The sequence below is a fragment of the Streptomyces sp. WM6372 genome (genome assembly GCF_001279655.1).
GTDB lineage: Bacteria > Actinomycetota > Actinomycetes > Streptomycetales > Streptomycetaceae > Streptomyces.
In genome coordinates, this window is sequence record NZ_LGDB01000189.1 from 1 (window position 1) to 55,700 (window position 55,700).

At 70.7% G+C, this 55,700-nt stretch carries 53 protein-coding genes and 2 pseudogenes (1 of these 55 running past the window's edge); 26 read left to right on the plus strand and 29 right to left on the minus strand.

Annotation, left to right across the window (positions count from 1 at the left end):
- The coding region (locus tag ADK52_RS20275) for a TetR family transcriptional regulator (RefSeq protein WP_053691254.1) at positions 1-575 on the minus strand (575 nt) is incomplete at its 3' end.
- Between the two features lie 98 nt (positions 576-673).
- Between ADK52_RS20275 and ADK52_RS20280 the strand changes: the two genes are divergently transcribed.
- From ADK52_RS20280 to ADK52_RS20300, 5 genes are all read left to right on the plus strand, one after another.
- Positions 674-1,657, plus strand: a complete 984-nt coding sequence (locus ADK52_RS20280; RefSeq protein WP_053691255.1) for an aldo/keto reductase — start codon at positions 674-676, stop codon at positions 1,655-1,657.
- Positions 1,658-2,105: 448 nt separating this feature from the next.
- Complete coding sequence (locus ADK52_RS20285; protein WP_053691256.1) at positions 2,106-2,369, plus strand: hypothetical protein; 264 nt, start codon at positions 2,106-2,108, stop codon at positions 2,367-2,369.
- Between the two features lie 264 nt (positions 2,370-2,633).
- Entirely contained in the window at positions 2,634-3,467 is an 834-nt protein-coding gene (locus tag ADK52_RS20290; protein ID WP_053691257.1) for a PIG-L family deacetylase, read from the plus strand.
- Between the two features lie 359 nt (positions 3,468-3,826).
- Positions 3,827-4,264 (plus strand): glutaredoxin domain-containing protein, encoded by a 438-nt coding sequence (locus ADK52_RS20295; protein ID WP_053691258.1) that lies wholly within the window; start codon positions 3,827-3,829, stop codon positions 4,262-4,264.
- Between the two features lie 291 nt (positions 4,265-4,555).
- Entirely contained in the window at positions 4,556-4,894 is a 339-nt protein-coding gene (locus ADK52_RS20300) for a hypothetical protein (protein WP_234344077.1), read from the plus strand.
- A gap of 86 nt (positions 4,895-4,980) precedes the next feature.
- On the opposite strand, the gene ADK52_RS20305 is transcribed toward ADK52_RS20300, so the two are convergent.
- From ADK52_RS20305 to ADK52_RS20325, 5 genes are all read right to left on the minus strand, one after another.
- On the minus strand, positions 4,981-5,913 hold the full coding sequence (locus ADK52_RS20305; RefSeq protein ID WP_078988476.1) for a carbohydrate ABC transporter permease: 933 nt from the start codon (positions 5,911-5,913) through the stop codon (positions 4,981-4,983).
- Positions 5,910-7,241, minus strand: coding sequence for a carbohydrate ABC transporter permease (locus ADK52_RS20310; RefSeq protein ID WP_053691260.1), 1,332 nt, complete (start codon positions 7,239-7,241; stop codon positions 5,910-5,912). Before ADK52_RS20310 ends, ADK52_RS20305 begins: the two co-directional genes overlap by 4 nt.
- A 10-nt stretch (positions 7,242-7,251) precedes the next feature.
- Positions 7,252-8,583 carry an ABC transporter substrate-binding protein gene (locus tag ADK52_RS20315; protein WP_053691312.1) on the minus strand — a complete coding sequence of 444 codons (1,332 nt, stop codon included), beginning with the start codon at positions 8,581-8,583 and terminating at the stop codon, positions 7,252-7,254.
- Positions 8,584-8,684: 101 nt separating this feature from the next.
- On the minus strand, positions 8,685-10,367 hold the full coding sequence (locus ADK52_RS20320; RefSeq protein WP_078988477.1) for a glycoside hydrolase family 13 protein: 1,683 nt from the start codon (positions 10,365-10,367) through the stop codon (positions 8,685-8,687).
- A gap of 212 nt (positions 10,368-10,579) precedes the next feature.
- Positions 10,580-11,848 (minus strand): ABC transporter substrate-binding protein, encoded by a 1,269-nt coding sequence (locus ADK52_RS20325; RefSeq protein ID WP_053691261.1) that lies wholly within the window; start codon positions 11,846-11,848, stop codon positions 10,580-10,582.
- Positions 11,849-12,017: 169 nt separating this feature from the next.
- Here ADK52_RS20325 and ADK52_RS20330 point away from each other — a divergent pair, with 169 nt between their 5' ends.
- The 5 genes from ADK52_RS20330 (at position 12,018) to ADK52_RS43835 (ending at position 16,878) form a co-directional block, all read left to right on the plus strand.
- On the plus strand, positions 12,018-12,524 hold the full coding sequence (locus ADK52_RS20330; RefSeq protein WP_053691262.1) for a PadR family transcriptional regulator: 507 nt from the start codon (positions 12,018-12,020) through the stop codon (positions 12,522-12,524).
- The gene (locus ADK52_RS20335) at positions 12,521-13,288 is read left to right on the plus strand and encodes an ABC transporter ATP-binding protein (protein ID WP_053691263.1); all 768 of its coding nucleotides are present in this window, start codon (positions 12,521-12,523) and stop codon (positions 13,286-13,288) included. Before ADK52_RS20330 ends, ADK52_RS20335 begins: the two co-directional genes overlap by 4 nt.
- 2 nt (positions 13,289-13,290) lie before the next feature.
- A complete protein-coding gene (locus ADK52_RS20340; protein ID WP_053691264.1) occupies positions 13,291-15,630 on the plus strand; it encodes an ABC transporter permease in 2,340 nt (779 codons plus the stop codon).
- Positions 15,631-15,890: 260 nt separating this feature from the next.
- Positions 15,891-16,559, plus strand: coding sequence for an RNA polymerase sigma factor (locus ADK52_RS20345; protein WP_053691265.1), 669 nt, complete (start codon positions 15,891-15,893; stop codon positions 16,557-16,559).
- Positions 16,549-16,878 carry a hypothetical protein gene (locus tag ADK52_RS43835; protein ID WP_234344080.1) on the plus strand — a complete coding sequence of 110 codons (330 nt, stop codon included), beginning with the start codon at positions 16,549-16,551 and terminating at the stop codon, positions 16,876-16,878. The genes ADK52_RS20345 and ADK52_RS43835 overlap by 11 nt, the downstream gene beginning before the upstream one ends.
- Before the next feature lie 23 nt (positions 16,879-16,901).
- On the opposite strand, the gene ADK52_RS20355 is transcribed toward ADK52_RS43835, so the two are convergent.
- Both ADK52_RS20355 and ADK52_RS20360 read right to left on the minus strand, forming a co-directional pair.
- Complete coding sequence (locus ADK52_RS20355; RefSeq protein WP_324615931.1) at positions 16,902-17,489, minus strand: CBS domain-containing protein; 588 nt, start codon at positions 17,487-17,489, stop codon at positions 16,902-16,904.
- Complete coding sequence (locus tag ADK52_RS20360; RefSeq protein ID WP_324615932.1) at positions 17,429-18,091, minus strand: MBL fold metallo-hydrolase; 663 nt, start codon at positions 18,089-18,091, stop codon at positions 17,429-17,431. The genes ADK52_RS20355 and ADK52_RS20360 overlap by 61 nt, the downstream gene beginning before the upstream one ends.
- Positions 18,092-18,266: 175 nt before the next feature.
- Here ADK52_RS20360 and ADK52_RS20365 point away from each other — a divergent pair, with 175 nt between their 5' ends.
- Complete coding sequence (locus ADK52_RS20365) at positions 18,267-19,340, plus strand: zinc-dependent alcohol dehydrogenase family protein (RefSeq protein ID WP_053691266.1); 1,074 nt, start codon at positions 18,267-18,269, stop codon at positions 19,338-19,340.
- A gap of 5 nt (positions 19,341-19,345) precedes the next feature.
- Positions 19,346-20,029, plus strand: coding sequence for a helix-turn-helix domain-containing protein (locus ADK52_RS20370; protein WP_053691267.1), 684 nt, complete (start codon positions 19,346-19,348; stop codon positions 20,027-20,029).
- Between the two features lie 62 nt (positions 20,030-20,091).
- Here the strand turns inward: ADK52_RS20370 and ADK52_RS20375 are convergent, their stop codons facing one another.
- The gene (locus tag ADK52_RS20375; RefSeq protein WP_053691268.1) at positions 20,092-22,452 is read right to left on the minus strand and encodes a phosphoketolase; all 2,361 of its coding nucleotides are present in this window, start codon (positions 22,450-22,452) and stop codon (positions 20,092-20,094) included.
- A gap of 236 nt (positions 22,453-22,688) precedes the next feature.
- On the opposite strand from ADK52_RS20375, the pseudogene ADK52_RS39310 reads away from it, so the two are divergent.
- Positions 22,689-23,401 (plus strand): annotated as a pseudogene (locus ADK52_RS39310) (universal stress protein).
- Positions 23,402-23,461: 60 nt separating this feature from the next.
- Here ADK52_RS39310 and ADK52_RS20390 read toward each other — a convergent pair.
- Positions 23,462-24,169: a response regulator gene (locus ADK52_RS20390; protein ID WP_053691271.1), complete on the minus strand. Its 708-nt coding sequence runs from the start codon at positions 24,167-24,169 to the stop codon at positions 23,462-23,464.
- Between the two features lie 257 nt (positions 24,170-24,426).
- Here ADK52_RS20390 and ADK52_RS20395 point away from each other — a divergent pair, with 257 nt between their 5' ends.
- Complete coding sequence (locus ADK52_RS20395; protein WP_053691272.1) at positions 24,427-24,759, plus strand: STAS domain-containing protein; 333 nt, start codon at positions 24,427-24,429, stop codon at positions 24,757-24,759.
- A gap of 121 nt (positions 24,760-24,880) precedes the next feature.
- Entirely contained in the window at positions 24,881-25,378 is a 498-nt protein-coding gene (locus ADK52_RS20400; RefSeq protein WP_053691315.1) for a pyridoxamine 5'-phosphate oxidase family protein, read from the plus strand.
- Between the two features lie 14 nt (positions 25,379-25,392).
- On the opposite strand, the gene ADK52_RS20405 is transcribed toward ADK52_RS20400, so the two are convergent.
- Complete coding sequence (locus ADK52_RS20405) at positions 25,393-27,093, minus strand: GAF domain-containing sensor histidine kinase (protein ID WP_182508745.1); 1,701 nt, start codon at positions 27,091-27,093, stop codon at positions 25,393-25,395.
- 251 nt (positions 27,094-27,344) lie between these two features.
- Here ADK52_RS20405 and ppk2 point away from each other — a divergent pair, with 251 nt between their 5' ends.
- A complete protein-coding gene (gene ppk2 / locus ADK52_RS20410) occupies positions 27,345-28,139 on the plus strand; it encodes a polyphosphate kinase 2 (protein WP_053691274.1) in 795 nt (264 codons plus the stop codon).
- 22 nt (positions 28,140-28,161) lie between these two features.
- Here the strand turns inward: ppk2 and ADK52_RS20415 are convergent, their stop codons facing one another.
- From ADK52_RS20415 to ADK52_RS20425, 3 genes are all read right to left on the minus strand, one after another.
- Entirely contained in the window at positions 28,162-29,160 is a 999-nt protein-coding gene (locus tag ADK52_RS20415) for an Acg family FMN-binding oxidoreductase (RefSeq protein ID WP_053691275.1), read from the minus strand.
- A 240-nt stretch (positions 29,161-29,400) separates the two neighbouring features.
- Entirely contained in the window at positions 29,401-30,270 is an 870-nt protein-coding gene (locus ADK52_RS20420) for a universal stress protein (protein ID WP_053691276.1), read from the minus strand.
- A 33-nt stretch (positions 30,271-30,303) separates the two neighbouring features.
- Entirely contained in the window at positions 30,304-30,954 is a 651-nt protein-coding gene (locus ADK52_RS20425) for a CBS domain-containing protein (protein ID WP_053691316.1), read from the minus strand.
- A 241-nt stretch (positions 30,955-31,195) separates the two neighbouring features.
- On the opposite strand from ADK52_RS20425, the gene ADK52_RS42460 reads away from it, so the two are divergent.
- From ADK52_RS42460 to ADK52_RS20435, 4 genes are all read left to right on the plus strand, one after another.
- Positions 31,196-31,357, plus strand: a complete 162-nt coding sequence (locus ADK52_RS42460; protein WP_159045995.1) for a universal stress protein — start codon at positions 31,196-31,198, stop codon at positions 31,355-31,357.
- Entirely contained in the window at positions 31,354-32,217 is an 864-nt protein-coding gene (locus tag ADK52_RS20430) for a universal stress protein (RefSeq protein WP_053691277.1), read from the plus strand. Before ADK52_RS42460 ends, ADK52_RS20430 begins: the two co-directional genes overlap by 4 nt.
- A gap of 7 nt (positions 32,218-32,224) precedes the next feature.
- A complete protein-coding gene (locus ADK52_RS40325; RefSeq protein ID WP_078988480.1) occupies positions 32,225-32,422 on the plus strand; it encodes a cation-transporting P-type ATPase in 198 nt (65 codons plus the stop codon).
- Between the two features lie 191 nt (positions 32,423-32,613).
- The gene (locus ADK52_RS20435; RefSeq protein ID WP_053691317.1) at positions 32,614-34,347 is read left to right on the plus strand and encodes a GAF domain-containing protein; all 1,734 of its coding nucleotides are present in this window, start codon (positions 32,614-32,616) and stop codon (positions 34,345-34,347) included.
- 19 nt (positions 34,348-34,366) lie between these two features.
- Here ADK52_RS20435 and ADK52_RS20440 read toward each other — a convergent pair whose 3' ends face one another.
- From ADK52_RS20440 to ADK52_RS20450, 3 genes are all read right to left on the minus strand, one after another.
- A complete protein-coding gene (locus ADK52_RS20440; RefSeq protein ID WP_053691278.1) occupies positions 34,367-35,071 on the minus strand; it encodes a response regulator in 705 nt (234 codons plus the stop codon).
- A gap of 104 nt (positions 35,072-35,175) precedes the next feature.
- On the minus strand, positions 35,176-35,823 hold the full coding sequence (locus tag ADK52_RS20445; RefSeq protein WP_053691279.1) for a CBS domain-containing protein: 648 nt from the start codon (positions 35,821-35,823) through the stop codon (positions 35,176-35,178).
- A gap of 25 nt (positions 35,824-35,848) precedes the next feature.
- Positions 35,849-36,250, minus strand: a complete 402-nt coding sequence (locus ADK52_RS20450) for a Crp/Fnr family transcriptional regulator (protein ID WP_053691318.1) — start codon at positions 36,248-36,250, stop codon at positions 35,849-35,851.
- Between the two features lie 269 nt (positions 36,251-36,519).
- On the opposite strand from ADK52_RS20450, the gene ADK52_RS20455 reads away from it, so the two are divergent.
- Complete coding sequence (locus tag ADK52_RS20455) at positions 36,520-36,990, plus strand: pyridoxamine 5'-phosphate oxidase family protein (RefSeq protein ID WP_053691319.1); 471 nt, start codon at positions 36,520-36,522, stop codon at positions 36,988-36,990.
- Positions 36,991-37,041: 51 nt separating this feature from the next.
- Here the strand turns inward: ADK52_RS20455 and ADK52_RS20460 are convergent, their stop codons facing one another.
- Positions 37,042-38,730: a carboxylesterase/lipase family protein gene (locus ADK52_RS20460; RefSeq protein WP_234344083.1), complete on the minus strand. Its 1,689-nt coding sequence runs from the start codon at positions 38,728-38,730 to the stop codon at positions 37,042-37,044.
- A 153-nt stretch (positions 38,731-38,883) separates the two neighbouring features.
- Between ADK52_RS20460 and ADK52_RS20465 the strand changes: the two genes are divergently transcribed.
- Complete coding sequence (locus ADK52_RS20465) at positions 38,884-39,816, plus strand: MerR family transcriptional regulator (RefSeq protein WP_063783897.1); 933 nt, start codon at positions 38,884-38,886, stop codon at positions 39,814-39,816.
- 54 nt (positions 39,817-39,870) lie between these two features.
- Here ADK52_RS20465 and ADK52_RS20470 read toward each other — a convergent pair whose 3' ends face one another.
- Positions 39,871-40,389, minus strand: a complete 519-nt coding sequence (locus tag ADK52_RS20470; RefSeq protein WP_182508747.1) for a cupin domain-containing protein — start codon at positions 40,387-40,389, stop codon at positions 39,871-39,873.
- Between the two features lie 81 nt (positions 40,390-40,470).
- Here ADK52_RS20470 and ADK52_RS20475 point away from each other — a divergent pair, with 81 nt between their 5' ends.
- The gene (locus tag ADK52_RS20475) at positions 40,471-41,079 is read left to right on the plus strand and encodes a TetR/AcrR family transcriptional regulator (protein ID WP_234344085.1); all 609 of its coding nucleotides are present in this window, start codon (positions 40,471-40,473) and stop codon (positions 41,077-41,079) included.
- A 59-nt stretch (positions 41,080-41,138) separates the two neighbouring features.
- On the opposite strand, the gene ADK52_RS20480 is transcribed toward ADK52_RS20475, so the two are convergent.
- The 8 genes from ADK52_RS20480 to ADK52_RS20515 form a co-directional block, all read right to left on the minus strand.
- On the minus strand, positions 41,139-41,999 hold the full coding sequence (locus tag ADK52_RS20480; RefSeq protein ID WP_053691283.1) for an MBL fold metallo-hydrolase: 861 nt from the start codon (positions 41,997-41,999) through the stop codon (positions 41,139-41,141).
- A gap of 9 nt (positions 42,000-42,008) precedes the next feature.
- Positions 42,009-43,385 (minus strand): ArnT family glycosyltransferase, encoded by a 1,377-nt coding sequence (locus tag ADK52_RS20485; RefSeq protein WP_053691284.1) that lies wholly within the window; start codon positions 43,383-43,385, stop codon positions 42,009-42,011.
- Positions 43,386-43,537: 152 nt separating this feature from the next.
- Positions 43,538-44,524, minus strand: coding sequence for a glycoside hydrolase family 26 protein (locus ADK52_RS20490; RefSeq protein ID WP_053691285.1), 987 nt, complete (start codon positions 44,522-44,524; stop codon positions 43,538-43,540).
- The gene (locus ADK52_RS20495) at positions 44,524-46,131 is read right to left on the minus strand and encodes a glycosyltransferase family 2 protein (protein ID WP_182508748.1); all 1,608 of its coding nucleotides are present in this window, start codon (positions 46,129-46,131) and stop codon (positions 44,524-44,526) included. Before ADK52_RS20495 ends, ADK52_RS20490 begins: the two co-directional genes overlap by 1 nt.
- Before the next feature lie 208 nt (positions 46,132-46,339).
- Positions 46,340-48,571 carry a PP2C family protein-serine/threonine phosphatase gene (locus ADK52_RS20500; RefSeq protein WP_234344088.1) on the minus strand — a complete coding sequence of 744 codons (2,232 nt, stop codon included), beginning with the start codon at positions 48,569-48,571 and terminating at the stop codon, positions 46,340-46,342.
- A 193-nt stretch (positions 48,572-48,764) separates the two neighbouring features.
- Positions 48,765-49,205: a VOC family protein gene (locus tag ADK52_RS20505; protein ID WP_053691286.1), complete on the minus strand. Its 441-nt coding sequence runs from the start codon at positions 49,203-49,205 to the stop codon at positions 48,765-48,767.
- Between the two features lie 325 nt (positions 49,206-49,530).
- Positions 49,531-50,886 carry a M4 family metallopeptidase gene (locus ADK52_RS20510; RefSeq protein WP_159045996.1) on the minus strand — a complete coding sequence of 452 codons (1,356 nt, stop codon included), beginning with the start codon at positions 50,884-50,886 and terminating at the stop codon, positions 49,531-49,533.
- A 150-nt stretch (positions 50,887-51,036) separates the two neighbouring features.
- Positions 51,037-52,152 carry a C40 family peptidase gene (locus ADK52_RS20515; RefSeq protein WP_053691288.1) on the minus strand — a complete coding sequence of 372 codons (1,116 nt, stop codon included), beginning with the start codon at positions 52,150-52,152 and terminating at the stop codon, positions 51,037-51,039.
- Between the two features lie 239 nt (positions 52,153-52,391).
- Between ADK52_RS20515 and ADK52_RS20520 the strand changes: the two genes are divergently transcribed.
- The gene (locus ADK52_RS20520; protein WP_234344091.1) at positions 52,392-53,057 is read left to right on the plus strand and encodes a maleylpyruvate isomerase N-terminal domain-containing protein; all 666 of its coding nucleotides are present in this window, start codon (positions 52,392-52,394) and stop codon (positions 53,055-53,057) included.
- 47 nt (positions 53,058-53,104) lie between these two features.
- A pseudogene (locus ADK52_RS40330) lies at positions 53,105-53,618 on the plus strand (GNAT family N-acetyltransferase); the annotation flags it as partial.
- Between the two features lie 44 nt (positions 53,619-53,662).
- Here ADK52_RS40330 and ADK52_RS20525 read toward each other — a convergent pair.
- Positions 53,663-54,208, minus strand: coding sequence for a hypothetical protein (locus tag ADK52_RS20525; RefSeq protein WP_053691289.1), 546 nt, complete (start codon positions 54,206-54,208; stop codon positions 53,663-53,665).
- A 319-nt stretch (positions 54,209-54,527) separates the two neighbouring features.
- Here ADK52_RS20525 and ADK52_RS20530 point away from each other — a divergent pair, with 319 nt between their 5' ends.
- A complete protein-coding gene (locus ADK52_RS20530) occupies positions 54,528-54,956 on the plus strand; it encodes an MmcQ/YjbR family DNA-binding protein (RefSeq protein ID WP_053691290.1) in 429 nt (142 codons plus the stop codon).
- Positions 54,957-55,219: 263 nt separating this feature from the next.
- Here the strand turns inward: ADK52_RS20530 and ADK52_RS20535 are convergent, their stop codons facing one another.
- Positions 55,220-55,700, minus strand: the 3' portion of a protein-coding gene (locus ADK52_RS20535; protein WP_159045997.1) for a hypothetical protein. 464 nt of this gene lie beyond the right edge of the window; only the last 481 of its 945 coding nucleotides appear in the window; its start codon lies beyond the right edge, outside the window; it ends in the stop codon at positions 55,220-55,222.

The window sequence follows — 55,700 nt, forward strand, 5'->3', positions numbered from 1 at the left end:
CGGCGCGGAGCCGTGGTGCGGCGTACGGCTTCGATGACCGCCGCGCGGTGGCGGGCGAGCCGCTCGGCCTCCCAGCCGGTGCCCGAATCGCCCGCCGCCGGGCCGCCCACCGCGCCGAACCAGGCCTGGGACAGGCCCAACACCAGCGTCAGGACGTCGGCCGGGTCCATCGCGGCGTCGACGTACCCCGCCTTCTGCGCCTCTTCCACCACCGCGATCTTGCCGCGGTACGACGCCGACTCCGTGTCCGTGGCTCCGGGCCGTTCCAGCTGCTTCCACACCACGAGCCGCATGAGGGACGGCTGTGCGACGAGGTGGTCGAAGACGGCGCCCGCGTAGCCGGGCAGGTCCTCGGCGTTGAAGGGGACCGACTCCGCGCCGGTCTCCAGCGCTCGCTGGAGCACGGCGTCGAAGAGCTGCTCCTTGTTGCCGTAGTAGACGTAGATGAGCCGCTTGTTCGCCTGCGCGGCCTCGGCGATGCGGTCGACGCGCGCGCCGGCGATGCCGTACGCGGCGAACTCGGAGAACGCCGCGTCGAGCAGGCGTGCCTTGGTCGCGCTGGAATCCCGTGCCATGGGAGAAGCCTAGCAAGTAACTATCTGGTTATTGACATGCGGCGCGGAGGGGGTGCATAGTCAAACTATCCAGTTAGTTACTTACGGAGGAGTACGTCATGGAAATCCGCGCACTGGGCGGTCAGGGCCTTGAGGTCGGCGCCGAGGGCCTCGGCCTGATGGGGATGAGCGCCCACTACGGAGCCACCGACGAGACCGAGTCCCTCGCCACCATCGACCGCGCCCTGGAGCTGGGCGTCACCCTGCTCGACACCGCCGAGGGTTACGGCCCCTTCCTGAACGAGCAGCTCCTCGGCAAGGCCCTCGCCGGGCGCCGCGACGCCGCCGTCGTCGCCACCAAGACGGGTGTCGAGTTCACCGACGAGGGTGCGTTCCGCGGGTACAACGGGACCCCCGAGTACATCCGCCGCTCGGCCGACCGCTCCCTCCGTCACCTCGGCACCGACCACATCGACCTGTACTACCTGCACCGCGTCGACCCGAACGTCCCGATCGAGGAGAGCGTCGGCGCCCTGGCCGAGCTCGTCGCCGCCGGCAAGGTCCGCCACATCGGCCTGTGCGAGGCCGCGCCTGCCACCATTGCCCGCGCCCACGCCGTGCACCCGCTCGCCGCCGTGCAGACCGAGTACAGCCTCTTCGAGCGCGGCATCGAGCACGACGGCGTCCTCGACACCCTGCGCGAGCTCGGCATCGGGCTCGTCGCGTACTCGCCGCTCGGCCGGGGCTTCCTGTCGGGTGCGATCACCACCCCGGACGATTTCGCGGCGGACGACTTCCGCCGTACGGACCCCCGCTTCCAGGGCGAGAACTTCGGCCGCAACCTGGCCGTCGTCGAGCAGGTGCGCCGCCTCGCCGCGGAGAAGGGCGTCACCCCCTCGCAGCTGGCCCTCGCCTGGACGCTGCGCCAGGGCGCCGTGCCGATCCCGGGCACCAAGCGCCGCCGGTACCTGGAGGAGAACATCGCCGCCACGGCGGTGACGATCACGGACGCGGAGCTGGCCGCCATCGACGCCGTGGCCCCGCACGGAGTGGTCTCGGGCGACCGCTACGCCCCGGAGCTGATGCAGTCCCTGAACGGGTGAGCACCCGGCCCGGGACCAGGCCGGCCCCGTACCCGCCCGGTGCGGCCGGGCGGGTACGCCGCTGAGGAACGGAAATCGAGCCGCACGGCAGTCGGCGCGGCAGTGCCGGGCGGCTCCGACCGTGACGGAGCGGAGCCGCACGGAACAGGAGGGGGCGGGTCGGTGATTCCCGGGGCGCGCCCGAGGTGGAGCCGGTGAGCGGCCCGGGGGCGGCGTGCGGCGGAAAACCCGGCGGGCCGCCGGGACCGCCGAGGCTGCTCGGGCCGACGGCGCCGGGCCGACGGCGCCGGGGCGGCGGCTCCAGGTGCGCGCCGAGTGAGTCGGACACCGTAACTCATGATCTTGTCTTGCGTTGGTCCTCGTGGGGCGCGGGAATCGGAACTGGGCGCGGTGCCCGTAGCCGCCGCCACCCACTGCCCGGTCCGTACCGCCGTCATGGAGAAACATCGTGCGTCTGCGTTGGTCCATCCCGCTGCCTGGTCCGCTGTCCGTGGCGGGCTCCATCCCCCTCACCTCGGGCCGCAGCCGCGGCAGCAGCGGCGGCCTCGGCCTCCTTGCCGGCGCGATCAAACTGTGTGCCTACGTACTGGTAGCCGAGGCATGGCTCGTGTGGTGGTACTTCAAGATCTGGTACGTCCTGGGTGTCCTCGCGCACCGGAAGATCACCGGTCGGCCCACCCCGATCTGGCGTTCCCGCGGCGGCTGGTGGTAGTTCGGCGACGAGGAGCCGCTGGGCGGCGCGCTTAGCCGGTCCCGGCCCTGACGCTGCTGCGAGACTCACCCCGCTCCGGTGCCCGCCCCGTGTGCCGGGAACATCCGGTCCGGCCCGCACGGTTGCATCGACCGAGGGACCGGCGCCGCACGGGGGAACACGCAGACCACGAGGTCGTTCGCCCCGCCAGGATCAGGTCCCCAAGATCGCGGTACGCCCGCCGCACACTTGGACCAAGACGTATTCCTGCAGGAGGACTGTTTCATGACTGACCGGCCCTTGACGCTCATGGCAGTACACGCCCACCCGGACGACGAGGCCACCGGAACCGGAGGGGTCCTCGCGCGGTACGCGGCGGAAGGCATCCGCACGGTTCTCGTGACGTGTACCGACGGCGGTTGCGGTGATGGACCGGGCGGTGTCAAGCCGGGCGATCCCGGGCACGATTCGGCGGCGGTCGCCTTGATGCGCCGTCAAGAACTCGAGGCGAGCTGTGACGTCCTGAAGATCAGCGATCTGGAGATGCTGGACTATGGCGACTCCGGGATGGCGGGCTGGCCGAGCAACGACGCTCCCGGATCCTTCTGGCAGACCCCCGTCCAGGAAGGCGCGGCCAGACTCGCGGAACTCATGCGGCACTACCGACCCGATGTGGTCGTCACGTACGACGAGAACGGCTTCTACGGCCACCCCGACCACATCCAGGCCCACCGCATCACGATGGCGGCGCTGGAGATGACCGAGCTGGCACCGAAGGTGTACTGGACCACGATGCCCCGCTCGATGATGCAGCGCTTCGGCGAGATCATGCGCGAGTTCCATGAGGACCTGCCGGAGCCGGATCCTGCCGAGGCCGCCGCGATGGCCGAGATCGGCCTCCCCGACGATGAGATCACCACGTGGGTGGACACCACCGCCTTCAGCGGTCAGAAGTTCGACGCGTTGGCCGCGCACGCCAGTCAGGGCGAGAACATCTTCTTCCTCAGGATGGGCAAGAAGAGGTTCGGCGAGTTGATGGGCATGGAGACCTTCGTACGTGTCCAGGACACCACCGGCGCGGCCATACCGGAGAACGATCTCTTCGCCGGTCTGCGCTGATCAGGCAGCCCGTCGGCCCCGATGCTGCGCCCGATCGGCCACGCAGGCGGCTCGGGACGCGGCCGCCGCCGCGCGGGCAGGTGGCCCAGGGTGCGCGGCCGGGGCAGGTCGGGCGGCAGCACGGACGCGGGTTCAACCCGTCCTGCGCCTGCCGCACGACCTTGCGCGCCCCGCACGAGGTCGATACCCCGCCCCGTAACGGCGTGTCGGGGCGTGGCTGCTCCGCACTGTTCCTGCAATGCAGCCGGCAGGGGTGGCGGGGCCCCGCGGGTTGAGACCGGCCGCTGATGCTGACGGGTGGCGTCGCGCGCCAGGGCTGTCGATCATCAGAACGCGTTCCACCGATAACCTGCGACATCATGATGCGCGCTTGGATCTTGCCGACGTTGCTTTTGGCCTGCGGCTCACTCGTTGCGGCCGTGCTGGCCGTCAGGGGGTCCCTCGCCGCCGCCACGGCGCTGCTGCTGTTCTTCGTCCTGCTCGCAGGGCTGCACTCGCCGCTGGCGTTCCCCCGCTCGGTCGGCGCGGTGGAGGCGCAACGCCGCAGCGCGGTCGACGGCCGCCCGGTGGTCTACTGGCGGGCGGGCTGCAAGTACTGCCTGCGCCTGCGGATCCGGCTGGGCCGCAGCGCGCGCCGGCTGCACTGGGTCGACATCTGGCGCGACCCCGTGGGAGCGGCGGTGGTGAGGGAGGCGAACGGTGGCGACGAGACCGTCCCGACGGTCGTGGTGGCAGGCCGGCCGCACGTCAACCCCGATCCCGCATGGTTGCGCAGAGAACTGACCTCATCCCTCTGATCCGACGCCGTTCGGCGCCTCTCGAACCCTCTCTACGGTGTCGTTCGGCAGAACCTGCCTGCCTGGGAGAGCTACAGCAGGAGGCCTTGGCGCTGTGAAAGGCGATCCCGACTGCTTGCGACTCGACGGCGGCGTTGGCCCTCAGCTCCGGGCCCGGGCCCGGGCCCGAGCCCGAGCCCGGAGCCGGTGCCCATGCCGGTGCCGATGCCTGGGCATGATGAGTACGAAGACCGGCCGGCCCTGAGTACGCCCGCGCAGGCGAACCGGCGTCGGAGGCGATTGGCTGTACCCATGTACGAGACAACCCCCGCCCCCGCCCCGTCCACCGACCGCGCCGCCGAGGCCCCTTTCACCGACAGGGTGTTGATGTGGGTCACTGCCCTGTCGGTGGCCCTGATCCCGGTGGCCGTTCTCTTCGGTGGCCTGGCCCAGATGGCCGCGGAAGTCCACCCTCGTACCGCGGCGGTCGTCATGGCCGGCTGGTGGGCGTCCTGGACGGCCACCCCGCTGCTCGCGTTGGCCTTCCGGTTGTCCCTGCGACACCCCGCACTGGCCCCGGCGGGACGCTGGGCGGGGTGGATCGCGCCGGTCCCGCCGACGCTCACCATCCTGCTGGTGCTCGGCCTGTAGACGGCGGGCCCTGCAAGCAGTGCTCGACGCGGGCCCGGACGCGTCGGTGTTCGGCGTCGTCCTCCTCCTGGCCGCCCCGCGGGGCGTCATTTCACCGAGCCCGCCATCACGCCCTGGACGAAGTGCCGCTGGAAGGCGAAGAAGACGATCAGAGGCACCACCAGGGACAGGAACGCACCCGGCGCGAGGACCCCGATGTTGCTTCCGAACTGCCGCATCTGGGACTGGAGGGCGACCGTGAGGGGCTGGGACTCGCTGTCCGCGAAGAGCAGCGCCACGAGCATGTCGTTCCAGACCCACAGGAACTGGAAGATGGCCAGGCTGGCGATGGCCGGGCGGCCGAGCGGCAGCACGAGCCGGGAGAAGATCCGCCATTCGGTGCCGCCGTCCATCCGGGCGGCTTCCAGCATTTCGCGCGGGATCTCGGCGAAGTAGTTGCGCAGCAGGAAGATCGCGAACGGCAGCCCGTAGGCCACGTGGAAGAGGACGACTCCCGGGATGGTGCCGAACAGGCCCACCGCACCGAAGAGTTTGGCCACGGGCAACAGCCCGATCTGCACGGGTACGACCAGCAGACCGACGACCACGAGGAAGATGCCGTCCCGGCCGGGGAATTCCAGCCACGCGAAGGCGTATCCGGCGAGTGCCGCGATGCCGACCACCAGGAGGGTGGTGGGCAGCGAGATCAGGACGGTGTTCCCGAAGGCCGCCGCGATGCCGGAATCCTTCAGCAGGGCGCTGTAGTTGTCCAGGGAGAGCTGGGACGGGTCGGTGAGCGCGTTCCACCAGCCGTCGGAGGCGTTGTCCCGTTCGGAGCGCATCGAGGACAGGAACAGACCGGCCAGCGGAGTGATCCATACCAGGGCGACGAAGAGCAGCAGCGCCTGGACGGCCGATCGGCTCAGCAGGCGTGACAGCCGGCCCTTGCGGGGCGGCTTGGGCCTGGAGGTGGCGGGGGCGGGCGGGATCTCGGTCGTACGCCGTGGTGCCCGGCGCTCGATGGTGCCGTGACTGCTCATGCCGCACTCCTTCGGAAGCGCCGGATGTTGAAGACCATCGCCGGGACGACCAGCAGGAGGAGCACCACGCTGAGGGCGCTTCCGAGTCCCTGGTTGTTGCCGCCGCCGAAGGAGACCAGCCACATGCGGGTGGCCAGTACGTTCGCTTCTTCCTGCACGGGTCCGGGCGCGATGATGTAGACGAGGTCGAAGACCTTCATCACGTTGATCACCAGCGTGACGAAGACGACGGTGAGTACCGGCGCGAGCAGCGGCACGGTGATCTTGCGGAAGATCTGGCCCTCGGTGGCACCGTCCATCCGCGCGGCCTCCAGCGCGTCGCGCGGGATGGCGGCGAGCCCGGCCCCGATCAGCACCATGGCGAAGCCGGTCCACACCCAGAGGTAGGCGCCGATGATGGCCGGCGTCACCAGGGCCGGGCCCAGCCAGTTCACTCCTTGGTACGGGGCCGTGAAATTGGCCGCGGGCAGGCGCAGGACGTACTCGCCGTCGGCCAGCCCGGTGAAGCGGAAGGAGCCGTCGGCGGCGGAGGTGGCGGTCGCGGCCGTCCGGCCGTCCCGTACGGCCTCGACCGTCATGCCGGGCAGGCCCTTCTCGCCCCGGTCCACCTCGCCCGGCCTGCCGGAGCCGCCAGGGGCGAAGTCGAGGTAGACGACGCCCCCGATGCCGTCGGGGCCGGGCGCCGCAGCGGCAGCGGGCTTCGCCCCTGCGGGCACCGCGTCGGGGGCAACGCCGACGAGGCCGAGGTTGACGGAGCCGCCGGGACGCGTCGCTTTCGCGGTGCTGTAGGGGCCGCCCGCGCTCCCCGTCAGGGCCTGGCCCTCGCGGATACGGGCCGTCGGATATGCGGATGTGTCCTCGAAGGTGTCGTGGACACCGACGACGACCGCGTTGAGCACGCCCCGGCCGGGATCCTGCTCGTAGGCGAGCCGGAAGACGATGCCCGCGGCGAGGAAGGAGACGGCCATCGGCAGGAAGAGCGTCAGCTTGAACGCGGTCGCCCAGCGCACCTTCTCGGTGAGCACGGCGAGCATCAGTCCGAGTCCGGTCAGCAGGGTCGGGGCCACGACGACCCATATCGCGCTGTTGCGGATCGCTTTGAGCGTGGCCGGATCGTGGACGATCGCCACGTAGTTCCCGGCTCCGACGAAGCGGTCGCCGCTGGCGTCGAAGAGGCTGCGGCAGAAGGAGAAGACGACCGGGTAGACGACCAGCGCGCCGAGCAGGAGCAGGGCGGGCAGTACGAAGACGACCGCGAGGCGGCGTTTCCTGTTGTGGGCCCGGCGCCGGGGATCGGCCGCGGCGCGGGCGGTCAGGGTGTCAGCCATGGGGGCCGCCTCAGTTCCCGTACGCCTTGGCGGCTTCGGCCTCGAGCTTCGCGGCCGTGCCCTGCGGATCCGAAGGATCGCGCAGGAAGTCCTGGAGGAGCTTCCACTCGCCCGCGCCCTTGGTGCCGCCGAAGGCCGCCGGGGCCTGGTCCGACATGTCGAAGCGGACCGAGTTGCCCGCCTCGACGAGCGACCGGGCGGTGCTGCGGGTGGTGTCGTCGCCGTACGCGCCGAAGTCGACCTTGGTGTTCGGGGACAGGAAGCCGCCCGCGCCGGCCCAGACCTCAGCGGCCTCGGGGCCGGCGAGGAATTCGAGCAGCCTCATACCCGCCTTGCCGTTCTTCCCCGACTTGAGGACGACGGCCGCGTCCCCGCCGCTGACGACGGGTGCCTTGCCTCCGTCGACCGCGGGGAACGGGAAGAACTTGGCGTCCTGCCCCGGCTTCTTGCCGAACTGGTCCTTGGCGACGCCGCCGACGAAGTCACCCTCATAGACCATGCCGGCCTTGGGCGCGGGCCCGAATACCTGCTCGACCGAGGAGGGGAAGTCGGTGCGCAGCGCCGTCTCGGCTCCGCCGGCGACGAGTTGCTTGTCCTTGAACAGTTCGCCGAGGGTGGTGAGGGCCTTCACCACGCTGTCGTCGGTCCACGGGAGCTTGTGCTGGGCGAGTCGGTCGTACTTCTCCGGCCCTGCCTGGGAGAGGTAGACGTTCTCGAACCAGTCGGTGAGGGTCCAGCCGTCCTCGCCGGCCACGGCGAAGGCGGGGCGGCCGGAGTCGGCGAGGGCACGGCCGGCCTTCAACAGGTCGGCGTAGCTCTTGGGCTCGTCGACTCCGGCCTGGGTGAAGGCGTCGGGGGCGTACCAGACGGTGGACTTGTGGGCGGCCTTGAAGTAGAGGCCGTAGTACGTGCCGTCGACGGTTCCGTAGTCCTTCCAGACCGGGGAGAGGGTGGAGCCGGCCGTCCGGGCCGCCTCCTCGGACAGGGGCTGGAGCCAGCCCGCTTTCGCGAACTGCTGGAGCACGCCCACCTGGGGGATCATCACCACGTCGGGAGCGTTGCCGCCCTCGATCTTGCTTCCGACGAACGTGGAGACGTTGTCGCCGGAGGGGACGAAGACCGCCTTGGCGCCGGTCTTCTCGGTGAAGGCTTCCAGGACCTTCTTGAAGTTCTTCTGTTCGCTGCCCGTCCAGACACCCGCCACGGTCACGGTCTGGCCGCTGAGTTCGCCGCCGCTCGCGGGTGCGGCGGTGCCGCCGCAGGCGGTGGCTCCGAGAGCGAGGGCGAGGGCTGCCGACGCGGTGGCGGCTGTCCGTCGAGTGGTCTTGCTGGGTCGTCGCATGGTGGGGTCCTTCTCTTCGAGGGGGTCGGTCCGGAACTGCGGAGTCGCATCCGGCATCACCGCAAGGGGAGTTGCGTCGGCACAGGGGATACCGCGCGGGTTCAGGGAGCGGGGCACTCCGACGTCCACCAGGCGGCCGTGGCCGCCGGGAGCACTCCGTCCGGGCAAGGTGCGCTGGCGAGCAGCGGGGTCCCTGCGACGGGGGCGGGCACCGCCTCCGTGCCGAAGTTGACCGCGCAGACCAAGCCGTCGCCCCGGACGATGGCCAGCACCTGTGGGGGCGTTTCCAGCCAGCGCAGGGTGCCGTCGCCGAGCTGCGGCAGGCTGCGCCGCAGCTGGAGGCCCTCGCGGTAGAGGTGCCAGAAGGAGCGGGTGTCGGCCAGGGCGCGGTCAGTGGCGTGCTCGGCGAACCACTCCGGTTGCGGCAGCCACGGCTTGGCGCCGGCCTCAGCCTGGCTGAAGCCGAACGGGGAGGCGTGGCCCGACCAGGGCAGTGGCACCCGGCAGCCGTCCCGGACCCGCTTGCGGCTGCCGGTGCGGTGCCAGATCGGGTCGGTCAGCACCTCGTCGGGCAGGTCGAGGACCTCGGGCAGGCCGAGCTCCTCCCCCTGGTAGACGTAGGCCGCTCCGGGCAGGGCGAGCATCAGCAGGGCGGCGGCGCGGGCGCGGGCGGCTCCCAGTCCGCTGCCTTCCACGCCGGGCTCGCCCGCGTAGCGGGTGACGGTGCGGACCTGATCGTGGTTGTTGAGCACCCAGGTGACGGTGGAGCCGGTGCCGGCGATGTCGCGCATCGCCACGGTGATCGTCGAACGGAAGGCATCGGCGTCCCAGGGGGCGCTGAGCAGGTCGAAGAAGAACGCCTGGTGCAGTCGGTCGGGCCGGACGTACTCGGCGTGTTCGCGCGCCGTCGGTACGGACACCTCTCCGACCAGCAGCCGCGTGCGGCCGTCCCGGGCCGAGTACTCCTCGCACACCGTGCGCCAGCGGCGCCACACGCCGTGGACCTCGGGCTGGTTCCAGGCGAGTTGGTTGACGGAGTCGCGTGCCCGCTCGTCGGCCCCGGGGTCGTCCGAGTCGGGCAGGTCGGGGTGCTTGAACAGCCCGGCGGCGACGTCGATGCGGAAGCCGTCGACACCGCGGTCCAGCCAGAAGCGCAGTACCCGCTCGAACTCGACGCCCACGGCCGGGTCGCGCCAGTTCCAGTCCGGCTGCTCGGGCGTGAACAGGTGCAGGTACCACTCTCCGGGAGTGCCGTCGGGCCCGGTGGTCCGGCTCCAGGCGGGGCCTCCGAACATGGCGCGCCAGTTGTTGGGCGGCTGCGTTCCCTCCGGGCCGCGGCCGGGTGCGAAGTGGAAACGGGAGCGCAGGGGGCTGCCGGGCTCTGCGGCGAGCGCCTCGCGGAACCACGGGTGCTCGCTGGAGCAGTGGTTGGGGACGATGTCGAGCAGCAACTTCAGGCCGAGGCGGTGGGCGTCGGCCACCAGCCGGTCGAACTCGTCGAGGTCGCCGTACACGGGGTCGACACCGCAGTAGTCGGCCACGTCGTAGCCGTGGTCGTGCTGCGGCGACGGGTAGAAGGGGCTGAGCCAGATGCCGTCGACACCGAGCTTCCTGAGGTAGGGAAGTCCGGCGCGTACGCCGGCCAGGTCGCCGATGCCGTCCCCGGTGCTGTCGAGGAAGCTGCGGACGTAGACCTGGTAGATCACCGCGTCGCGCCACCAGGAGTCGGGCGTGGTGGCGCTGGGGGAGGGGTGGCCGGTGCCGGCCGGAAGGGTGCTGAGCATCTCGCGTCGACCTGTTTCTGCTGAATGCGAGAGCGCCCTGGATCAGGTGCGCTGTTATGCATGCATGTTAAGTAGCAGCGACTGGAAGGTGTCAACGATGTGTCCAGAAACAGCGAGAAGCTGGGGTGGTTTGTCCCCAAGTGAGGAGATGCACGAAGAAGCGCGCCTACTTAACATGTAAGTAGACGCGCTGAAGGAGGGTTCGTGTGGGATCAGTCGGTGCGGGAAACGCCGCCGAGTTCGCGCGCAAGCCGCGCCACCGCCTGGTCAGGCGTCTCGCGCCGCGCCATCAGGTCCTGCGCCACGGCCTGTACGGCCAGGCTCACCTGGTCGTAGCAGGCACTCTTGGGGCGCGGCACCGCCGCCAGCACGCTCTGGCGGAGCGTGGACAGGTAGGGATAGGCGCGCATCAGCTCGGGGTCCTCGTAGAGCGCGGCGCGCACCGGGGGGAGCGAGCCCTCGGTCAGCACCTTCCGCTGGACCCGTTCGCTCGTGAGGTAGGAGATCAGATCGGCCGCCGAGGCCGGATGGCGGGAACGGCTGCTGACGGCCAGGTTGGAGCCGCCCAGCACACTGCTGCCGGGCCCGTCGGGTCCGGGCAGCGGCACGACGCCGAACCTCCCCGCGACCTTCGACTCCGGCGCGCTCGCGTCCGCGTACACGTAGGGCCAGTTCCGCAGGAAGAGCAGACGGCCCTCCTGGAACGCCTGCCGGGACTCCTCCTCCTTGTAGCCGAGGGCATCCCGGGAGATCCAGCCGTCCCGAACGCCGTCCGCGAGGAACCGCAGCCCGGCGCGTGCCGCGGCGGAGTCGACCGTTACGCGGGCGCCGTCGTCGCCCAGGATCGAACCGCCCGCCGAGTGGACGGCTTCGGTGACGTTGACGGTGAGCCCCTCGTACGGCAGGAACTGGCCGGCGTACCCGTCCAGTCCGTGCTTCGGGGCGATCGTGCTCGCCTGGCGGACCAGATCGGCCCAGGTGCGCGGTGGTCGTTCGCCTTCCTCGTCCAGCACGTCCTTGCGGTAGTAGAGCAGTCCCGCGTTGGTGACGTACGGGACCGCGTACAGCCTGCCGTCGAAGGTGGCGGTGTCGACCACCGGCCGCAGGAACGCGTCCAGGGGGAAGCGGCTGCGGTCGAGCGGGGAGATCCATCCGGCCGCGGCGAACTCGGACGTCCAGGCGACGTCGATGTTCAGCACGTCGAAGCGGTTGCTGCCCGATCGCAGTTCGCTGATCATCTGGGCGCGGGTCTCGTCGGCCGAGTCGGGCAGTTCGACGAGCGTGACGGGCTCGCGGGGATGCCCGGCGTTCCAGTCGTCGAGAAGCGGGGCGAGGTAGCCGGTCAGGTCGCCCGCCGTGACGAGGGTCATGGGGCCGCGGCCATCGGAGGCGAGGCCCTCGCGGGCGCCGAACCCGGAGTACCCCGCGAGCACCACCGCCACGACCAGGAGAGCCCTACCCGCGGCACGCATCCACCGCATAGGTTCCTCCCGGTGCACGATCCGGCTGCGCCGCCGACCATCGGGGCTTATATATACCCGTTAGGCATGGGCGATACTAGACGCGTCCCGGCAGACGGGCAGGACGGCGGCGCCAGCCGGCCGCTGCCGGGTGAACAGGTGACTACCGAGCGGGAGGGAGGAGGAGCGAGTGCGGCTGCCGCTCCTGGCACTCCTCACCCGTGGCCCCGCCCATGGTTACGAGCTGAAGCAGGACCTTGAGAAGCTCTTGGGCGCCGCGTACCCTCAGCCCAACGTCGGCCAGATCTACGTCACCCTCGGCCGGCTGGAGAAGAGCGGCCTGATCGAAGGCGAGGACGTCGAGCAGTCGGGCCGGCCGAACAAGCGCACGTACAGGCTGACCGATGCCGGACGAGAGGCCGTACTGGCCTGGTTCGACGACACCGCCGAGGAGCCCCGGGTACGGGACGAGTTCTTCATGAAACTCGCCCTCGCGCCCCAGTCGGGTCTGGCCGACCCTGTCGCGTTGATCAACAAGCAGCGGCGGCAATACCTCAATACGATGCGGGACCTGTCGAAGCTGGCCGCGGCCGAGGACCGCGAAAACAAGATCTCCCAACTGCTGATCGAGGGTGCCATGCTGCATCTGCAGGCCGACCTCGACTGGCTGGAACGCTGTCAGGAGGAGCTGGAATGAGCGAGGACGCCGCGACCGCTCCTGCCACGCCCATCGTGCGGGCCGAGGGCCTGACCAAGACGCATCACGGCGAGGGCACGCCGGTGCACGCCGTACGCGGGGTGGACCTGACCGTCCAGCCCGGCGAGTTCGTCGCGGTGACCGGGCCGTCGGGAGCCGGAAAGTCCACGCTGCTGCATCTGATCGGCGGACTCCAGCGGCCCGACGGCGGGAAGCTGTGGATCGGCGGAGAGCGCGTCGACGCGTACCGGGAGGCCCGCTGGGCGGTGCTCCGCCGCCGCAGCATCGGAGTCGTCTTCCAGTTCTTCAACCTGGTCTCCAACCTCACCGTCGCCGACAACGTCGAACTGCCCGCCCTGCTCGCCGGCGCCTCCCCGAAGTCCGCGCGCCAGTCCCGTGCCGAACTGCTCGCCGAACTGGGCCTCGAAGGTCGCGAACGCTCGATGCCCGGCGAACTCTCGGGCGGCGAACAGCAGCGGGTGGCGCTCGCCCGCGCCCTGGTCAACCATCCCGCGCTGTTGCTCGCCGACGAGCCGGCCGGCAGCCTCGACAGCAAGGGCACCCGGGAGGTGCTGCGGCTGCTCTCCCGCTTCCACCAGCGCGGCCAGACGATCATGATGGTCACCCATGACGCCCGGATGGCCAGCGCCGCCGACCGCGTCATCAGCTTTTTCGACGGCCGCATCGCCGACGACGCCCAGCTCGGTGACGGACGCCGCGGGCCGGCCGGCGGCGTGTCCCGCGTACTCGAACTGAAGGAGTGAGCGTGCGGGCCACTCTGCGCTGGGCGCACGCCGACTTCCGCGCGCACCGCGGGGAAGCCCTCTTCGTCGTCCTGACCAGCGCCGGGATCATCGCTTCGCTCCTGCTCGCCGGCGCGATGTTCAGCTATGCCGCGAACCCGTGGCAGCGGATCTTCAACCAGTCTCAGGGCGCGCACATCTGGCTGCACACCCGTGCCGGGGCCGCTGACGTGGACGCCCTGGGCCGGCTGGACGGGGTCGCGGCCCTCTCCGGGCCCTACCGCACGGCGGCGACGACGGTCGAATCGCGCGGCACGCGGGCCGGGGTGACACTGCGAGCGACTTCGGTGCAGCCCCCCGAGACCGGACGGCCGCTCCTCACCGCGGGCAGCTGGCTCGCCGCGGCCGACAGCGGGGCCGGGGCCGGGGGCGGGATCGGGGCCGTCGTGCTGGAGAATTCCGTCGCGCGGGCGCTGTGGGCGGAGCCGGGCGAGACGGTGCGGGTCACCGGACCGGACGGCGTCCCGCACGAACTGCGGGTGGCCGGCATCGCCGAGGTGGCCGAGCCCCGCTACCAACCGGGCGGCGCACCGGGCATCGGCTGGGTGCTTCCCCCCGCCCTCGACACGATCGCCCCCTCGGACACCGGGCAGAGCGTCGGGCTGCGCCTCAAAGATCCGGAAGACACCGACTTCATGGTCCAGCGCGCCGTGACCGTCCTGGGTGCCGACCGGGTCGCCCAGGTCACGAAGTGGCAGCAGGCCCGGGCGGAGGCGGGCGGTGACGACAGGCTCCTCGGGCAGATGTTCGCCGTGTTCGGTCTCGGTGCGCTGGTAGCGGCCGCAATGGCTGCTTCCGGAGCGATCGGTACGCGCGTTCGCGGCCAGCTTCGCGACATAGCCGTCCTCAAGGCCATCGGTTTCACCCCCGCCCAAGTGGCCCGCGGCTTCCTCGTACAGCATCTGGCCTTCGCGCTGATCGGGGTGGCCCTCGGCACGACGGCGATCGCCCTGGTGGGCGCCCGGATACCGGGCCGGGTCGGGGAAGCGGCAGCGGTCTGGCAGGACCTGCCCGGCCACGCGGCGCTCATGACCGGCGTCCCCTGCGGCGCGGTGCTGCTGATCGCGGCCGCCACGGGCATCGCGGCGTGGCGGGCCGGGCGGGTTCCGCCGGTGCCCGCGGCCCGCGCGGCGTTGCCGACCGCCGCGCCGATGACCGCCCTGGGCAGGCGGGCGCTGGGGATACGGGTGCCTGCCGCCCTGGTGCTCGGGTGGCGCGCGGCGTTCCCGCGACGCGGCCGGACGCTGGCATCGGTGGGCCGGCTGGCCCTGCCGCTCGTGCTGATCACGGTCGCGCTCGTCGCGTGGTCGACGCTGGACCAGTTCCGCAGCCGGCCCGCGCAGATGGGGCTGCCCGCGGCCCTGACCGTACGGGCCGAACGGCCTGCCGGGCAGTCGGACACGGAGCTGGAGAAGACCCTGGCGGCGATCCCGGACATCGCCGCGGTCCATCCCGGCGCGGAGATGGCCGCCCTGGTGCCGGGGCAGACCGGCACCATCACGCTCCGCGGGCTGGGTACGACCGCACACCCGTACCCCTCTGCGGTGGTGGAGGGGCGGGCGGTCGGCGGCCCGGACGAGGCCGTGGCCGGGCAGGGGCTGCTGGACCTCCTCGGCGTACGGGTCGGCGACTGGGTACGCATGACCGTCGAGGGACGTCCGCAGATACTGCACCTCGTCGGCCGGACCATCGAGCCGGATTCCGGAGGCCGCGTCATCACCACCACCATGGACGCGCTGCGCGAGCGCGATCCCCAGCTGCGGCCCCACTTCCACGCCTTGGTGCTGCGCAGGGGTGCGGACCCTCGGGCCGTGAGGAACACGCTCGCCGAGGCGGCCGGGGGAACGCTGGAGGTCCGGGAGACGCCCAATCCGGCAGACGGGCTGGAACCGGCACGCGGAGTGATCGCCGCCCTGATCGCGGTACTGGCGCTGATCGGCCTGATCGAGCTGCTGACGCTGATCGGTGCGGGGGTGCGCGACCGGGGCCGGGACCTCCTCGCACTCAAGGCCATGGGCCTGACGCCCCGGCAGATCGGCTCGATGATCGTGACGGCCGCCGGACTGACCGCGTTGGTTTCCGTCGTGGTCGGAACGGTGGTGGGCGCGGTGTCCGGCAGCTGGCTCGTGGACGCGCAAGGAGCATCGAGCGGGATCGGCGCCGGAATCGCCCAGCTGCCATCGCCGCCGGTGCTGCTGACGGTGATCGTCGGAGCGGTGCTGGGTGCGGTACTGGCGGCGGTCCTGCCCGCCACCCGGACTGCGCGGCGCCGGCTGGCGGACTCGCTGAGCGAGACGCTCTGAGCCCGCGGAAGGTCCCTCGCCCATGAGGTCACCACATCTGCCGGCACTCCGCAGGCCCTGAACGCTGCCGGGCCCAAACATTTCTCGGCGCGGGGCGAATCCTTCCGCGCCCACCGTGCCTCTCATAGGTGTGCGGACGACCGCGTCCGCCCCGCACCCCACCGGGAGGACCCACATGACCACCGTCGTCATTGCCGCGGCCGCGGCGCTGCTGCTGTGCGCGTGCACCGTCACGCTGCTGCGTCGCCGGAGGGGGAAGCGTGGCTGACCGCACCTGGCCCGGCGCCACCTTGGTCTCCGCGGCGCAGCACGGCGACGTGGAGGCGCTCACCGCTCTGGTGTACGACTCGTACCCGCACGTGCGCCGCTTCGCGCACACGCTGTGCGCCACACCCCAGGACGCCGAGGACGCCGCCCAGGAAGCGCTGATCATCCTCTACCGCAAGATCGGCACGCTGCGGGCCTCCGGGGCCCTGGCGTCGTGGATGTTCCGGATCGTCCGCAACGAATGCCTGCGCCGCACCCGCGACCTGCTCCCCCGGGGAGCGGCCTCCCCGAGCCGCGGCGGACCCGGCCGCCACGACGGACCGGGCCGGTACCACGGACCCGGCCGCCACGACGGGCCGGGCCGGTACGAGTCGCCGGACGACTACGACGCGTCCGCCGGAACCGCGCGGTCCGCCGAGGAGGACGTCCTGCTGCGCCTGGAAGCCGAGCGTGTCGGAGCCGCCCTCGCCGCCCTTCCCGCCGACCAGCGACGGGTGCTGGTCATGCGGGACATCCAAGGCCTGCCCGGCCGCACCGTCGCGGACCGGCTCCAGCTGAGCACCGCCGCGATGAAATCCCGCCTCCACCGCGCCCGTTCGGCGCTGCGCGAGGCGCTGCGCGAAGAACGGGCCTGCACGAGGGGAGACGACGATGACACCTGACCCGAGCACGACGACGAGCACCGCCCGGCCCGGTTCCCCGCCCGGCGCCGCCGGTACCGGCGCGCCGAAACGCGGCGGCTTCGCCAGCGCCACCGTCCCGCGCCATCTGGCCCGCGGAGCCGTCGGGTTCGGCGCGCTCGTAGGATCGCTGGCCCTGCTGCCGCTCGCCGGTCCGGCGAGCCTGCTGCTCGCCCCGGTCGGCCTGGTCGCCCTGCGCGGCTGCCCGATGTGCTGGGCGATCGGCCTCGCGGAGACCGTCTCGGCCGGGCGGCTGCGCCGCTCCTGCACCAACGGGAGCTGCGAACTGCGGCGCGCCTAGGGGTGTCTTTGGAACGGGCCGGATCAGGCCGCGGGGTCAGCAGGTCGCCTCGGCTGACCACGCCTACGAGGCGGCGGCCGGTGGGGACTGACCGGTCCTGTCGCCGAGGCGGTCTGCGGTGATGCGGGGACGAGCCGGCAGTGGACGTCGACGGTGCCTTCGACGGAGTGGGTGAGGCGTTCGGCCAGAGGGATCAGGTTGCCGTCCCTGACCTCCCCGGTCAGGGTGGCGATCCCTCGGGACACCGTGACCTTGACGGCCTTGTGGGAAAGCGGGAAGAGGCGCTCGACGACGCTCTGGCGGATCTCGGCGGTCAGCTCGTCGTCGGAACGGAGGAAGACCTTCAGGTGGTCGGAGCGGCTGACGATGCCCTTGAGGGTTTCGTTGGAGTCGACCACCGGGAGCCGCTTGATGTGCCGGTCGGCCATGAGGCGGGCGGCCTGGGGGAGCGTGGCGTCGGGGTGGACGGTGACGGCGGGGGCGGTCATCAGTTGCTCCGCGCGGACCGAGCCGGCCTTGGCCGTGTCGCCGAGGCGTCGCAACTGCTCGATCATGCCGGGGCGGTGCTCGTGGAATTCTTCCTTGGGGAGCAGGTCGGCCTCGGAGACCACGCCGACGACACGGGCTTCGCCCTCGATGACTGCGACGGCGCTGACCTTCCACCGGTCAGGTGGGCCCATGCCGAGCCCAGGATGTGACCACCGTGGTGAAGGGTGAGCCTCGTGCCGCCCATGATCTTGACCTCGCTGCCCACCGGTACGGGGTCGAAGAACTTCACCGCGTGGTCGACGTCGTCATCGTCGTAGAGCGGCTTGGCGGGACGGTGCTTGGACCAGCCGTGCCGGTTGGCGTGCTCGGCAGCCTCCATCTGGAGGCGGGCGCTGTCTCGGAGGACGATCTCGGCGAGACGGGCCGTGGCGGCGGTGGCCAGGATGGGACCGCGGAAGCCGTGCCGGACCAGCCGGGGCAGGTAGCCGCAGTGGTCCAGATGGGCATGCGTGACGACGACCGCGTGGATGTCGCGGGCATCGCAGGCGAGCTTGTCCCAGTTGCGCCGGCGCAGGTCAGCGACACCCTGGAAGAGCCCGCAGTCGACGAGGACCCGGGCGTGGTCGCTCTCGACGAGGAACTTGCTGCCGGTGACCGTCCGGACACCGCCGAGGAATCTCAGCAGCGCCGGACGGGAGGCGGGAGGCGGGGCCGGCTGGGACATGGCGGCGGCCCTCCTTTCGGGACGGGTGCCGGATACCACCGTCGCACCCACCACGCCGCGGCAGGGAGACCCCACAGGGCCCCTTGGAGGGGGCCGACCGGCCCATGTGGGACGGAGGCCTGTGGGCACAGCCTGGCGGTGACCCCTTCCCGCGCAGCACAGAGAGGCCGCAGTCATGAAGGCACTCGTCTTCCAAGGGCCCGGGCAGACCTCGTGGCAGGACGTCCCGGACCCCGCGATCAAAGACGCCGCCGACGCGATCATCAGGGTCGACGCCGTCACCATCTGCGGCACCGACCTGCACATCATCAAGGGCGACGTCCCCGAGGTGACACCCGGCCGGATCCTCGGGCACGAGGCCGTCGGGACCGTGGTCGAGACCGGCGGCGACGTCCGCAGCGTCCGCCCCGGCGACCGTGTCCTGATCTCCTGCATCTCCGCCTGCGGTCGCTGCCGCTTCTGCCGCGAGGGTCGTTACGGCCAGTGCCGCGGGGGCGGTGGCTGGGTCCTGGGGCACACCATCGACGGCACCCAGGCCGAATACGTACGCGTCCCCTTCGCCGACCTCTCCGTCTATCCGCTGCCCAGTGCCCTGGCCGGCCACGACGCGGTCCTGCTCGCGGACATCTTCCCGACCTCCTACGAAGTGGGCGTCCTCAACGGCCACGTGCGCCCCGGAGACACCGTCGTCGTGGTCGGAGCGGGCCCCATCGGCCTGGCCGCGATCGCCACCGCCCAGCTCTACAGCCCCGGGCGCATCGTCGCCGTCGACCTCGCCGCCTCCCGGCTCGCCGCAGCGCGTGACCTCGGTGCCGACGCCACCGCGAGCGCGCAGGAAGAGCCCGAGCGGCTGGTCGAGGACCTGACCGAGGGGCTGGGCGCCGACGTGGTCATCGAGGCGGTCGGCGTCCCGGAGTCGTTCGAGCTGTGCACCCGGATGGTCCGCCCCGGCGGACGCGTGGCCAACATCGGCGTGCACGGCAAACCGGCCGTCCTCCACCTCGAAGACCTGTGGATCAAGGACGTCACCATCACCACGGGCCTCGTCGACACCCACTCCACCCCCATGCTGCTGCGCATGATGGCCGCGGGCCGCCTCCCCGGGGCCGCGATGGTCACCCACCGCTTCGAGCTGGACCAGATGGAAGAGGCCTACGACGTCTTCTCCCGCGCCGGCGAAACCGGCGCCCTCAAGGTCGTGCTCGGCGGACCGCAGCACAGCGCGGTCACCGTGCCGCAGGAAGCGTGAGTGCCATGAAGAGCATTCCGGGCACCCAGCCGCAACAGTCCGGCGAGACGGCCGGACGCACCGACCTCGGCCGCCGCCTGGCAGTCCGCCGGAACGCACTCGGCCTGAGCCGCGAGCAACTCGGCCAGAAGTGCGGAGCCGACGCGAACTACATCGCCTATCTGGAGGACCACGCCGCATCCCCGGCCATCAGCACCCTCCTCCGCATCGCCGACGCGCTCGGCGTCACCGTCGAAGACCTGACCGGGGCGAGCGCCGAACGCGTACCCGGCGGGTCCACCGCCCGGCGCGACAGTTCGCTCGTACCGCTGGACGAGGCCGAATGCCGACGGCTCCTTGCCACTCACGGTGTGGGTCGCATCGCGGTCTTCCTCCCGGACGGCCCGGCTGTGCTCCCGGTCAACTACCTGGTCGCGGGATCCGACATCGCCTTCCGGACCGCTGAGGGAGCGACAGCCGCCAGAGCAGCGGGGACCGAGGCCGCCTTCGAGATCGACAACATCGACGACGTCACCGCAAGCGGATGGAGCGTCCTGGCCGTGGGCGAACTGGCGCCCGTCGCCGACGCGGAAGACCTCCACCACCTGAACGCCACGGCCCGGTCCCACCCGTGGGCCGGCGGCGCCCGGGCGCACTGGATGAAGCTCACCCCGGTCCGGCTCACCGGCCGCCGTGTGGTGCACGAGTGATGGACGAGGTGGGCGCGGTCGTCTTCGGACGAGTCCCCAGGGCGGCGCGGTCCGGTACGGGCTCAGTACGGCCAGGACCAGTCCGCGACCTCCGGAAGGTCGGTGCCGTGCTCGCGGATCCAGCCGTGGTGGCGGGTGCGCTGGTCGGCCATGGCCTGGCGCAGTCCCTCGACGCGCCCGGCCAGCCCGGGGACGCGGTCGATGACGTCCATGACGAGCCGGTAGCGGTCGAGGTCGTTGCGCACGACCATGTCGAATGGGGTGGTCGTCGTGCCGGACTCCTTGTACCCGCGCACGTGCAGCTGTGAGTGGCCGGTCCGGCGGTAGGCGAGGCGGTGGATGAGCCACGGGTAGCCGTGGTAGGCGAAGACGACCGGCTTGTCGGTGGTGAAGAGGGCGTCGTACTCGGCGTTCGTCATGCCGTGCGGGTGTTCCTCATGGGGCAGCAGGCGGGCGATGTCCACGACGTTGACGACCCGGACGGCCAGCGAGGGGAGGTGCTCGCGGAGCAGGGCCGCTGCGGCCAGCACCTCCATGGTGGGTACGTCGCCGGCGCAGGCGAGGACGACGTCCGGATCGCGGGAGCCGTCGTCCGTTCCCGCCCACTCCCAGACGCCGGCGCCGCGCGTGACGTGGATGCGGGCCTCGTCGATGGGCAGCCAGTCGAAGGAGGGCTGTTTCCCGGCGACGATCACGTTGACCTGGTCGCGGCTGCGCAGGGCGTGATCGGCCACGGCGAGGAGGGTGTTGGCGTCCGGCGGCAGGTAGACCCGCACGACTTCGGGGCTCTTGTTGAGGACGTGGTCGACGAATCCGGGGTCCTGGTGGGAGAAGCCGTTGTTGTCCTGGCGCCAGACGTGCGAGGTGAGCAGGTAGTTGAGCGAGGCGATGGGTGCGCGCCACGGCAGGTCGCGCGAGGTCTTCAGCCATTTGATGTGCTGGCCGACCATGGAGTCGACGATGTGGGCGAACGCCTCGTAGGTGGAGATGAGTCCGTGTCGTCCTGTGAGCAGGTACCCCTCCAGCCAGCCTTGGCAGACGTGTTCGGAAAGGATCTCCATGACGCGGCCGTCCCGGGACAGGTTCCGGTCCGTGGGATCGGTGCTGCCCTGCCAGGCCTTGCCGGTGACGTCGTACAGGTCGTCCAGCCGGTTGGAGGCGGTCTCGTCCGGACCGACCACCCTGAAGTCCCGTCGCTCGGCGGTGTCGCGCATGATCCGGGTGAGGAAGTGCCCGAGGAGGCGGGTCGGTTCGTGGAGGCTGCTGCCCCGCTTGTCGACGGGGACGGCGTGGGTGTCGAGGGCGGGCAGCGGGAGAGGCCGCAGCAGCCGGCCGCCGTTCGCGTACGGGACGGCGCCCAGGCGGTGATCGCCCCGCGGGACGCAAGCGAGGACCTGCTCGCAGGGCCGCCCGTCGGCGTCGAACAGCTCCTGCGGCCGGTACGAGCGCAGCCAGTCCTCCAACTGCCGCAGGTGTGCGGGGTTCTCGCGCACCTCGGCGAGCGGGACCTGGTGCGCCCGCCAGGTGCCCTCGATCGGTCGGCCGTCGACGGTTGCGGGTCCGGTCCAGCCCTTCGGGGTGCGCAGGACGATCATGGGCCAGTGTGCGTACTCCCGGCCCGGACCGGCGCCCGGCGCACGCGCCTCCTGTTGGATGGCGGCGATGCGGTCCAGGGCGTGGTCCATCGCGCGGGCCATGGCCTGGTGCACCAGGGCGGGGTCGCTGCCGGTCACGTACAACGGGTCGTGCCCGTATCCGCGCAGCAGCGCATCGAGCTCGTCCTCGGGGATGCGGGACAGTACCGTCGGGTTGGCGATCTTGTACCCGTTCAGGTGCAGGATCGGCAGGACCGCGCCGTCATGGACCGGGTCGAGGAACTTGTTCGAATGCCAGGACGCCGCCAGCGGCCCCGTCTCGGCCTCGCCGTCCCCGATGACGCAGGCGACCAGCAGGCCGGGGTGGTCGAACGCGGCTCCGTAGGCGTGGGCGAGGGAGTAGCCGAGCTCGCCGCCCTCATGGACGGAGCCGGGCGTCTCGGGGGCCACGTGGCTCGGCACACCGCCGGGGAAGGAGAACTGACGGAACAGCTTCGCCATGCCGGTCGCGTCCCGCGTGATGTCCGGGTAGGTCTCGGTGTAGGTGCCCTCCAGCCAGGAGTTGGCGAGGACGGCGGGGCCGCCGTGCCCCGGACCCCAGATGCACAGGGAGCGCAGGGACCGGTCCTTGATCACGCGGTTGAGGTGGGTGTGGACGAGGTTCAGGCCGGGGGAGGTGCCCCAGTGGCCGAGCAGCCGCGGTTTGATGTGCTCCGGCCGCAGCGGCTCGGTGAGCAGGGGGTTGTCCATGAGGTAGATCTGGCCGACTGCCAGGTAGTTGGCGGCGCGCCAGTGCGCGTCGAGCTCCGGGATGGGGTACGTGGTCATGCCCGCTCCTGCGTGCGACGGTCCGGGACGTTCCTCGACTGAGCCGATGCCTCCACACTGCGCTCCCCGAGCAGCCATCGGGAGGGGAGGACCGGCCCTGGGTGAGGGACTGTCGGCCCCTGCGGGCCAGAACCCTCAGCGGCGAGGCTGGGTTCAGCGGCGCCGGTCCCCCCGGCCGGCGCCGCTCCCCTGACGGTCGACCCCGATGCCCCGGCATCACGACGGAGGACAGACTTGTGAAGCGCACCCTGGTTGTCGGAGTGGACGGATCCCCTCAGAGCCGGGCCGCGGCGGACTGGGCCGCACGGGAAGCCGTACGGCGTGACCTGCCGCTGCACGTGGTCCACGCCTGGCTGTGGCAGCCGCTCGCAGCCCCGGTCGTCCAGGACCGCGATACCGAAGCCCGCCGCGCCGATGACGTTCTGAAGGAAGTCGAGAGCGAGCTCGCCCACCGCTACCGGGGCCCTCACCGCGGAAGTGCTCTCCGACGCGCCCGTGCCGGCCCTGCTGCACGCCGCCAAGCAAGCGGAGATGCTGCTCATCGGCACGCGCGGGCAGGGAATCATGGTCGGTTTCCTGCTGGGCTCGTACGGCCGGCAGGTGATCGCCGCCGCCGAGTGCCCCGTCGTCTCCGTACGCTCCGCGCACGGCAGGCCGGTGGCCTTGCCGGAGGAGGGCGAGGTCGTCCGGTGGCTTGGAGACGTACGAGAAGGCCGCGCTGGAGCAGGCACTGGAGCCGTGGCGGCTGAAGCACCCGGAGGTCGAAGTCGTCGAGCACGTGGAGCAGGGCAGTGGCGGCCACGTGCTGCTGAGCGCCGCATCGAACGCGCAACTGCTCGTCGTCGGCCGCCGGGTCCGCGAATCGGCGGTGGGGGCACGGATCGGGTCGGTGGCGCACGCGGTCCTGCACCATTCGGTCTGCCCTGTCGCGGTGGTCCCGCACGCCTGACCCGGGCCGGGTCAGGCGGGACGACCGGACACCCGACTGTACGCCGTGCCCGGCCGCCGGCTATTCCGCGGTCGGGACGGGGTGCTGACCCGGCGGGATCAGCGCATGACTGGCGATCACGGCGGCTTGGACGCGGCGCTCCACACCCAGCTTGGTGAACAGGCGCGAGATGATGTTCTTGACGGTTTTCTCCGCGAGGTACAGCCGCTCGCCGATCTCCCGGTTGGTGAGCCCCTCGCTGACCAGGACGAGGATCTCCTTCTCCCTGTCGGTGAAGCCGGGCAGGCCCGGGACCTGCTCCTCCTTGGGCACGTCGCCGCGCATGCGGGCCATCAAACGGGTCGTGGCTCCGGGATCGAGCATGGACTGGCCGGCCGCGATCGTGCGTACGGCGGTGACCAGGTCGGTTCCGGTGATCTGCTTCAGCACGTAACCGGAGGCGCCCGCCATCACGGCGTCCAGCAGGGCCTCCTCGTCGTCGAACGAGGTGAGCATCAGGCAGGCCAGTTCGGGCATCCGCGAGCGCAGCTCACGGCAGACGCTCACGCCGTCGCCGTCCTGGAGCCGTACGTCGAGGACCGCCACCTGGGGGCGCAGCGCGGGGATGCGGATCAGGGCCTGTTCCGCCGTGCCCGCCTCACCGACCACGTTCAGGTCGGGCTCCGCGTCCAGCAGGTCGTGCACCCCTCGCCGTACGACTTCGTGGTCGTCGAGGAGGAAGACCGTGATCGGCGTCCTGGTGGGGGAGGGGGCACCGCTGTCGGTCATGACGCAACTCCTTCGCCTGGGTTCGTCCCGGGACCACGGACTCCAGCATCCTGCCTGCCGACAGAGCCGAACGGACAGGGCCGATCGGCCCCGATCCGGCCCCTTTCCCGCGCCATGGGGCACCCGGGGAAGAGGGACCTTCGGCCCTGCGCGGGGGGCATGTGGACCTTCCCGGGGCCGGTCCGCGTGCGGTGAGCTGGTACCGCACGGGGAAAGGGGCGGCTCGACCGCAGGGCCGCACGCAGCCTGGAGGTTCCATGACGACCACCTTGATCGACCTGAAGACCGTGGTGGGGAACGACGGCGACGTGCGCGTCACCTTGGCAGGAGAACTGGACTTCCACACGGCGGGGCAGGTGGAACCCCGACTCACCGCTCTCGCCGCATCCGGTCACCGCAGCCTCGTCCTCGACCTGTCCGGGATCTCCTTCTGTGACAGCGCGGGCATCGACCTGTTCCTGCGCGTGCACCACCGCTGCCACTCGGCCGGAACCCGGCTCCGGCTGACTGACGTGCCGCCTCTGGTGGCCGAGTCGATGAGGGTGCTCGGCGCCGACCGAGTGCTGTGGCTCGTGGTGGCCTGCCCATGACGGTGTCCGAAACCGGCACCCGGTTCGGGACCGTTGGGCCCTGGTTCTCGTAGCGATCGAGAGAGAGGCTGGTGACTCGGAAGTCGTGGAGACCGATCGATACCGGATGAAGGTGCGCAGCATGGACGAGGCCGGCGGCATACGGCGCACCGATGGTCAGGACGGCGACATGACGGTCACCCGGCGCATGCGCGAGCTCGACAGGGCCGAGGCGCTCGGGCTGGTGGCGACGGTGTCCCTGGGGCGCATCGTCTTCACGCAGCACGCGCTGCCCGCCGTCCGCCCGGTCAACCATCTCGTCGAGGGCGAGGACATCATCGTGCGGATCCACGACGACGGGGCACTCGCCTCCCTCGTGGCCCCGGCCGATGTCCTCGGTGTGGTCGTCGCCTACGAAGCGGACGCCATTGATCCCGTCACCCACCTCGGCTGGAGCGTCGTCGTCACCGGCTACGCGTGCCCGGTGGCCGACGCCGACGAGGCGGCCCGGTTCGCTACCCTGCTGCGTCCCTGGGTGCGACACCCCATGACCCGAGCCCTGCGGATCCGCCCCGACCTCGTCACCGGATTCCGGCTGGAGGCGGAGCGGACGCTGCCGGAGCCGGCTGCCCGGGGATGATCGCGTCGGTGCCGTCAGCTCCCGGTGGGGAGCGGCGCCCGCCAGACGAGCCGGCTGCCCCCGTCGTCCGGGGCGTCCACGGTGAAGGACCCGCCCACCCTCCGTGCCCGGTCATCGAGGTTGCGCAGACCGCTCCTGCGGCCCTGCGCCGGGATGCCCTTGCCGTTGTCGGAGACCGTCAGCACGATCTCGCCCGGGTCCGCCTTGAGGGCCACGGCGACCCTGGTCGCCCCCGCGTGTCGAGCGGCGTTGCTCAGGAGTTCGCCCAGCGCCGCCATGACGTGATCGGCGACCTCGGACGGGACGTCCGTGTCGAGCAGCCCTTCCATGCTCAGCCGCGGCGGATGGCCGAGGGTGGCGGCCGCCTCGCCGACGGCCCGGGCGGCGCGGGCCCTCAGACCCGGTCCGCCCTCGCGGTCCTTGGTGCGCAGACCGAAGATCGTCGATCGGATGATCTTGATGGTCTCGTCCAGGTCGTCGACCGCACGGCTGACGCGCTCGGCGGCCCCTTCGTGCTCGACGAGCCGTGCGGCGCTCTGGAGGGTCATGCCCGTGGCGAACAGCCGCTGGATGGCCAGGTCGTGCAGGTCCCTCGCGATCCGGTCGCGTTCCTCCAGCAGTGCTATCTGCTCGGCGTCCCGGCGCCGCTCCGCCAGCTCCAGGGCGATTGCCGCCTGACCCGCGAACGCGACGAGCGGCTCCAACTCGTTCTCGCCGAAGACGGGCTCGCCGACTGCGCGCGCGAGCAGGAGTACGCCCCTGCTCTCTGCGCCTGCGGTGCCCAGCGGGACCGCGACGGCGGGACCCAGCCCGCCCTGTCTCTGGACATCGGCCGGATAGCGGCCGTCGTCCGAGGCGTGCACGACCGTGACGGGTTGCCCGGTCCGGTGAGCAGATCCCGAGACGGATCCCGCGAAGGGGACGACGAGTCCCTGACGGGCCTCGCTGTCCGCACCGGCCGCGAACTCCACGAGCAACCCCTCGGCGCCGGGAACCGGCATGGAGATGTCCGAGATCCGGGCGCCAGTGATCTCCTGGGCCCGCAGGGCGATGAGCTCCAGCACCGCCGGACGGGAACTGCCGGACAGCAGACTCTCGGTGATCTCCGCGTTGGCCTTGAGCCACCGCTGCTGGCGCTGCGACCCCTCGTACAGCCGCGCGTTGTCGATCGCCACGCCCGCCGCCACCGAGAGGGTGGAGATCACCGTTTCGTCCTCGGTGTCGAAATCGACCCCGCCCCGCTTGTCGGTCAGATAGAGATTCCCGAACACCTCGTCACGCACCCGGATCGGCACACCGAGGAACGTGCGCATCGGTGGATGGTGCGGCGGAAACCCGTACGACGAGGTGTGCGCGCCGAGATCGGTGAGGCGCAAGGGCTCCGGGTGGTGGATGACCTCCCCGAGCAGACCGTGGCCGGCCGGCAGGGGACCGATCTCGGCGATGGCCTCCTCGTCGAGCCCCACCGTCAGGAACTGCGACAGCGTTCGGCCGTCGGGGCCGATGACCCCCAGCGCCCCGTAGTCGGCGTCCACGAGCAGGGCCGCCGCCTCTACGATCCGGCGCAGCACCTGGGCCAGATCCAGCTCGCGGCCCACCGAGACGACGGCCTCCAGCAGGCTGTGCACCCGGTCACGGGTACCGCGTACGGCGTCGATACGCACCTGGAGCTCGTCGATCAGCTCGTCCAGCCGCATCCGAGGCACCTGCGTCATCGGATCCCCCACACCCACGTGATTGCCCTTCGCTGCCCGCCCCGTGCGGGTCCAGCGTATCGACAGCCCGGCCTTGTGGGGCGGGGAGCGGCAGGCCAGGGGGCGCCGTGGCGGGCCGGACACGGCGAACGGGAACGCCGACGGGACCAGGGGGTCGCGACACGCCGAGGCGTGAGGGGCGTCGTTGCGCACGGCCGCCGGCCGTGACTGACTTGATCGCAGAACCGGACGGCAGAGGGGCGGAGACGGCGATGGGTCTCAAGAGGGCGGTCTACGAGAGAGAACTGCTGCGGCTCCAGACGGAGCTGGTCAAGCTCCAGGAGTGGACGCGTGCGGAAGGCGCCCGTCTGGTCGTCGTCTTCGAGGGTCGTGACGCCGCGGGCAAGGGCGGCACGATCAAGCGCGTCGCCGAACACCTGAACCCCCGCGTCGCACGCATCGCGGCGCTGCCCACGCCGACAGAGCGGGAGCGTACCCAGTGGTACTTCCAGCGGTACGTCGAGCACCTGCCCGCCGCCGGCGAGATCGTCCTCTTCGACCGCAGCTGGTACAACCGCGCCGGCGTGGAGCACGTCATGGGGTTCTGCACACCCGCGGAGCACCAGCGCTTCCTGCGCCAGTGCCCGGTGTTCGAGCGGATGCTGGTCGAGGACGGGATCCTGCTCCGCAAGTACTGGTTCTCCGTCAGCGACGCGGTGCAGGAGGAGCGGTTCCGGCGTCGTGCGCAGGATCCGCTGCGCCGGTGGAAACTCTCCCCGATGGATCTGGAGTCCCTCACGCGCTGGGAGGCGTACTCGAGGGCCAAGGACGAGATGCTCGTCCACACGGACACGGCGGACGCCCGATGGTACGTGGTCGAGAGCGACGACAAGCGCAGCGCGCGGCTCAACATGATGGCCCATCTGCTGTCCTCGGTTCCCTACGCGGACGTGGCCGTACCGTCGCTGACCCTGCCGCCGAGGCCCCGGTCCACGGGCTACGAGCGTCCGTCCAAGGATCTGCAGACCGCCGTACCCGACCACGCGGCCACCCTCGGGAAGGATTGAACCGCGGTGACGCCGGTGGCGTCTACTCCAGGATTTCCAGTACCTCGGTCACCGGGCGGCGGGGCGTGGTGGGGCCCGCGGGGCCGTAGCCGAGACGGAGGACCATCTGCACGTGGCCCATGGCCGCGACCGGGTCGCGGACCGCCCACCGCAGCTCCGGCCATTCCAGGGGCTGGGACGTCATCGAGGTGGCAAGACCGTCGGCAGTGGCCTGGAGCAGGACGCGCTGCAACGCCTGGCCGGCCCGCAGCCAGTCGCCTCTCGTGTCTCCCGAGGTGCTGAGCAGGGCCAGTTGCGGCCGCTTTTCGAACACGGCCCAGCCGCGGTCCGGTACCGGCCGGGCCCGGCCGAAGTCGCGTACGGGGGCCGGGCCGCCGGAAGCCTTCGGGCCGAACGCGGCGGCGGGAATGCCGTCGCCGCGGGTGCCCGCCGCACCCTGCGCCTGGGAGGTCCAGGCGGCGGTCTCCGCCTGGGCGAGCGGATCCATCTCCTCGTGGTGCTCTGCGTCGCGCACCAGCCCGAGCACGGTTTCGATGTGCCACGGGCTCGGGACGGTCAGCCGACAGCCCTCCAGGCGGGCCGCAGACCCCAGACCGTCCAGCAGCGCGGTCGGCACCGGCTCGTCGCTGAAGGGGTACCGGCTGGTGTGCCGGCGTCGGACGGCGTCGTGCAGGGTGGCCAGGTCGTGCTCCGCACCGACGGTTTCGTCGTGGGTCACCGTGGCGAGGAGCCATGGATCGGAGTCGTCCGGCAAGAGCCGTACGCGGACCGGGCGACCGTTCCAGGCCGCGGACACACGCAAGTTGAACAGTGCCGCGGCGCAACCGAGGTGGAGAGCACGGTGATTCGGGTCGGTTCGCGTCATGGCGCGTTCCGGATCACCGTACAGGGCGAGCGTGCTGCCGCTCGCGCGGAACACGAACTTCCATGGTTGGGCGTTGTGCATGGACGGGGCGGTGACGGCGTCGTCGACGAGCCGGGCCGCGGTGTCGGGGTCGAGGTCGAAGTGTGTTGCGGTCACGGGACTGGTCCTGTCTGTGCGGCCTCAGCTGTGTGCCACGACATGGTGTTCCTCCTGGAGTCGGATGGTCGGCTGCTTCCAGGCTGTTCCGTTCGCCGTGCCCCTGGGAAGGTCCGACCGGTCCAACCGGGGGCCGATCGGCCCTCCTCCGCGGTCAGCCATGCCGTCTTCGACATCCACGGTGACGGGCAGCGACGTGGGACGCGTACCTCGGTGGAACCGTGCGGAGCGGAAGGCCCTTCACCGGTGGGCGATGACGGCCACCGGGGCCGCCGCGTGGTGCAGGACAGCGTGGACGACCGAACCCAGGTGCGCGCCAAGGGGAGAGCGGCGCACATGGCGTCCCACGACGACGAGCCCGGCGCCCTGTGAAGTCCGGACGAGGTGCTCGCCCGCGGATCCCATGAACACGCTGTGGCTGACTTCCACGTCGGGGAACTTGTGCTGCCAGGGCAGCAGCATGTCGTCCACCATGTGTGTGACACTCCTGCCGATGTCCTGTTCGTTGTCCGGGTCGAAGAAGGGGACGTAGTTGTAGGCAGGGGGCATCTTCCAGCCGTGCACGGCCCGCAGCGGACAGTTGCGCCGGGCGGCTTCCTCGAAGGCGAAGTCGAGCACTCGGTCGCAGGTTTCGTGGATGTCGACGCCCACGACTACCTCGGCGTTCGAACCGGTGCCCGGGCCGTCCGGATCGTCGGCGACGCGCACGAGAACGACCGGGGTGTCGGTCGCGACCAGGGTGGACATCGCCACCGAGCCGATGATGAATCCCACCAGCCCGCCCAGGCCCCGGGAGCCCAGTACCAGGAGCACCGCGTCGGCGGCCTCCGCGGCGAGGGCGGCCGCCGGTCGGCCTTTGAGGCTCCGCGTAGTGATCTCCAGCTGCGGATGGCGCCGGTGCAGTTCCTCTGAGGTCTCGGTCAGCGCTTTGTCCGCCCACTGCTCTGCGTCCTGCCGTTCCAGACCGGGGACTACGGGGTCCAGGAGCCAGTCGACCGCGTGCACCAGTCGCAGAGGCACTTCCCGCACGACGGCCTCCTGCGCGGCCCAGTGTGCTGCTGCCCGGCTCTCCTTGGAGCCATCGACTCCGACGCTCACATGGTCCTTCATGGCAGTGACTTCCTTCGCGCGGTCGACGCCTCGTCACCACGGCATCGCATGGCGAGCGTGGTCGGCTTGAGCGGTCGCCGTGTCGTCGGTGCGGGCGGTGACACGTGATGCCACGGCGACGACCCCGTCGAGGTGCTCGACGAGGTTGCGCAGTACGGGGAGCTGACTTCGGAGCCCGACCTTGCCGTCGAGAGTGACGATGCCGTCCACCACGTGCACGTCGACGTCACCGGCCGGCACACCGAGTACCTCCGCCAGGACCTCGTCGGTCACTCGCCGACGGATCTCGGAGTCCGGGCGCAGGAACGTGCGAAGCAGGTCCCGGCGGGTGATGATGCCGACGAGCCGGTCCTCCAGGTCCACGACGGGGAGGCGTTCGACGCTGCGGCGGGTCATCAGCCGGGCGGCGTCGGCCGCTGTTTCCTCGGGGTGGACCGTGACCGCGGGCGCGGACATGACGTCGCCCGCGCTGGGCGGCACGGCCACTGAGCTGTTGTGCCGGGCCGTGTGCGCCAGCAGGTCCGTCTGCGAAACGACACCCACCACGCGGTCCTCGTCGTCCAGGACCGGGACTCCCGAGACGTCGTACTGGGCGAGCAGCTTCGCGACCTCCTTGAAGGGGGTGTCCGGTGTTGCGGAGGCGACCTCCTCGGTCATCAGGTCGGCCACTTTCAGGGGCTTCATGAGGTCCTCCTGCTCCGCCGTGTCACGCGAGCCGATGTCCGGTGCGGGGTCTGTCCCCACCATCCGTCGGAGCCCGCCCGTGATCGAGGGCCGAACGGTCCCGTCCTGGGGTCCGTAGGGACCCAGCCGGGGAGATGAGGACCTTCGGTCCCGGCGGTGGTCCCGGGCGGCCCTCGTCCCGGAGCACCGAGGGTGCCAACGTGAGTGGTGTCCCCCATCGGCTTCTCGGTTGGGAGGAATCGTGGAGAGCGCATTCCGTACCCCGGGCACCAGCTCGGTCGTCGTCGGCGTGGACGGCTCGCAGCCGGCACGCAGCGCCGCCCGGTACACCACCCGGGAAGCCGAGCCGCACAAGGCCTCGCTGCGGCTGCCGCACGTGTGGAACTTCGGGAGTCGGTCATGATCGGCCACCAGGCAGGAACCCGGTACATCGTCGTGGGGATCGACCCGGTCAGGGACTGGCACCTTTCCCTGGCCTGGGCCGCCGACGAGGCCCAGCGGCGCCGGCTGCCGCTGCGCCTGGTGCTCGCGGTACCGCCCCAGCACGACACCCATCACGTCGACGACACCCCTGGCCAGGTGTCCCTGAGGCGCGCGGGGGCCGAGAGACTGGCGCAGGCCGAGGACTGGGTGCGCAGCCGCCACCCCGAGCTGGGTGTCACCGCGGATCTGCTGGGCGGTTCCCCCGGCCCCGTCCTCGGTGGCGTGGCGCGGGACGCCCGCATGGTCGTGCTCGGCTCCCGCCATCTGAGCCGCACCGCGGAGTTCTTCAGCGCCGGCTCACTCGTGGTCCCCATCACCGCCCAGGCCGAATGCCCGGTCGTCGTGGTGGGCGACGCGGAGCACATCAGCCAGCAGCCGCCCTATGTCGTCGCGGGTATCGACGGCAGTGCGTCCGCCACGGCCGCGCTGGCCTTCGCCTCCGACGAGGCCGATCTCCGGGGCGCGGCGCTGCGGGTCGTCTGCGTCTGGCAGCGGCCGCTGATCATGCTGAATGAAGAGGAGGCGGCACTGCGGGCGCAGCGCACCCTGCTCTCCGAGGCCACCGCCGGGCTGTCCGAGAAGTATCCGGACGTGCACGTCACCCACGAGGTCCTCACCGGCCACCCGGTCGAGGAACTCGCACGGGCCGCCGAGCACGCCCTGGCCGTCGTCGTGGGCCGCCGCGGACGCGGCGGATACACCGGCATGCGGATCGGCTCCGTCGTCCACGGCCTCCTGCACCGTGCGCACTGCCCGGTGATCACCGTCCCCACCGGCTGAGCCCGCGATGACCGGCCGAGCGATCGCCACGGCCTCTGTCGGCTCCTCCGCTCCGACGGGACTGACGCAGGCCGAACGCCGGCTGGCCCGCTACGGCCGCAACGAGGTGGCACCACCCCCACCGGCACCGATCCACCAGCGGGTGCCGGCACAGCTCCGCGATCCACTGAGCCCGCAGGGCGCCCTCTCACGGCCTAGCAGCTGAGACCGGTGCGGGAACTGCTCACTGCGGTGTTACCGGCAGCTGCTGCCAAAGCCGGCTGTCCGAACCCTTCCGAGCTGCGCCGGACCCACCCCCTGGCGGGCGGGCCGCACCGGCTGAACGGCACGCCCGCCCGGCCGGGATTACCGTGAAGGAAGCGGCGCCCCACGGCTGCTGCCGCCCCGGAGGTGGACATGAGCGCAGGCGGTCGGTCCGCCCAGGCGAGCGGCGTGCCACGGCTGCGGCTGGACGAACTGCTCGACGAGCTCCAGACCCGGATCGACGAGGTCAGAGGCACCCGGGACCGGCTGAACGGCCTGCTCGAAGCCGTCATGTCGGTCGGCCGCGAACTGGACCTGCCCCAGGTACTGCGCGGCATCGTCGAGGCCGCGGTCGTCCTCGTCGACGCCGAATACGGGGCCCTCGGCGTCATCGGCGACGAGCAGAAGCTCGCCCAGTTCCTCCCCGTAGGCATCAGCGACGAGCTCCGCGCGCAGATCGGCGACCTGCCCTCCGGCCACGGCATCCTCGGCGAGCTGATCCGTCACCCGGAAGCGCTGAGGCTCTCCGAGCTCTCCGAGCACCCCGCCTCGTACGGCTTCCCGGCCCACCATCCCCCGATGCACTCCTTCCTCGGCGTACCGATCCGGGTCCGCGAGGACGTTTTCGGCAACCTCTACCTCACCGAGAAGCGCGGTGGCACCGACTTCGACGAGGAGGACGAAGCGGTCCTGTCCACCCTCGCCGTCGCGGCCGGCATCGCCATCGAGAACGCCCGCCTCTTCGAGGAGGTCCGGCTGCGCGAGCGGTGGCTGGCGGCCAGCTCCGACATCACCAGCGCCCTGCTCTCGGGCACTCCACGGGACGAGGTCCTCGAAGGCATGATGGAGCGCGCCAAGGACATCGCCGGCGCGGACATGGGCGTCTTCTACCTCCTCGGCCCCACGGGAGAACTACGCGGTTCCCTCGCCCTCGGAGAAGGCGCCGGGGCACACCGCGACATCATCCTGCCCAGCACCGAGGGCACCCTCGCCGAAGCCGCCCTCGCCAACGACGGCCTGATCACGGTCACGGACGTGGCGGCCGACGAACGCGTCACCGCCCAGCCGGAACGCTGGACCGGCTTCGGCCCGGCCGTCGCCGTCACCGTCGGCACCAAAGAGAAACTCAGCGGCGTCATGATGCTGGCCAGGCACCACGGCCGCCCCGTGTTCGCCCCCGCGGAGGTCGCCCCCCTGCCCGGCTTCGCCGGCCAGGCGGCCCTCGCCCTGGAGCTGGCCGACCGGCGCCACGACGCCGAGCAGATGAGCCTGCTCGAGGACCACGACCGCATCGCCCGTGACCTCCACGACCTCGCCATCCAGCGACTCTTCGCGACCGGCATGACCCTGCAGAGCGCCCAGCGCTTCGTCGACCACCCCGAGGCCTCCGAACGGCTCGCGCGGGCCGTCGACGACCTCGACGCCACCATCAAGATCATCAGATCCACGATCTTCGGGCTCCGTGAACACGAAGCGCCGGGGACACCCCTGAAGCTGCGCTCCCGAACCGTCCAGGCCATCGACGAGGCTGCCGCCGCCCTCGGGTTCGCCCCGGCACTGCGCATGGAGGGGCTGATCGACACCGACGTTCCCGCGGCCGTGGCCGAAGAGGTCCCCGCCGTCATCGGAGAGGCCCTGACCAACGTCGCCCGGCACGCGCGGGCCACCCGTGCGGAGGTCTCCGTCGTCGCGGCGAACGGCACGCTGACGGTCACGGTGACCGATGACGGCATCGGCCTCCCCGACGGCGGCCGGCGCAGCGGACTGCGCAACCTCGCCGAGCGTGCCGAGAAGCTCGGTGGGAGCATGGCGGTCACTGCGCGGGGTGCGGGGGAGACGGGGACCCTTTTGGAGTGGCGGGTGCCGCTGATCCGAACGTCGCCGTGACCTGCTTCTGTCGACCTGGCTAGTGTTTCGGATCGCCGATGTCGTGCTCGTGCTCGTGGACCTGGGCCGCGATCACGGCCGCTTGGACCCGGCGTTCCACGCCCAGCTTGGCCAGGAGTCGCGAGATGTGGTTCTTGACCGTCTTTTCGGACAGGTAGAGCCGCTTGGCGATCTGCCGGTTGGTCATGCCCTCGCCGATGAGTTCCAGCACGGCCCGTTCCCGCTCCGACAGAGCGGACAGCCGTGCGTCCTCCGGCTCCTTGGGGCCTTCCGGATCGCGCAGGGAACGCATCAGGCGGGCGGTGGTGGCCGGGTCGAGCATGGACTGGCCGGTTGCGACCGTCCGTACCGCGGAGACCAGGTCTGAGCCCTTGATCTGCTTCAGCACGTATCCGGCGGCACCGGCCATGATGGCGTCCAGCAGGGCGTCCTCGTCGTCGAACGAGGTCAGCATCAGACAGGCCAGGTCCGGCATGCGCGAGCGCAGCTCACGGCACACGGTGATCCCGTCGCTGTCGGGCAGTCGTACATCGAGCACGGCGACGTCCGGGCGCAGTGCCGGCCCGCGGGCCAGCGCCTGCTCAGCCGTGCCCGCCTCGCCCACGACGGCGATGTCCGGCTCGGAGTCGAGGAGGTCACGCAGCCCGCGGCGGACCACCTCGTGGTCGTCGAGGAGGAACACCTTGATCGGAGCCTCGGCAGAGGCGTTCGGATCGTCGGCCATGATCGCCCCTGGGTTGGTCCGGAATTCGTCGTATCAGCAGAATTGTCTCAGCAGGGAGCGCAGCGCACCCCATGGCACGACCTGGCGCTTGCCGACGGTACGGACTAGGCGGCTGCCGCACCGAGTGTGCTGTCCAGGTCCATCCTGACGTCCACCACACCTTCGACCGTGCGGATGGCCCGTGCGAGAAGCGGCACCAGGGCGCGGTCCCGCAGCGGGCCGTACAAGGTGACGACGCCTTCCTGGACGACGAAGTTCAAGGTCGTGCCGGGCGCCAGATCGGCAAGCACGGCTTGGCGGATCTCCTCTTCAAGCTCCTCGTCGGGCCGCAGGAACACCTTCAGGAGGTCGCTGCGGCTGACGACGCCCTCCAGCATGTCCAGCGCGTTGACGACCGGCAGGCGCTTGACGCCCTTGCGGGCCATGATCCTGGCGGCCTCGGCGACGGGTGCGTCGGGATGCACGGTGATCGCCGGGCTCGACATGAGCTCTTCGGCCAGCACTCCGGCGGCCTTCGACGCCTCCTCCGGCTGATCGGGCAGGGAGGGATCCGTTCGCCGGAACTCCTCCTTCGGCAGGAGGTCCGCCTCGGAGACGACACCGACGACCCGGCCCTCGCCCGCCAGGACGGGAACCGCGCTGACCTTCCACTGATGCATCAGCTCGACGATCTCCTTGTAGGACGCCTCAGGGCCGATGGCGATCGCGGTGTGCGTCATGACGTCACTGACGGTGTAGCGGGGTGCGGGCATGACCGGCTCCTTCGCCGTACGGCGATCAGAGGAAGCTGCCGCTGCCGTAGGGCGCGTACAGATCGAGAAGCCGTACGCGGGCCGCCTGCAGCCGATTGGCGAGGACCTGCCCGACCCAGTGGCCCAGGGCGGAGCCGAATGCCGCGTCGGCATCCATCAGGGTCCGTACGCGTGCCGCGTCGAACTCATACGCGCGGACGGGCGTCATCGCCTCGGCGCCCAGACGCCAGGAGTAGGGCTTGAAGAGCCACGAGCAGCCGATCAGCTGGCCGGCGCCGAGGCTTTCGATGGCGGCGGCGCGCCGCCCGGGTACGTGCACGTCCAGCGTCACGGTGCCGGACCGGACGATCCAGAATCGATCGGCGTGACCGCCCTCGCGGAAGAGATGCGTCCCCTCGTCGAAATTGACCTCGTGGGCCAGTTCCATCAGTTGGGAACGGCAGTCGGCGGGCAGCGCGGTGGCGAAGCGGGTGAGGGTGTTCACGAACGGCCTCCTTGATTCGGTCCTGTGTTCAGTCTTGGGGGTCCGGCTCATCCCGGGCATGGGCCCTGTGGCCCCCTCTGAGGTCCGACCGGCCCATGCCCGGAGGAGTGCACTCCGGAGACCCTGGCAACAGACGTCCCCCGCGGCTGCCGTCGCCGAGTCCCCTACGGACTACGCGACCGTTGGCCTCCCGCTCGACCGAGGTGGCCACGATGAATAACCGTCGATTCGGTACGGCCGGCACTCCCGCCGTCCTCCGGACGGCGCAGCGACGCGTGGAGGATCTCCCTACCGAGGAGGCGCTGGAGCTGCTGGGTTCCATGGAGTTGGGGCGCATCGTCTTCACCCGGCATGCGCTGCCCGCGGTCCGTCCGGTCAACCACCTGCTCGACGCGGGGGACATCATCGTCCGCGTTCAGGACGGCTCGACGCTCGCAGCCCTGCTCGCGACCCAGGAAGACGCGGGCATCGTCGTCGCGTACGAAGCGGACGCCATCAATCCGCTAACGCACCTGGGATGGAGCGTGGTCGCGACCGGCTACGCCACCGCCGTCACCGACCCCGCCGAGATCGAGCGCTACGCACACCTGCTCCGGCCCTGGGCCGCGGGTACCGGATCGGGTGCCATCCGGATCCGGCCCGACCTGGTCACCGGATTCCGCCTGAGTGAGGACGGCCCGTAGCCGTCGGCCCGTCGCGGCCGGCATCGGTGTGGTCGGCCAGACTTCGCAGGCTCACCGAGGCAGGCGGTCCCAGAACGAGCAGTGGTGCGCGGAGTGTGCGTCGACGGCGTGGATTCCGCCCGGTCCGGGAGCCAGTGACTGCACTGACCGGGGGAGTGGCGGCGCCGTGCGCAGGAGGGGCCAGTGCGGCGCGCCGGAGGTGTTCGGGTTGCCGGTGCGCGCGAAGCTCGTCCAATAGTCGACCATCCGGTCCGACAGAGCGCGCTGGGTGTCGGTCAGCGGTCGCTCGGTGGGGAGGGAGGAGAACAGGAACGGCATCTCGAAGCCGTGCGCGGCACCGTAGGGGAAGCCAGGGTTCGCCGGCAGACCGGCGAGGACCGGAGCGTCCGGATCGCTGAACTCGTAGCCGTAGAGGGGGAGGCCGGGGGCATGCACGGCGATGGCCCGGCCGGCCGCCAGTGTGGTGCAGGTGAAGGATCGATCCGTCAGCAGCGCGGCCCAGGCCAGAGCGGGCGTGGGGTGGCGCGATGCCGGATACTGCGCCTCGACGGCCGGTGCGTCGGCCCCGAAGGCGTCCACCAGGCGGGCGCGGTAGTCGTCCTCGGTGCTGATCGGGAAAGCGGCGAGCGACAGGCCGACGAACATCCGCATCTCGTCGTGGTTGGTGCCCAGGAGGACCGGCACGCGGTGGAAGCGTCCGGATGCCAAGGCCTGGTCGGGTGCCACGGGGAGCAGTGCGTTGCCGAAGGCGGGCCGGTTGAAGGACTGCATCAGCTGCGCGGTCGCGAGACGATCCGTACTCTGCCCGCGCAGGCACGCCAGTATGTCGTCTCCGCCACCCGCTGTGCAGCCCAGTTGCCGGGCGGCTTCCGCGCCGGCCGTCTGGACATCGGTCTCCGGGGCGAACGGCTCGTACGCGGGTGTTCCGGGAGCGAGAGCGCCGCGCGGGAAGGACGTGAGGCAGGAACCGCTCTGGAGTACGGCCCGCTGGAAGAGCCCGGCGGCCGTCGGTGAGGTGAGGTGTGCACAAATGCTGAGGGCACCTGCGGACTCACCGAACAGCGTGACACTGCGCGGATCACCGCCGAAACGCGCCGCGTTCCCCTGCACCCAGCGCAGGGCGGCCTGTTGGTCCGCCAGGCCGAACGGCGGGGCGGAACCCAACCCGGAGTGGCCGAAGTAACCGAAGATCCCCAAACGGTAGTTGACCGTGACGACGACCGCGTCACCCCGGACCGCCAGTCGTTCGGCGCTGTAGTCACTGCCGGAACCGCCCAGGAACGCACCGCCGTGCATCCACACGAGCACGGGCCGCATCTTCGCCGCCGGCTTCGGCGTCGGCACGGTGACGTTGAGGTAGAGGCAGTCCTCCGAGCCGGCGACCCCACTCGCACCTGGTGTCGGCATCTGCACACAGCGTTCGGCCGGCTTCGTCGCATCCCGGACGCCATGCCACGGGGCGGCGGGGGCGGGGGCGCGCCAACGGAGCGGTCCGGTCGGCGGCGCGGCGTAGGGAAGGCCGTTGAAGGTGGTGTAGGAGCCGTGGGACACACCACGTACCTGGCCGTGGTCGGTTCGGACGACGGTACCGCTCGGCCCGGCGGAGTGCGCGGAACCGGGTGCGCCGGCCGCCGGTACGGCGGTGGCCGTGAGTAGTGCCACCGCGCCGAGGAAGGGGAAGAACACCGCACGAAGGGCGGCTCTTCGGCATGGACGTGGTGCCGGCGTGACAGGAGACATACGTATCCACCGTTCTTGGTCGGGTCGGCGTGGTGCGGGGCCCGCACAACACCGGTGAGGCCACAACGAGGCCTGGGCGGGGGAGCGGTGCGGACCGACGCGGTCAGTGCTCAATACGCTAGGACCTCCCGTGCACTGGAGGTTCAAGAGACTGTGACGCAAGACACCTGGAGCATCGGTGAACTCGCCACCGGAACGGGGGTGCCGGTGAAGACGCTCCGCTACTACTCGGACAGCGGTCTGCTGCCCGTGGCCGGTCGTAGCACGGGCGGTCATCGGCGTTACGGCCCGGACGCGTGGGAGCGCATCCGTCTCATCAGGCGCCTACGGGCGCTGGACACCCCCATCGCGACGATCACGCAGGTGGTCACCGGTGAGTGCTCCCTCGGCGAGCTGGTGTCGACCGAGCTCGAATCGGTGCAGGAACGACTGACCGAACTGCGCTGGCGTCAGGCCACACTCGAGTCCCTGGACGACTGCACGGGTGAGGAACGGCTGCGGCGTCTGGAGATCCTCTCGCGTGTGCAGCGGCTCCCGCAGGCGCGTCGTACGCTCACGGATCACTGGTATCGCGAGCTGTCCGCGGCCATGCCCAAGCGCCGACTCGACATGATGATCGCGATGCTGTCCCCCGACCCTCCGCAGGACCCCGCGCCCGCCACGGTCCTGGCCTACGCCGAGCTGCATCTGCTCATCTCCACGCCCAGTTTCACCCGCTGGACCCAGGACCACGACGAAGAGATGAGGGACGGCCCGGCCTTCTACGGGGAGATCGACGATGCTGCCGCTCTCACGGTCGCGGCTTTGGCCCAGGGGCTGCCGCCCAGCGCCGGGGATGCGGTGAACGCTTTCGTGTCCGCCCACGCACGAGCCCGACGGGAGTCGGACACGCCCGCCTTCCGCGAGCATCTGCACGGGCTGGTGTCGAGGTCATCCGGCTTCGACCCTCGCCTGGAGCGCTATTGGGCTCTGGTCGGCACCGTCACCGGCGGGCGCGTGCTGAACATGACGGTGGCCCATCGATGGCTGACCGACGGATTGTCGATTTCGATAGCCGAAAACGCGCCTTCGACGGTGAGGCGGTGAGGGGAGCGATCTCCAAGAAGCCTGTGACTGGGGAGGAAAGCCCAAGGAAGCGGGTCAGACGCCGGGCGGGGGCGTCAGATCGAACCGTGAGATGACGTCGGGCAGCCAGGCGGGCCGCCCGAACTCGAGCCCGTACTTGGCGGCGAGCACCGGTATCGCGTCCTCTGTCGGTGGCGGCCCGTCGGCGAGCATCTCGGCCAGCTCGCGGAAGAAGTGTTCGAATCCGGCCGGGCTGATGATCTCGATCATTCGGGCCGGGACGGAGCCGGCGTTCCACATGGCGTGGAGTTCCCCCCGCGGCTTGGTGATGTAGCCGCCGGAGCCCAGAACGGTCTCACGGTCGCCGGAACGGAAACCGATCTCGCCCTCGGTGACGATCGAGTACTCGTCCTCTCGGGTGTGCAGGTGGGGCGGCACCAATGCCCCGACCGGGAAGGGGTGCTCCACGACGGAGACCGCGCCACCGGTGTCGTCCCCCCACAGCTTGAAAGCGACCCCGATCGAGCCGAGGAAGGCCTCGGTCCCTTCGCCGGGGCGAACGATGGTGAGCGGCGGGGCCAGCGGCTCTGTCATGGTGATCACTCCCTGACAGGATTTGGAGATACACTGGTGTTTATTTAATAGTTTCCACCGCGGGCCCGGGGGCGTCAAGTTTTGAGTGAACAGAAGCGTTCTACGAAATCGCGTGGCTACGAGATGCGCAAACGCGCCGAGGACGTGAGCCGGACGCGGCAGCGCATCATCGAGGCCGCCACGCATCTGCACGGGACGGCGGGCCCGGCATCGACGAGCATCGCGGCGATCGCCGACCGCGCCGGGGTCACCCGGCTGACCGTGTACCGGCATTTTCCGGATGAGACGTCGTTGTTCGAGGCGTGCTCGGGACACTGGCTGTCGCTGCAGAGGCTGCCCCGGCCCGAGGGATGGGGCGCGTTCGAGAACCCCTTCGAGCGGCTGGCGGCCGGGCTCACCGACATCTACCGCTTCTACCGCTCGGGCGAGCAGATGCTGACGCTCGTCATCCGCGACCAGCACGCCGTACCCCAACCGATCCGGGAGGCCCGGGAGGAGCTGACCCGCAAGTACGTCGAAGTCCTGGCCGGCGCATGGCCTGAGGCCGGATCCCCGGTCCGGCGGGCGGTGATCGGCCATGCCGCGGCGTTCTCGACGTGGCGCTCGCTGTGCCGGGAGCAAGGGCTCACGGACCGCGAGGCGGTCGAGGTCATGGTCGCGCTGGTGGAAGCGGTTGGCACGAAGTCGTGAAGGTGTTGCGCGGAGCCGCCCGGTTGTCGATCTCCTCGCCGAGTTGACGGGCCCGCAGGTCAGTCCCGGTACACGACGATGAAGGCGCCACGGGGATGGGAGCCCGATCGACCTGCCGTCTCCGCGAGGGCGCGGCGCAGGTCGTACAGGTGGGTGGTGGCGAGTTGGAGCGGGGGCTCGTCCGGCTGGTGGGTGGTACCGCGTGGGTAGTCGGTGTTCGGTTGCGTGGTCATCTCGATGTGGCAACCGAGGACGTGGGTGATCGGGCGGGTCGCGCAGAAGTCCACGAGTCGCTCCACCGTGTCGGCGTAGGCCGCCCGGTCCTCCACGTAGAGGCGCCCTGGGTAGAGCGAGTCGCCGGTCAGCAGCAGACCCGTGTGCCGGTCGTGGAAGACCAGGGCGGCGGCCTGGTGGCCGGGCCCGGGGACGAGGTCGAGGACACGTCCGCCCAGGTCGAGCTCGGCGGTGCCGTGCGGCCAGTCGTCGAGTCCGAAGTGGGCCGTGACCTCGTCCAGCCCCGGGCCGACGATCGTGGTGTCCGGTCGGTCGGCGAACTGTCCGTCGCCCGCGATGTGGTCGCCGTGCCCGTGGGTGTGAGCGACCGTCAGCCCGTACCGTGCGCGGGGATTGCGCATCAGCCAGTCCTCGATCAGGGCGTCGACGGTCGCGCGCAGGGGGAAGTAGCCGGGGTCGGCGGTGGCGCCGGTATCGATCAGGAGCGCCCGTTCGTTCCCGAAGAGGAGGAAGAGGAACGGCGCCTCGTAGTGCACCGACTTGTTCTGGCGCAGGATCACCGTGTTCTGGGTGTACGCGTGGACCTGGATCTCAGGGGCGGGATCGTGCTTGGGGGAGGGCCAGCCCGCGTGCCACACGGCGTCCAAGCTGCCGGGGACCGGGGCGCCGACGAGGAAATCGATCACGACCCCAACCTATCGCCGCCGCCCTCGAATGGATACGTCATATCCCTCGGGGCCCACCCGATCCCTGTGGTGTTCTGGCACCGTTCGGGAGCTCGACTGTCGCCAAGCGGGCAGTTGGGGGCGTGCCACTGACGGTGCGTGGTCCTGCCGTGCAGGTAGTAGGCGGGCACGTCGGGCGTCGAGCTGAGGCAGTGGCCATCGCTCCACGTGGGAGGAGATCGTACGGATCATCGTCGAGGAGTCGGGCCGGCTCGCGAACCGCAGGTCCGCCTGCGAGATCCCCAGACACAGCGACACCGTCCACAGCGCGATACCGAGGTGGGGGTGGCGAAAATGCGCTCCTACCAGCCGGGTGAGGCCGACGCCGGCCATCGGCGCGGCAAAGAGCAGACCGAAGCCGATGTGCTTGAACAGGGACGCAACCGTCCCCAGATGCATCTGACAGACGGGCGCGAGCAGCGCTGTCGCGCAGAGCAGCGAACCCAGCAGTGCCCGCTGCAAGCGGGTGGGCCGGCCGGGCCGGGAGGGGAGCGGCGACTCGTGCATGCGGCCGCGCAGGGCGTACGAGATCGTGCCCCCGACCGCTGTGAGGAACATCAGTCCGCCCCACTGGCTCGACTGCTCCAGCAGGAATACGGCACCGTCGGAGCCGTGCTCGCGGTTGGTCATGGTCATGGTCATGGTCTGCCGTAGGCCGGCCAGCAGGTCCGTGCCGTACGTGCCGTACGTGCCGTACGTGCCGTACGTGCCGTACGTGCCGTACGTGCCGAGGGCGAGCAGGGCGCCGATGCCCAGGGCGAGCAGCAGAGGTCGCAGGAAGGCCTTGCCGCGCCGGTGCGGCAAAGCGGCGAGCAGGGCCAGCCCGATGACGGTGGGCAGGTACAGGCCGGAGGCGTGCTTCACCCCGACGGCGAGGGCCGCGACGGGTGCGGCGAGCAGCACGCCGGGAGCAGGCATCCGAGCGGTGCGCACGACGATCCAGGTGGCCAGAGCCAGGAGGAACATGGCGGGCGCGTCGTAGGTGGCCAGATGTCCCATGACGATGGTGGACTGCACGACGGAGAACAGGGCCGCCGCGGCCAGCCCGGCCCGCTCGTTGAACAGGCGCCGTGTGAAGGAGTAGAGCAGTCCGGTGGTGCCCAGCATGAAGAGCAGGCTGAGCGCCCGTGCACCGTAGAGCCCGAACGTACCGTCCACGGCAGCAGCCAGTACCGGGTACAGCTGGGGTGAGCCGGAGAGGTATGCGGTGTGGTGGAACGGCAGTGGTGTGCCGTGGAGCAGGTGACTGAGCTCGGCGTGTCCGGCGGTCAGGTACAGGGCTTCGTCCTGGAACGCCGTACCGGACAGCCTCAGGGAGAGCATTGCCTGGAAGGCCAGTACCGCCATCAGGACGGCCCTGCTGACCCAGGTGCGCCGTCGGCAGCCTGTCGGGCTCCAGGCAGCCGCAGGAACCTTCGGGAGGCGGTAAGCCGCCGCGCTGGGGTCACCGGGCTGTGCCGGGACGGGGGAGCGGGTCTGGGAACCGCGCTCTGTGGGCGTCATCGGACTTTCCGCACGTCAAAGCCGTACAGGTCGTTTTCGGCCTGGCGCCTGAACTCGGCGGTGCCCTCCGGGCTCGCGGTCAGCCGCCAGTCGGCGCGCGCTTTGTAGTCGAACCAGGCGAACCCGATGATGTCGGGGGAGGAGTGGATGCCGCTGAAGAGCGCGCGCACGTGTTCCGCCCGGCGCTTTCCCGGCATGGCCGCGGTCTCCACGAGGAGCCGAGGTTTTCGGCTGAACCTGTCGATTTCCGTCATGGTCGCCCCGAACAGGCCGTTGAAGGAGTGCGGATCCCAGTCGGTGAAGTAGCCGACCAGGCCGACCCAGTCGACGTACGTGTCGCCCGGGTAGTAGGGGCTCAGATCCTTGTGGGTGCCTGGTTGGACAATGTTGGGTGACCAGGTCCAGATCACGTTGGTGGCTCCGACCTTTGCGAAGAGATCGTGGATGTGGCGCCATGCCCGGACGTATTCCCGCGGCGTGGTTTCGGCGGTCCCCCACTGTTCCCAGTCGCCGTTCATTTCGTCCGCGAAGCTGATCGCGATCGGGATGTTCAGGGTCCTGACGGCCTTCGCGTACTCACGGACGTACCTGTCGGAGGCGCCATCGGCGATCCGGGTCGGTGTCGTGCCGTGCGGCTCCCAGGACACGACCGTGACCGCCCCCGAGTTCCAGGCGTTGCGCGTGCCCGATGCGTCGAAACCGTCGCCCCAGCCCGCGAAATAGTGGATCAAATTCGGTTGTTTCCCGACCGTCCGGGCCCAGTCGTGCACCGGCGCCATGGAATGCGGCGCCTTGGGCCGGGACACCCCGAAGTACTTCTTCGAAGGGTGCAGCAGCGGGCGTACGTCGTGAGGGGGGCTCCCGGCACCGGCCTCCGCGCGGAACCGGTCGGCCGTGAGGCCCTGCGTACAGGCAGCCACCGAGAACACCAAGGAGCCGAGTGGCACGAGCAGGGCGGCTGCGACAACGCGATTCAGGCGCATCAAGCCGCTCCTGCCGCACGAGGCTCCAGCAGCACTCTTGCGACGATCGCCGCGTAGAACAGTCCCGAGGACAGCAGAAGGATGAAGTCGGCAGGATCAAGGGTGAGCGAGCGCCATGCGGCGGTGGCCACCCAGAGCAGGGCGGTCCCGCCGCCCCACCACCACATGCCGATCCGATGGCGTTTCGTGCCACTGCGCTTCGCGGCACGGGACCCGGTCGCCTGCCATCCCACACGGCGCCCACGCAGGCCATCCCAGATCGCAAAGAAGTGCGCCCATCCGTACATCATCCGCACCGCCCACGCCTCCAGCCGGTAGGGAACCCGGTGCCACAGAGGGAAAACAGTGGTCGTATAAACGATGCTGGGCAAGACCAGCCAGAGGGACTCCACGGTGGCTTTCTCCGGAAACGCCAGCAGCAGCAGAATCGGAATGAGAGGCGCCGCGAAAGTGAACAGGGCCGTATGGATGTAGTAGAGGAAACCCGATAGGTAGCACAACCTGCTGGAAGTCCGCATCGTGGTCTGCCAGAACTTCACACTGCCCAGCAGACTCATGGAACCGGCACACCAGCGGTACTGCTGGTGGAAGAACGCCTCCGCGCCGTCCGGGCAGACACCCGTCGCCAGCGCGACCGGCACGTAGCGAAGGCCCCACCCGAGACGCCGCAGATCGAAGCCGGTGTGCACGTCCTCCGAGTGCTCGATGAGAGTGGTACCACCGTTCTCCTCGAGCGCTGCGCGCCGGTAGACGGCACAGCTGCCGACGCAGATCGCCCCGTCCCTGCTCTGCCGGGACACCTGAACGGCACGGTAGAAGAGCTCCTGTACGGCGCCGGCACCACGCTCGATCCAGTTCTGGGCGTCCAGTACACGGAAGTACTGCGGGGACTGGACGATGGCAAGCTGCTCGTCGGCCGCCAGATAGGGGAGGAGTTCGTGCAGCAGATCTGCGCGTGGGGCAAAATCGGCATCGAGAACAAGAATGTACGTGCCGTCGGTGCGGCCGAAGCCGAAGTGTAGATTACCGGCTTTCTTGAACCATCCCCGGTTGCTGCGAGTGGCATAGCGGAAACCGAATTCTCCGGCCATGGCCCGCAGTTCAGGGCTGGCCGAATCGTCCAGGACGAACGGTTCGCAGTCGCCCGGGTAGTTGTCCACGAGTGCGCGGACATGCGCCCAGGTATTGTGCAGAACCTCGATCGGCTCGCCGCACACCGGCAGGAAGACGTCCACCGAAGGATAGACGGCAGGGCGCCAGTCGCCCACGAGCCTTCGATGCCGCACGAGATCGAAATCCCTGCTGAACAGATTCACCCGCAGCGAAGCCACGTAGTAGAGCATGGTGAATGCCAGGAGCGGGGCGAGCAGCCACAGCAGCGGCGCGGAGTGGATCAACCGGAACTGACTCACCACCAGGCAGCTTATGCTCACCACCGACGCGACGATCAGCACCCACAGGCGGCGTCCGACATAGGCGTACTTCTCGGAGTCCGATGGCGGAACCGGCAGCAGGCCGGGGGTAGCCGACCCGTCCGATGGTTGCCGTAGACCCTGTCGACTTCTTGCACCTGACCGCGCGACACGAGCGGCCTCAACTGAACTCATACAGGTCTCCTGAGCTACCGCCTCGCAGGGATCGAGGCAATACGCCGGGAAACATAAGACGGTGTCACAGGGCGTCGCGGTTAACGCGATCCAATGTTCCGGTACTTAACTCGAAATAATGCAACGGGTTACCCGAAATGACACAGAGGTACATTGATGTGATATTTGTACTGATCTTCAACCCCCGCTGGAAATGCTCCTATCACGCTCACGTGTGCCGGCCCTCCTGGGCGAAGCGCAGCAGGAGCAGGGCGATGTCGTCGGTACGGGGGGCTCCGCCGCGGGCCTGGCCGATGAGGTCGTCCGCCAGCGTGCTCACCGGGTGGCGTTCGTGGGTCGCGCTGATGCGGGCGGCGACCGACGCGATGCCGTCCTCCAAGTCCTCGCCGGGAACCTCGACCAGCCCATCGGTGAACAAGGTGAGCAGGGTGCCCGGCTCGAACGGGACCTCGACGGCCGTGTACGAGGCGTCCGGGTCGATGCCGAGGAGCAGCCCGGGCGGCAGGTGGAGCACCTCCGCCGGGCCGCCGGCGTGGCGCAGCAGCGGGTGCGGGTGGCCCGCCGTGGCCAGGTGGGCGGTGCGGGCCGCGAGGTCGATGTGGGCGTACACGCAGCTGGTGAACAGTCCCGGTTCGAGGTCGGTCAGGAGGCGGTTGGTGCGGGCGAGGACCTCCGCCGGGGGCGCGCCGGCGGTGGCGTGGACGGCCGTGCGGACCTGCCCCATGAGGGCGGCGGCGTTCACGTTGTGGCCCTGGACGTCGCCGACGGCGGCCGCGACGGTGGTGTCGTCGATCCGGATGAGGTCGTAGAAGTCGCCGCCGATGTCGAGCCCGTGCGCCGCCGGCAGGTAGCGGGCGGCCACTTCGAGGTGCGGTACGCCGGGCAGGGCGCGCGGCAGCAGGCCGGTCTGCAGACTGTGGGCGAGCTGGTGGGTGGCGTCGTAGAGGCGGGCGCGGTCCAGGGCCTGGGCGATGAGTCCGGCGAGGGAGGTCAGGATCGCCCGTTCACCGGGGACGAACGTACGGGGGCGCGCGTAGGCCAGGATGAGGGTGCCGATGGGCCGGCCGGACGCGATGAGGGGCAGGAAGGCCCACGCCGCCATTCCGTCCCCGATCAGGACGGCCGGGAAGGCGGCCGCGAGCTCGCCCGCGTCCGCGAAGAACAGCGGCTCGCCCGTGCGCAGGCCATGGGTGCTGGCCGTGTGGACACCGAGCGGGATGCCGTCGTAGCGGTCCATGAGCTCGGCCGTGTAGCCGCGGAAGCCGACGATGCGCAGGCGCTGCTCCTCGGCCACCAGAAGGGCCAGGGCCTGGGCACCGAGCGCGGGAACGAGCAGGTCGGCAGCGTGGTCGACGACGTCGCGGGCGTGGACGGCCTCCGTGAGGGCGGCCGCCAGGTGCATGAGCTGGTAGAGGGCGGTGGCCCGGCTGGGTGAGGGCTCCGCGGGGGCGGCTGTCGGCGGGGCGGGCGGCGGGATGGGTTCCTCGGCGGCGACCGGGGTGATGCGGACGCTGATCCCGGTGTCGTCCGGGTAGAGGTCGAAGCGCAGGTAGCGGCCGATCGGGGGCGCGGCGGTGAAGCTGCGCGGCAGTCGGCTGATCGCCGCGGCCCGGTAGTGGTCCTCGATGACGGGGGTGTCCATCCAGGGCAGCGCTTCCCAGGGCAGGGCGCCGCGGAGGCGGGAGACGGGTGCGCCCAGCAGCTCGGCCGCCTCGGCGGTGATGAAGGTGATCGTGCCGTTCAGATCGAGTGCGCAGTTGCCTCCGGGCAGCCGGCGGATGAAGGCCATGGCGGCGGCTGCCTCGACCGGTCCGGGCGTGGGAGGGGGAAGCGGTCGCAGCATGACCGGGTGCGCCGGCGGACGGACGGGGTGTCCGGCGTCGGCGGCCCGGCGCAGGTGGTTCGCGAGACGGCCGCAGGCCGAGTCCACGGCGGCGCGTTCCCGGTCGGTCAGGTGGGGCGCGTGGGAGCCGGGCCACAGGAGTACGAGACCGGCCCCGGTGGGCTCCGCCGCCTCGGGCGCCGGGTCGGGGACGAGCGGGGCGGCGGCGAGGGCGAAGTCGTACGGCAGGACGAGGCCGAGGCGGGGGTAGCGCCGGGCCGTCTCCTCCTGGCCGCCCAGCCAGACGAACCGCCCGTCGCGGACCGCGTCGGCCACGGGGATGGAATCGTCCATGACGACCCGGGACCAGGGCAGCGCGAACTCACGGGCCAGGCCGAGGGTCATCGCCAGGTGCAGGACGCGCCGGTCGGGGTCGGGCAGGTAGATCATGCCGATGGACGCCCCTGCGGCCGCGCACGCCCGGACCAGGGCCTCGCCGAGCGCCCGCTGATCGGCCGCCTCAGCCGCCTCAGCTGCCTCGGCCGCCTCAGCTCCCTCGACGCCCTCGGCGGGCTCGGGCCGCTCGGCTCCCTGGTCACGCCCTGGAAGGTTTCGCACGCGTCCATGGTCCCCCCACACGCCGCCCGCGCGTCGTCACCGGCCCGCCCCGGCGAGCCAGCGCCCGTTCGCCTCCGGCCCGGTGTGCGAGCGGACGGTTACGGGGTGTCACGGCGCGGGTCGCCGGCTCCTGGCTGATCGGGCGCTTGAGAACCTCGATGATCTCGTTCGGTGCATGCTTCGGTTCCTCCGCTCAGCTCAGTTGCTCGGCCAGCCCGACGATGATGCCTTCCGGGCCGCGGAGGTAGCAGAGCAGATAGCTGTCCTCGAACCGGGCGATCTCGCCGACGAGTTCGGCGCCGTGAGGGCGCAGGCGGGCAACGGTGTCCTCGATGTCGTCGACGGCGAACATGACGCGGTGCGTGCCCAGAATGTTGTGCGGCCGGTTGCGCGGCCCGGCGCTGGTCGCCGCTGGGCTGCGGTACTTCGCCAGCTCCAGCCGGCTGTGACCGTCCGGGGTCCGGACCATCGCGATGTCACAGTGGACGCCGTCGAGTCCGGTGCACTGGTCGGCGACGAGGCCCTTGACCTCCGCCCTGCCCTCCAGCTCCATACCGAGCTCCACGAAGAACGCGATGGCGGCATCCATGTCCTCGACGACGATGCCGACGTTGTCCATCCGCTGAATCGCCATGCCGGTTTCTCCTTCTTCCTCGTACGGCCGACGGCGGCCGCTGATGTCCCTGGGACGGAGCCGGTGGCCCGTTCTCGACATCCGCAGACCGCCGAATCCGAGAAATCCGGATCGAGCCCCACCACCGCTGCAGCAGACCCGCGAGCCGGGCGCCACCACCGAGGGTGAGTGCGGCACGGGCGGCCGCTCCCATGAAGACGATCAGCTCAGCCGCAGCGTACCGCTGCCTTGCAGCGCCGGACCGCAGCCCGGGGCCGGTGTTGTTGTCGACTCCGGGGCGCGGCTCCGGGCGACGGTTCCGGGCGGGGGCTCCGGGCGACGGGCCTCAGCGGGGTCCGATCTCCCAGCTTGCCTGGCGCTGGGAGGTATTGCCGTCGCAGTCGGCCGCGGTGAACGTGACCTCGTAGGTGCCCTGGTGGGTTGCGTTGCCGCTCACGACTCCGGTGGTCGCGTTCAGGTTCAGCCCCGGGGGCAGGCCGGTGGCGGTGAACGTGACGCGTTGACGCTGGGGGTCGGGCGCCCGCAGCCGAACCATGACCTCGGCACCGACCGCACTGCTCTGCGGGTTGACCCATTTCAATGACGGGGCTTGTGGCGCCGGGGGGATCGGGTCGCTGCCGTCGACGCCCACCGCGAGCCATGCCGCGGCCACGGTCTTGGTCTCGGTGCTGCGGGCGCCGTACAGGTCGGTCGCGGCGCGCAGGGTCGCGTCCCGGGCCCCGGAGAAGTTGGAGTTGGGTACCAGGTAGCGGGTCAGCGCGCGGTACCAGATCTTCCCGGCCTTGTCGTTGCCGATGCCGGTCACCGCCGGTGCTCCGCCGCAGGTCGGGCTGTTCCCCCATGCGGACTGCCCGCTGCCCACGGCCAGCTGGTAGAAGAACTTGTTGCTGATCCCGCCGATCTGGTGATTGGGCTGGTCCCCGTCGGTCACCCCCGGCGTCCAACAGCCCTTGGAGGCGCCGTCCTTGGTGGGGTCGTCCATGTGGCGCAAGGGCTTCTCGCCCACGCCCTCGCCGATCGTGTAGTCGGGCCGGTCCTTGCCGCTGTTCGCCGAAAACTCCACCAGGGTGGCGAAGATGTCGCTCGTGGACTCGTTCAGGCCGCCGGCCTCGCCGTTGAGATCCAGACCGGCGGTCACGCCGGTGATGCCGTGCGTCATTTCGTGGGCGACCACGTCGGTGGCGTTCCATGCGGCCTTGCCGCCGGCCGCCGGGCCCAGGAGCGTGCAGCCGCAGTCCGGCTCGTACTGGGCGAAGAACTCACCGTCCGGCGGGCCCACGTCGGTGAAGAGGCGGGGGCCGGTCCCGTCATCGTGAATGCCGCGCCTTCCGTGCTGCTGCAGGAAGTAGTCCCAGGTCCGCGCGGCCGCGACGTAGGCGTCCACGTCGGCGGTCTGACGGTCGTCCTTGCTTCCGTTGCCCCAGACGTCGTCGGCGTCCGCCGACGGCCTGCCGAAGCCCCAGCCGCGGAAGTAGTCGTTGGCCATGTTGCGTACCTGGAGACCGCCGCGCCCTGGATCCACCATCACGAAGTCGCCTTCGGGACTGCGGCTCGTGCTGATCCGCACGTCACCGTTCTGGTAGCCGTGCCCGAGGCCCGAGCCGACCGGCCCGGCCTGGGCCACGCCCGTCATGCCCAGAGCCAGCAGAGCCGCCGCTGATGCGATCGCTTTCGTTGTCATCCTCACGCACCCGGGACGTTCGAGGGGCGATGAGGTTGCTTCCTCCGGTGACGTTCGTGCCAGGGCGGCTCTTCGGGCTGTACGCGCACGGTCACCCCGCCGCCGCGACGCAGGGGCAGGGTTTCGCCGTACGGCAGTGCCGTACGCGCGTCAGCGGGTGAGGAAGCGGGTGGCGCCCACGTAGACGCGGCCGGTGGAACCGATGGGCTCCTCCTTGACCGGGTCACCGGTCCGAGGCGAGTTGATCATCATGGGTTCGCCGTTCCTCGTCCCCGAATAGATGCCGACGTGGGTGACGTCGGTGCCGGTGGCGGGACGGAACGCGACGATGTCGCCGAGCCTGAGGTCCTCCGTACCGGTGATCCGCACCCCCGCGGCCGATCCGGCGGGTACCTGCCCGCCGCCCGCGTCGAACTGCGGCTGGGCGTCCCGGGGGATCGTCACGCCGAGGGCGGAGTAGACCTGGCCGGTGAGACCGGAGCAGTCGTAGCCGAATCCGGAGGTGCCCGACCACAGGTAGGGCAGACCCATGAAGGCGCGTGCGGCGGCGACCACGTCCGCGCCGCTCGGTGCGGCCGGCACCCTCGCCAGGTCGTCGGCCCGGAAGAACAGCCGGCCACCGCTGGGGGAGTAGGCGGTGACGACTCCGGGCCGCGGACCGGCCTTCACCGGGAAGGAGGTGTTGTACGAGTACTCGCCCGCCTGCCCGGATTGGCGCCCGGCGAGTGCCGCCTGGGCGGTGGTGAAGCCCCGGGCCGTGGGGCGGGCAACGCGTTCCTCGTGCGTACCGCCGGGCGGGCGCCGGTGCTCCGAGGTCAGTTGCCGGTCGGGAATCCAGCCGGGGTAGGCGCCCCGTCCTGCCTGGTCCCGGGGGGTGGGCTGGCCGTGCACCCATACGTGGTCCCAGAGGAGACCGCCGTGCCACTCGGTGCGGTCGACGGTCACCTGGACGCCGTGGAGAGCCTGCGTCTCCCCGGCGACCTCACGCCGCTCGTCCAGGGACATGGTCGTCAACCAGCCGCGGATGTCCGCGGGATTGGTGGTCGCCGGAGCATCCACGGGTCGGACCTGTTCGGGGCTCACCCAGACCTGAGCGACCGTCACGCTGACGTAGCAGGTCGCGGCGCCGTCGCAGGGACGTGGCGCGGCGGATACGGAGGGGCGGTCCGGGGTGGTGGGAGCCGCGGGGACTGCGGCGGCGGCCGGAGTCGCGAGGGCGAGGAGCATCGCAGCGGTTGCCGTCAGGACGGTCTTCACGGAATACATGCGTCGATCCTGTCCAGGGCAGCGCGCCTGCGAACCCCTCCGACCCGGTCGTCTCCCGCGGGTCGCGGTCAGGCCTGCCGGTCGGCACCCGCGGGCAACCCTCCACCTGCTGGGGGCGCAGGTCAGCTGCGGCTGCGCCCGAAGTTGCCGGCCGAGCTGGTCGGCAAAAATCCCTGTCCGATGAATGGATCTTGGTGATGGATGCCCGGAGCGGAGAAGACTCTGGAGTCCCCGACCTGATGCGGTTGATCGACGGCAGGTCGGCGGCCTTCCGTGCCGCGGTCGCCGCCGCGCCCAGGCTCGACGTGCAGGTGCCGAACTGCCCCGAGTGGACGCTGTTCGCTCTGGTGCAGCACCTGGGCGACGGGCGGCGCGCCTGGGCCGCCACCGTTGCCGCGAGCCCTGACGCGATGGCCAAGTCCGTGCCGCCGCAGGGCGCCCCGGCCGCACCCCCGGGAGCGAGAGGCCCTGCTGGCCTGGCTGGCGGAATCGCCGCAGGAACTGCTGGACGCCAGCTCCAGGAGATCGCGCTGCACACCTGCTACGCCCAGATCACCGTGGGCGGCCCACAGCCATTGCCGGTCGAGGTGACACTCGATGGCGTCGAGGAGTTCCTGTCCACCTGCAACGCGACGACGAGCGCTCGGCCGCACAAGCCCACGGTCTTCGAGTACCACGCCACCGAGGGGTGCTCCTGGCGCCTCACGGTCGACGGTGACGGCGCACGCCCCACCCGCATCCCCGAGCCCGCCGGTCAAGAACTGGGAGTGGCCGGCGCCTCCCTCCGGGGAACGGCCGGCGAGCTCGTCCTCACCCTCTACGGTCGCATCCCGCCGGACTCCCTGGAACTCGGCGGCGACCGAAGCGTCTTCGACCAGCTCATCGCCCGGGAACCGGAGGCGTAGGACACGACGATGCGCCCGCCCGTGCTGCCAGGGGTCCGGTGAAACGAATGCGCCCCGAAGGCGGTTCAGGCGCGAGGGAGTGCCGGGAGGTCTTCCTCGACACGGCCCTTGCAGCGTTCGGGCGCTTACGGGAACCCCGGCCGAAGGCACGGGGTTGTAGTGGCCGGCGTGCGAAACGGACCGCAACCTGCTCGCCGTGACTGCGGACGGGCAGCCCGTCGGCACCACTGGCGCGTACTCCTTCGAGCTGACCCTGCCCGGTGAAACCCTCGCCCCGGACACCGACGCCGGGGCGCACTGGGCGCGATGACGTGGCATCAGCTCGCCGAGCTGCGGGCGCGAGGGGAGTTCCTCTCCGTCCTGCCGGCTTCCGCGGCCCTGATCCACGGCAGGTTCGGCCGCGGACCGGCGACCTGCACGGCGCGGCTGACGGTGCCGCGCCACCAGGCCGCCCTCGCCGTTCCCCGGGAGCGCACAGCGGCCGACGCAGGCGACGCAGCCGAAGCCCCGGCGGCCGGCTCGGGCACCGGGGCGGTCGGCCATCTCCGATCACCATGTGGTGGCCCATGCCGTTGCCGACCGCCCCTGAGCGAGCTGGCGCCGGGCTACGACGACGCGGATACGTGACTGTCGGCCGCCGTCATGCTCACGATCGTCCAGGTCGCCGTGGCCCACAGGGAGAGCGCAGCGCCCCCGCCCACCACCTCACGCACAAACGCGTCGGACCCGCCCGCCCAGCCGATGACGGCTCCGGCCGCTCCGACGGCCACCAACAGGGCGCCCGGCAACTTGAGGCGGGGCTGCTCGAACGTCGCCGCCAAGGGGAAGAAGTGCAACCCGACGGTCACGGCCACCAGGGACGGGATCAGCCCCTGCGCACCCGTGCTCGCGCAGGCTGCCACCACAGCGACGATCACCAGCCACTGCAGGGCATTGATCTGGTTGAAGCGCCGTCGCCGTCCCGGGTCGGCGAGCGGATCCACCTGCGTACCCCCGAGGAAGCGGTGGCGTGCGATGAGCAGTAGTCCCACCGTCACCAGGCATCCCACGACGACGGCCGCGAGCCGGACCGGCCCGGCGAAGCCACTGGTGCCCAGCAGCCACCAGCCGAGACCGAAGAGCGCAAGAATCCCCACCCCTGACTTGAACATGCCAGTACTGTAGATCGTTAAGACCTTCGCGCACCACAGAACAGCACAGCTGCTCACGGCGTACGACGCGCGTCTGCCGCCCGCCGTACGCCGCGGTGGTTCGAGTCCACGATGCGGCGTGGCCTGCGACAGCCGGCCAAGCACGGCTTCGTCGTTCAGAATGCGCACCCTGGCCCGAAGCGCGGTCCGGCGAGAAACCGGTGCGATCCGGCGACCCCGTTTGGCGGCCCCGTCCGGGGGCTTCGCCCGCGGGTGCGCCCGGCCGCCTTCCACCGCGCGCCATGTCCCGTAGCCACCCCTGGATGAAGGAAAGCACCGAGTGAATCCCGATGATGTCGCGGCATACGCCCTGGACCTGCCCGAGGTCAGTGAGGAAGAGCCATGGGGCCCGCACCGGCCCGTCTACAAGGCCGGCGGCAAGATCTTCGCCACCCTGGCGGCGGCGGCCAACGCCTCGCAGCCCGACCGGCTGAGCGTGAAATGCGAATCCGCCCTCGCCCTGCACCTGTACGAGCAGTATCCGGCGGTCCGCCCCGGATACGGGTACCAGGGCCCCCGGTGGCACTGGCTCACCGTCCATCTGGACGGCACGGTCCCCGACGAGGAACTCGCCGAGATGATCAGTCACTCCTGGCAGTGCGTCGTGGACGGTCTGCCCCGCACCGCCCGCGACCGGCTGCACAGCCTTCGCCGTGATCAGGACCAGCCCCCTGCGCAGAGCCGGGCGGACGGACCGGCGTCGCCGTAACCGGTCGGCGGACGCAGCCATGGGCAGGCGCGTGCGAGCGCCTCGCCACGGCGTTCGCGGATCGTTGCCTTGACAACAGTTGTCGTGGCATTCAGCTGCCGCGGTGCGCCAGCGAGGTGGCGTCGGCGAAGGAACCCTGGTCGAGCCGGCGCGACAGGTCGAAGGTGCCGTCGCCCTTGCCCGGGTGCAGCCACAGGGTGCCGGCGCCCGGGTCGACGCTCCAGATGTCGACGGTGCCGTCGCCGTTGAGGTCGCCGTGCTTGTCACGGGTGGCCAGGCGCTTGGCGTAGAAGCTCGGTGCGGGCGAAGCGGGTCTTCTCGGGGTCGTCCTCGTTCTCGGGGAACTGGACGGACTTCACGGACGGGGTCTTGTCGGGTCGGGTGCGGTCGAGCGTGAACGTGCACTGGCCCGCCCAGGGGCCGGGGGCACCGACCTTGTCCAGCGCCCGGACGTCCCGGCGGTACCTGCCGTCGAGCCCGGTCGCGGGGATGGGCGGCTGGGCCACATTGCCGTTGGTGATCTTCCTTTCGACCTTGGTGGGGGTCGAGGCGCCTTCCTTCCAGTAGTGGAACTCGGCCCAGAGGTTGACGTCCTCCTTGTCCTTGTCCTTCACGCGGGCACGCAGGACGACCTGGTCGGTCGTCCCGATGACGCCGCCGGTGCAGGGGACGGAGGGGTCGGTGGACCGCTCGGTCACCTTGTCCGGGGTGGTGTTGAAGGTGACCGAGATCCGGGCGCTGTTC

Bases quoted from the DNA above. Each gene is read 5' to 3' on its own strand.
- ADK52_RS20375 (WP_053691268.1), bottom strand. From the start codon at position 22,452: ATGACCACGTACCCCATCCCGGAGCTCGACGCGCACTGGCGCGCCGCC.
- ADK52_RS20435 (WP_053691317.1), top strand. From the start codon at position 32,614: ATGAGCGCAGGCGGTCGGTCCGCCCAGGCGAGCGGCGTGCCACGGCTG.
- ADK52_RS20455 (WP_053691319.1), top strand. From the start codon at position 36,520: ATGAATAACCGTCGATTCGGTACGGCCGGCACTCCCGCCGTCCTCCGG.
- ADK52_RS20445 (WP_053691279.1), bottom strand. From the start codon at position 35,823: ATGCCCGCACCCCGCTACACCGTCAGTGACGTCATGACGCACACCGCG.
- ADK52_RS20325 (WP_053691261.1), bottom strand. From the start codon at position 11,848: ATGCGGTGGATGCGTGCCGCGGGTAGGGCTCTCCTGGTCGTGGCGGTG.
- ADK52_RS20525 (WP_053691289.1), bottom strand. From the start codon at position 54,208: ATGTTCAAGTCAGGGGTGGGGATTCTTGCGCTCTTCGGTCTCGGCTGG.
- ADK52_RS20335 (WP_053691263.1), top strand. From the start codon at position 12,521: ATGAGCGAGGACGCCGCGACCGCTCCTGCCACGCCCATCGTGCGGGCC.
- ADK52_RS20290 (WP_053691257.1), top strand. From the start codon at position 2,634: ATGACTGACCGGCCCTTGACGCTCATGGCAGTACACGCCCACCCGGAC.
- ADK52_RS20295 (WP_053691258.1), top strand. From the start codon at position 3,827: ATGATGCGCGCTTGGATCTTGCCGACGTTGCTTTTGGCCTGCGGCTCA.
- ADK52_RS20420 (WP_053691276.1), bottom strand. From the start codon at position 30,270: ATGAAGGACCATGTGAGCGTCGGAGTCGATGGCTCCAAGGAGAGCCGG.
- ADK52_RS20365 (WP_053691266.1), top strand. From the start codon at position 18,267: ATGAAGGCACTCGTCTTCCAAGGGCCCGGGCAGACCTCGTGGCAGGAC.
- ADK52_RS20430 (WP_053691277.1), top strand. From the start codon at position 31,354: ATGATCGGCCACCAGGCAGGAACCCGGTACATCGTCGTGGGGATCGAC.
- ADK52_RS20390 (WP_053691271.1), bottom strand. From the start codon at position 24,169: ATGACCGACAGCGGTGCCCCCTCCCCCACCAGGACGCCGATCACGGTC.
- ADK52_RS20510 (WP_159045996.1), bottom strand. From the start codon at position 50,886: ATGACAACGAAAGCGATCGCATCAGCGGCGGCTCTGCTGGCTCTGGGC.
- ADK52_RS20505 (WP_053691286.1), bottom strand. From the start codon at position 49,205: ATGGCGATTCAGCGGATGGACAACGTCGGCATCGTCGTCGAGGACATG.
- ADK52_RS43835 (WP_234344080.1), top strand. From the start codon at position 16,549: ATGACACCTGACCCGAGCACGACGACGAGCACCGCCCGGCCCGGTTCC.
- ADK52_RS20520 (WP_234344091.1), top strand. From the start codon at position 52,392: ATGCGGTTGATCGACGGCAGGTCGGCGGCCTTCCGTGCCGCGGTCGCC.
- ADK52_RS20360 (WP_324615932.1), bottom strand. From the start codon at position 18,091: ATGTCCCAGCCGGCCCCGCCTCCCGCCTCCCGTCCGGCGCTGCTGAGA.
- ADK52_RS20305 (WP_078988476.1), bottom strand. From the start codon at position 5,913: ATGAGCAGTCACGGCACCATCGAGCGCCGGGCACCACGGCGTACGACC.
- ADK52_RS20450 (WP_053691318.1), bottom strand. From the start codon at position 36,250: ATGGAACTGGCCCACGAGGTCAATTTCGACGAGGGGACGCATCTCTTC.
- ADK52_RS20370 (WP_053691267.1), top strand. From the start codon at position 19,346: ATGAAGAGCATTCCGGGCACCCAGCCGCAACAGTCCGGCGAGACGGCC.
- ADK52_RS20485 (WP_053691284.1), bottom strand. From the start codon at position 43,385: ATGGCGGTACTGGCCTTCCAGGCAATGCTCTCCCTGAGGCTGTCCGGT.
- ADK52_RS20425 (WP_053691316.1), bottom strand. From the start codon at position 30,954: ATGAAGCCCCTGAAAGTGGCCGACCTGATGACCGAGGAGGTCGCCTCC.
- ADK52_RS20280 (WP_053691255.1), top strand. From the start codon at position 674: ATGGAAATCCGCGCACTGGGCGGTCAGGGCCTTGAGGTCGGCGCCGAG.
- ADK52_RS20300 (WP_234344077.1), top strand. From the start codon at position 4,556: ATGTACGAGACAACCCCCGCCCCCGCCCCGTCCACCGACCGCGCCGCC.
- ADK52_RS20400 (WP_053691315.1), top strand. From the start codon at position 24,881: ATGGACGAGGCCGGCGGCATACGGCGCACCGATGGTCAGGACGGCGAC.
- ADK52_RS20470 (WP_182508747.1), bottom strand. From the start codon at position 40,389: ATGACAGAGCCGCTGGCCCCGCCGCTCACCATCGTTCGCCCCGGCGAA.
- ADK52_RS20395 (WP_053691272.1), top strand. From the start codon at position 24,427: ATGACGACCACCTTGATCGACCTGAAGACCGTGGTGGGGAACGACGGC.
- ADK52_RS20495 (WP_182508748.1), bottom strand. From the start codon at position 46,131: ATGAGTTCAGTTGAGGCCGCTCGTGTCGCGCGGTCAGGTGCAAGAAGT.
- ADK52_RS20490 (WP_053691285.1), bottom strand. From the start codon at position 44,524: ATGCGCCTGAATCGCGTTGTCGCAGCCGCCCTGCTCGTGCCACTCGGC.
- ADK52_RS20460 (WP_234344083.1), bottom strand. From the start codon at position 38,730: ATGTCTCCTGTCACGCCGGCACCACGTCCATGCCGAAGAGCCGCCCTT.
- ADK52_RS20440 (WP_053691278.1), bottom strand. From the start codon at position 35,071: ATGGCCGACGATCCGAACGCCTCTGCCGAGGCTCCGATCAAGGTGTTC.
- ppk2 (WP_053691274.1), top strand. From the start codon at position 27,345: ATGGGTCTCAAGAGGGCGGTCTACGAGAGAGAACTGCTGCGGCTCCAG.
- ADK52_RS20515 (WP_053691288.1), bottom strand. From the start codon at position 52,152: ATGTATTCCGTGAAGACCGTCCTGACGGCAACCGCTGCGATGCTCCTC.
- ADK52_RS40325 (WP_078988480.1), top strand. From the start codon at position 32,225: ATGACCGGCCGAGCGATCGCCACGGCCTCTGTCGGCTCCTCCGCTCCG.
- ADK52_RS20310 (WP_053691260.1), bottom strand. From the start codon at position 7,241: ATGGCTGACACCCTGACCGCCCGCGCCGCGGCCGATCCCCGGCGCCGG.
- ADK52_RS20320 (WP_078988477.1), bottom strand. From the start codon at position 10,367: ATGCTCAGCACCCTTCCGGCCGGCACCGGCCACCCCTCCCCCAGCGCC.
- ADK52_RS20315 (WP_053691312.1), bottom strand. From the start codon at position 8,583: ATGCGACGACCCAGCAAGACCACTCGACGGACAGCCGCCACCGCGTCG.
- ADK52_RS20405 (WP_182508745.1), bottom strand. From the start codon at position 27,093: ATGACGCAGGTGCCTCGGATGCGGCTGGACGAGCTGATCGACGAGCTC.